Origin of the sequence: Pusillimonas sp. MFBS29, from assembly GCF_020687695.1 — a bacterium.
In the GTDB taxonomy this organism is placed as follows: Bacteria; Pseudomonadota; Gammaproteobacteria; order Burkholderiales; family Burkholderiaceae_B; genus Pusillimonas_C.
Map to the genome: position 1 here is coordinate 1 of NZ_JAJEWL010000001.1, position 56303 is coordinate 56303.

Below are 56303 nucleotides of genomic sequence, written 5' to 3' on the forward strand. Positions count from 1 at the left end.
GCCAAACCTCCGCCTTGCCTTCTGGTATAAGCCCAGGCCGTCCCATTTGTGCCATTGGTAAACCCTCCATCATTCAATATTAATAGGAAGGTGTTGCAATGACCCATTGAACCTACCGCCGCTTTTTTTGCAATGTCACGCTCCATCCTCAGGCGTTCATTCTCAGCCCTCAGGCGAGCGATTTCCATCTGCTCGGGCGTCACCACAGTCGGGGCCGACTTCTGGGCTGAGGCCCCGGCGCCAAGCTGGCCGCGCCCATGCTCGCGCACCCAGTTGCCCAGACTGGCTCTCGGGATACCCAACGCGTCGGCCACTGCGCCAATCGACTGGCCAGCCAGTACTTGCCTGACGCCTTCTTGTTTGAACTCCAACGTATAACTGCTACGCGATCTTTGCTGTGTCACTTTCCTGCTCCTTGATTCCAATGTAACTGGAACCAAGGACTACGTCATTCAGGGGCAAGGTCATACAGCACCTATTGGCACGTCAAACGCGAGCGGGCCGATGCGTGCGTTGGGGCCTGCGCCAATCAATACCCTCAAGCAACATCGACAGCTGCGCCGGCGTCAAACACACTGAGCCTGATTCGGCGTGAGGCCAGACGAAATGGCCTTGCTCCAATCGCTTGGCCAATAAGCACATGCCATCGCCGCTCCACCACAGGACCTTGATGCGATCCCCTTTGCGACCTCGAAATACAAACACGTGGCCGCTGAACGGATCCTCGGTGAGCTTGCCCTGCACAATGGCCGCCAAGCCATCAAAGCCACGGCGCATGTCCGTGACCCCGGCAGCCAGCCAGACGCGGGTTCCCGCCGGCAAACCCATCATGGGTGTAGCATCTCGATCACGCACCGCAGCGTTTGGAGATCGGCCGCACCGTGCACCAGGATTCTGGCGTTGCCCAGATGCAGTTCAATTCGCCCATCTTCGATGCCGGAATTATTGGACTCTTGATGGCCCACGCGCTCACGACGAGGTGCCTCAGGCAGAGCGTTGATGTGCACCGGCAATAACGCAGTCGTTTCGGTCGACGGCCCAAAGTCGCCTCGCCGATATTGCCAGCGCCAATTGTGCAGTTGATTGGCATTGAGCCCATGGGCCATGGCAACCCGGGCAATGGACGCGCCACTGACCATGGATTCTTGTACCACTTGCCGTTTGAAATCGACGGTGTACCGGCGCCGGCAGTTGGTCAGGGCTGGCGCAAGAGAAGTAGAGGATTCGCTCATTAAAACAAATGTCCATTTACCAAAATGAATGGACACTTATCTTGCTGAGATTTGCGTGAGAACGCTAGACGGTACTGGGCGTACGCTTACCGATAATGGGGAAGAGCCCACCAAACGCTTGATGTGGGCAGGCCTCAGTTGACCTGGGGAGACCGTGAAAATCTCGAAAACCGCATGAATACAGGCTGTTAGGCAAAAAAATAGACGTCCGTTGACGTCTATTGATTCGGTGATGGTGCCCGGGGCCGGAATCGAACCGGCACGCCTTGCGGCGGGGGATTTTGAGTTGGCGTTTTAAGGTGCTTGTATAGGGAAGTGGGGTGAAGGTGAGCGTAGGTTGAAATAGGAAAAAGTAATTGTTAATCAGTGGTTGGCGTAATTTGGTGAAATTGGTGAAAACTGATGTGTGTACCTGTACTGTACCGAAAATTATCGGATTTAGTACAGTCAGGTACAACTCAGCTGGAGACTCAGCCCGCAAAGGCTTATCGGGCTCGGTAAGGTTTCAAATACCGGCATCATCTTGGCTGCTAAATAATGTGACTTTCCTTTTGTGCTGGCGGAGATCTCTGCTTCTTTTAACTCATCCAGGCTCGGAAGATAAAGGACCTCGGTGTAGTTAGGACATGCTTCCGCAATACTCAGCTTTTCAGAGCGGAAATCGTTAGGTAGTAGCCTAGCCATACTTGTTCCTTAGAGTTTGCCTTTAAATGCTGAATCGAGTATCGAGGATTTCAGTTGCTGCATCAGGGTTATTTTCTCAGAAATCTCAGCTTTTACCTTTACAGCTAATTCATCAATCTCATTGAATCTCCTCGCAATGATTTTTTGCACATCAAGAGTGGGAACTGGTATTTTGATATCAGATAGAATTTTCAGATTGATGTTTTTCTGTGCAGCAGCATTCGCCTTACTGTCAAGTTGCTGTTGTAATGTAGTTAGGAAGTAATAAAGGTAATCGGTATCTAACTCGGTGGACGAGATGCCTACGACACTATCGGGAAAACATGCATCCATACCTAAAATTGCAACACTTCCGATATTGGCTGCAATGGTTAGGCAAATAGTATCTTTGGGCCATAACCTGCTTTGCTTTAATCCCTTTTCGTTGTATGTGGCTGAGAAAGTGGTGATGTATTTCTGTGCGTTACGCACATCACCAGTTTGAATAAATGGGTACTCACCGCCAAATAGCAATTTGTCGTTGCGAGGTCTGTGCTTTGATTTTCCTCGTTCTACTTTGGCTACGTCGTTAAACTCTCTTAAGGGCCACCTATCGAGCCCAGAACTAAACACACTGCTTAGTTCACTTGCATACAACGCATCGGCCAGTGCGGTGCTTTCTTGAAGATGCTCTATGGCGGTGTTGATGCGGGTTAGGAGTGCATCGAGTTTTTCAACAATACGTTCTTGTTCCCCAACGCTTGGAATTGGTATTGACGCTTTTTTAAGGTCCCCATCAGTAATGGCAGGGTATGATGCGCCACTGACAAATGGTTCGATTTGGTCTTGAAGAAAATCGGACGTGACAAAATAAAATAAGTAAGCAGATAACACTTTCTCGTTTGTTCTCAGGACACAGAATCCTGTTGATGCTACGGGTGAACTGTATTCTTCTCTTACCAGCGCAATATTTTTTAAATTAGGGCGTGTGGTTGCAAATATCACATCGTTTTTTTGGATATGCTTCTTCGCTCGCGATGGAGCCTCTTTACCAAGAATCTCTTTCGGATCTGTAATAGCAAACTGGTCGCGGTCAATTGAGGATATATCAATATATGTCCACAATTTATTAGCGTCTTTTAATGGATTTAAATTTTCCGTTTTTTCAACTACTTCCTCTAGCTTGTGCCATTCCCACCCGCCTGGCAATTGATATAGAACCTGCTCCATGTTTATTTCTCCGCCAACAGGTTTTCCATTTCATCCAGCAAGCCAGACACCAATTTTTCTTTGGTGCGGATTCGCTTAAGAATATCGCCTGGAGCTAGGTGTTCCGCATCTTTCTGTTTGGCTGGATTTTTCGCAGATAAGTCGTAGTCTACAGAGAGTTTGCTCGCTGAAACTGTCCAAGAGCATTCTGTGGTTGTGCGTCTGTTGTACAGATTAACAAAGTCTTCTAGGTGTTTATCCTTGATCGGTTTGTTTTTAGTAAGCTTTTGTTCTGGCTCGAATTCGTAGTACCACACATCGCTGGTACCGCCGCTGCGCTCAAAAAACAATACGTTGGTTTTTACGCCAGAATAAGGCAAAAACACTCCAGCGGGCAGGCTTAAAATGGTGTGCAGGTTAAAGTTTTCTAGCAGTTCTTGCTTCACCTGTTTAAAGGCGCTGTTAGTCTGGAACAGTACGCCTTCTGGCACTACAATCGCCGCCTTACCGCCGCTTTTCAAGCTTTTCATAAAGTGCTGTAAAAACAGTAGTTCGGTAGCGTTACTTTGAATCGGGAAGTTTTGTTGGATCTGTGACTTCTCTTTACCACCAAAGGGTGGATTGGCCAGAATGATGTCGTAACGGTCATTTTCCTGAATATCACGGATATTCTGCGTCAGGGTATTGCCACGGAACAGGTTGGGCGATTCGATGCCATGCAGGATCATGTTCATCATGCCCATCACGTATGCCAGTGAGGTTTTCTCGTAACCGAAGAACGTATCGCGCTGAATAAAATCCCATTGGTCGGTGGAGAGTGTGTCCTTTTTGTGCTTCAGATGTTCAAATGCTTCGACCAAAAATCCACAGGATCCCGCTGCCGCGTCGTAAATGGTTTCACCAGGTTTAGGATCTATCGCTTGCACCATGGCGCGCACTACAGGGCGTGGAGTATAAAACTCACCCGCATAGCCACCGGCATCGCCCATGTTTTGCAACAGCCCTTCGTAGACCAGTGAGAGTTCGAACAGTTCCGACTCTGACTGGAAGTTGAGGCTATCTACTATATCCAGTACTTCGCGCAGGGTATGGCCAGAGGCTACCTTATTATCCAGGTACTTAAAGATTGCGCCAATTTTGTAGGTAAAGGACTTTGAGTCTGCGCCAATCGCGGCAGTACTAGCGAAGCTTTTCAGGTAAGGAAAAAGCTGATTGTTTACATAGTCCGTTAGGTCATCACCGGTTTTTGCGTGAGCCAAATTCAGCTTGCTATCGGCAGTTTTGGGGCATGCCCAGGTTGCCCAGCGGTGTTCTTCCTCCAACACCGGCTGATAATCTTCGCCGGACAACACCGCTTCGTCTTCTTTTTCGGACTCGTAATCGTCAAGAAACTTCAGGAACAATATCCAGGAGGTTTGTTCTGTGTAATGCATAGCACCGCTGATGCCGTCGTCGCGGCGCAGGATGTCGGTAATGCGGTCAACTTTTTGTTGTAGTGACATGCTTAGAGTTGTCCGATAATAAAGTTGTACATCTTGGTGATGTCTTCACTGATTTCTTCAGGGGGTATCAGATCGATATATGCCTGTAATTTTTCAGGGTCTAGACCTTCGCTATCGGTATTGATTAACGGGTTGATGATGTCTTTGACGTTTAACCTGCGAATGTCGTTATTATCACCAGGGTTATGGAGTTGTAGATGATTGCGCTGAGCAATATCACCATTGTTAATTTGGGCGAGAAGATTGTGCTGTGCCAAAGCTGTGTATGAGAGCAAATAGTTTTTGATTTCTCTACGTTTCCATGCAAGTAAATATGGTGTCACTCTCATGCCCTGCGGCCACCGAACAGCATTGAGTAGGTCGCGATAAATTTGCCCGTTCACTTGTACGCCATTGACTACGTTCCACTCCAAGGCTGCCTCATCCCGATCGCAAATCATAAATATTTTGGTTGTGGTCAGCGGGGATTCGATCTTGCTTAGGCCATGCAGCCAATCGATCTTTCCCTTACCGAAAGTCTCGTTAGAAGTAGCGTAGCTGGAAGACTTTTTCATGGCATGGACAGCGGATAACCGAACTATTTCTAAGCCTGCACGTGCTGCAAGTTTGGTAAAGATAACCCAGTCGTTGTAGTCATCTAACAAGGCAATGTTTGGCAGCTTGCCACACACCTCAAACTCAACAGATTTAGCGCGCGAGAGCACACCCAGACGATTGATCAATTGCCTAATTTTGTTGTCTTCGCTGATACGACCTTTTTCGACAACTTTCAAGTGTTCTATACAATTTTCTTTGGCTGATATGGAATCGAGCAGGTGTGTGGTGGTGATGGCATGACCTTGTATGTTATGCAAAATTGACCAAAATTTTTCCACGTTCTTGTAGTGGAGATGTGAATCTGCCTCGTCGAATAAGAAGAGCGTATTTTCTGAATCGAAAAGATCAATCAGTGCATATAGAAATAAGAGCTGGTACTCGCCGTCGCTGACCTGATTTAGCTCAATATTATTGCTGAAAATTAATTTGCAACTGGGCTTATCAATAAAGTAGTTGTTATCACCGGCTTGGGTAAAAAATGCCACTTCTGGATCCCAGTCGATTGCCATGGCTTGGGCGTTAGGATCACCAGCTTCAGCCTCATCATCGCCAGCCTGAACTTGCGTGGGATAGTCGAAAGAGACTTGGATCAAGTCATTGGCTGTAAGGTCGATGCTTCGTTTCCTAAGAGGTTCGTCGAACTCATAGTCACGGGAAATTAGGTTGGTAATAAAGCTTTCCAGTGAGCGAAAGTACGGCGTTGCTCGCAGTGTATCCACTTCTCCACGTTCTTCACGCTTAAGCGCATCTTGCACACGTGTAATGTAGTTTTTATCTACCTTAAAGGCGCATTTGAAGGTTGTGCTCAGGTCGTCTTTGTGTAGCTGCGACTCAGTGACATAACCATGTTCAACCAAGAAAGATCGCACCTTGCCGTTGCGTTTGATGGCAGTGGTTAAAAAGATCAGCAGCTTGGACCAAGTTTTATCGAAATAGAAGCAATCAAGGCTGAGGCCACGCCCAGCTTGTCTTTCTTTTTTCAAATATGCACTGAATCTTTGTGAGTAGTTTTCGTTTTGGCCGGATGAAAAGCACACTATCTTAAGATTTTTGTGGTCTCGCCCTACCAATCGTTGTTCAAATACTGACTGCAAAATACTGGACTTACCCGATCCATTCTCCCCAATAAGCGTCGCGACCTTATCAATGCGCAATATCTGAGCATTTTGGTGTAATGGGTTAGGGGCTAAGTTTAGTTCCATTGGTTAGCTCACGTGATATAGCTGGTGTTGTAGTTGTTTGAATGCAGCGAGCAATTGCGCGGGTTTGCCGCCAAAGGCCATGGAGGCATCTTTTGTAGTGCCGAGGCCGGATAGCTCAATCAGGGCTGGCAAGCGCTCACGTGCTAGCTCCGTAACACCAGTTCGCTCATAGCGGTTCAATACAAAGTGCAGGAATTCTTTGGCCTTCTCCTGTTTGTAGTGACCAAAAAAGGCGTTATTCGACCGTACTGCCTCCGCTCTGGATTTGCGGGTGGCCATCGGTTGTTCAAACGCCAAAAACGCCAGCAGATCGAATATGTCGCAGTCTTCAGCCTCGAACATGCGGTGCATGGTTGATAATTGCTCTTTATCAAAGCCCACTTGTATCAGGTCAGTCAGCAGTTGTTCGCGTAGATCTGGGTCTGACCAGATATCTCTGAGCTCATCGACACTTTTGAACAATCCGGGCAGTTGTTGAATTAACCGATCAACAAATTCCTGAATAGTGAGTGGCTTGCCGCTCTCGTCGATATAGCGAGTTTCAATGTCGATGACCTTGAGCTCTCGGTGTTTGCCAAGTTTCACTTGCAGTCTTGGACGCGGCTCATCCGGTTCGGGCTTCGAGGCTTCTGGTGGTTCGGGTACATAGGGAGGCGGAGTTGGTTCTTTGATGCTGCCCGGCTCGGGGGCTACGGGCTCGCCATCCCATTCTTCGTCATAGAAGTTATTAGTTGCACCACGAAAGTCTACGATGGTGAAGTAGTCTTTACCTTCAAACACACGGGTGCCGCGACCAACAATCTGTTTGAATTCCACCATTGAGCCTATGGTTCTATCCAGTACTACGTTGCGCACGTTACGGGCATCGACGCCGGTAGTGAGCATTTGTGATGAGGTAATAATGGTGGGGATGTTTTTGTCGTTATCCTGAAATTTTTCCAGCAGTTCGCGGCCGACCTTGCCTTCGTCACTGGTCACTCGTACACAGTAATGTGCGTCTTTTACGGTTTTGTACTTGTTGATCATGTCGCGCATGGTCAGAGCATGGTTCTGGTTTTCACAGAAGACGATAGTTTTTTCTAGTGAGTTGATGTTTTGCAAAATAGATTTTGCGACCAGTTCTGTGCGTTCATCAACAATTATTTTGCGGTCGTAGTCTTCGACTTGATATAAATCCTGGCCAGATTCACCTTCGATGATCACGTCATCCTTGGTGAGTACCAGTTCATCCAGATTAGTTCTAACGCGCTTAACTCGGTAAGGTGTTAAGAAACCGTCGTTGATACCATCTTTCAGCGAATAGACATAGGCGGGTTGGCCAAAGTACTCATAGGTGTCCACGTTGTCCGTGCGTTTTGGTGTGGCCGTTAAACCCAAATGCACGGCACTATTGAAGTGATCGAGAATAGCTCGCCAAGAGCCTGCTTCATTGGCAGCACCTCGGTGACATTCATCAATCAATACTAGGTCAAAAAAATCTTTGGGATAAGCCTTGTAGTAGCCATCAATGTTTTCTCGTTCCGCAATCGCCTGATAGATTGCGAAGAAGATATGCGCGTTGGTGGGCACCACGCCATTGCGCTTGCGAACCTCTTCCCCATTGATTTTGATTAGATCTTTTTCATAGGGGTTGAAGGTGTTAATAGCCTGGTCTGCCAGAATATTTCGATCAGCCAGAAACAGAACACGCGGTCTGCGTGAACCGGGGTTATCACGGTTCCAGCGAGTCTGAAATACTTTGTGAACAATTTGAAATGCGATGAAGGTTTTGCCGGTACCGGTGGCGAGCGTGAGTAAAATTCGGGATTTTTCTTGGCCGATTGCATCTGTAGCGGCATGGACTGCAAGCTCTTGGTAATAACGAGGCTGCATTGCCCCTTCCATGTGGAAGGGGATGTTTCTTAGCTCTTGGCTTAAATCCGTCGTTTCGCTGGTATAGCGTTTCCTCAGCTCAGCAGGTGTTGGGTAAAACTCAATGTAGTCGCCTTTTCCTGTTTCCAGATCGAATTCGTAGGTTTGTTTACCATTACTGGAATAGACGAAGCGAACACGAAGCTTCTTCGCATAATCGATGGCTTGTTGCAGGCCTTTCGTTGGGTGCTCGGTTTCCTTCTTGGCTTCGACTACTGCCAGATAGCGATTGTCCTTATGAAGCAGGTAATCCACAAAGCAACGCCGGCCACGGACGCCACCAGCCATTTTTCGGCCATCGGTGAAGTAGTGCTCCCTGATGATATTGGTTGCCTGCCAATGTGCAGCATGTAACGCTGGATCAATGTAATTGGCACGAGTGTCTGCTTCAGAAGCCATATTATGTCCTTAATCAGGCTAGCCATTCATCGCTACGAAAGAGCCGTACTTCGGGTCGAATTCGCTACGGTCTTGCAGCATCCAGCCGGCATCAGGCAGTAGTTGATCAATCTGTTTGCGTGCGAGTTCTTCTGGTTGTTTCATGTCGCCCATTTACGTCTTTGCTTGCGCCTGTGGCATCTTGCGTTGGCCGGGATGGATAATTTCATAGTGCGTGCTCCGGCCGCCAGCGGCGGTTTTCTTCAGCACGTCATGCAGTAGCAATTCTGTAATGTCACGAAGTGCTGTGTCTTGGGAGCACTTCGCGAGTGTGGCCCACTTACTGGTCGTCAACTTTCCTTCAAACCCATCCAGCAGCCGGCTCAGCACCTTGATCTGACGCTCGTTCATTGGGATGGCTGCGGCCCATCCCCAGAACCTCGCCTTTGCCAGCACCTGATCCAGGGTGGTGTGTGCCTGTTCGACAGCCTTTAGCAACGTAGCTAAGAACCACCTCATCCAATTAGTCACATCCATGTCGCCTTTTTGAGTGCATTCCAGAATGTCGTAATAGGCTTTGGGCTCTCGCTGAACTTGTGCCGAAAGGCTATAGAATCGCTGGGGGCTGACATCTGCGCGAGTCAGTAGCAGATCGCCTATGGCCCGAGCAATCCGGCCATTGCCGTCATCAAACGGATGCAGTGTGACGAACCACAAGTGGCCCAGGCCAGCACGCACTAGGGTAGGTTCTTTGGCGTTGGTGTCATTCAGCCAAGCCAGGAAGCGATTCATCTCTGTAGGCAGGTAGTTCGCTGGTGGCGCTTCAAAATGTACCTTCGCACGGCCAATGGAGCCTGAAATGACTTGCATCTGACCAGTGGAGTCGTCACGCCAGCTGCCAACGCGAATGCGGCTCATGCCTGAATAACCGGTTGGAAACAATGCGGCATGCCAGCCAAAAAGACGTTCAGTAGTAAGAGGGGCAGTCGCGTTGCTCGTTGCGTCCAGCACCATGTCTACGATGCCTTCTACTTGGCGATCTACGGGGGCTAGGACCCCAATGTCTACGCCTAGACGACGAGCGACTGAGGAGCGAACAGAGGCAATGCTTAGCGTTTCGCCTTCGATGGCACTGGTTTGAACGACATCTTCGGTTAGCGCAGCCAAGCTGGCCTCGTCGCGCAGAGCCATGCCAACATCTGCCAGCCGGCCAAGTAAGAGCCCTTGGGCACGGCTAACGGCCGCCAAAGGCTCTGCCAGGGCGGCGAGATCGTATTGCCAGACAGGCCAGTGCGGCGATTGCCAGATATATTCACCGGTTTTCATGCGGTGATTGTGTGATGTATTTGTCCGGCTGTCAATTTTTGATACAAGATCTGGTAGGTCGACCATGAGTCAACTTTCTCACCGACAATTTTATACGTAGTAAAATGCATGAAACGTAAATGAAAAAACAGTCATATGTCCACCACGAATACTGCTGCTGAATCTGTGAAAGATGGGGCTTCTCACCTCGCAGGCCAACTCAAGCCGGGTCGTGTCTACCGACGCGAGGACTTGGCACGTCTTTCTACGGCCGTGGACAGGCATCTGCGCCAGCTAGTGGCCAGTGGTAGGTTGAAAAAACTCTCCCAAGGCCTCTATCATTCGCCTAAGCAATCTGCTTTTGGACTTTTGCCTCCTGCAGACGATCTGGTGGTTGAGAGCTTTCTGCGCGACAAAGATTTTCTCGTGTTTTCACCTTCAGCCTACAACACCGTAGGTTTGGGTACCACGCAGCTGTATAACCGTACCCTGGTCTACAACCATAAACGTCACGGAATTTTCACGCTTGGAAACCGGCAGTTCGACTTTCGTATAAAGCCACGCTTTCCCAAGAAGCTAACTCCGGAGTTTCTATTCGTCGATTTATTGAACAATCTGGACGAATTGGCTGAAGATCGCGATGCTGTATTACGTCACGCACGCATCAAATTGCCATCTTTCGACTCTGCCCGCCTTGAACGTGCGGTCGAAAGTTATGGCAACATGGCTACACGTAAGCGTTTTCAAGAGTGGCAGCATGGCTGACTTCTTACATGATCGGCGAGATTTCGATCAGTTGTTAATGCTGGTCGCTGACGAGCGTCGCCTTGACCCTATGTTGGTTGAAAAAGATTATTGGATCATGCATTGTCTGTGGGGTTTACAAGCCCAAGGTTTCCAGTTTGAACTGAAGGGTGGAACCTCGTTGTCAAAAGGGTTTGGGGTCATCCACCGATTTTCAGAAGACATCGACATTCGGATTGAACCGCCGATGGGTACGGATGTGAAAACTGGCCGTAACCAGGATAAGCCAGCGCATGTCGAATCGAGGCGTGCCTATTACGATGATCTGGCCAGACGCATTCGTATCCCCGGTATTGTTGATGTAGAGCGTGATACGGAGTTTGACGACAGCAAGATGCGCAGCGCCGGCATCCGCTTGATCTACACGCCGCGTGTGTCAGCTTTGGTTGGCATCAAGGACGGAATTTTATTGGAGTCTGGGTTTGATGATACGGCTCCAAATCGTCCGGTAACGATTTCATCATGGGCGTTAGACCTTGCCCTAGAACGAGGTGTCGATGTATTCGACAATCGCGCAATGGATGTGCCTTGCTACGCACCGACCCACACTTTCGTCGAGAAGCTGCAGACCATCTCCACCAAGTATCGTCGGCTGGATGAGTATCAGGCGTTTCCTACTAATTTTCTGCGACATTACTACGACGTGTATTGTTTGCTCGGCATGGCAGAGGTTCAAGACTATTTGCAGACCCCAGCTTATCAGGAACGTAAGGTGCAGCGCTTCCGCACTGGGGATGAGCAAGTAATCGCTCACAACCAAGCTTTTCTTTTGAGCGATACGGAACAACGTAAGCGCTTCGCTGAGCAATATCAGAAAACGGGAGCGCTGTACTACCAAGGGCAGCCAAATTTTGAAGTGCTGCTGGCCCGCATTAGCGAATATATTGATGTTATGTGAGGTGCGTGGTTTCATGCGGTGGGCTAGTAGGAAAAGTAGAAACGAAATATACTGTATAAACAATCAGTATTTGTTGCGATGTGCCAAGAGTAGAAGCAATGGGAAAAGACACTAGCATCGAATGGACACACCACACATTTAACCCATGGTGGGGGTGTGTGCGTGTGTCCGACGCGTGCGATCATTGTTATGCAGAAACCTGGGCCAAGCGCCTGGGGGTTGATGTCTGGGGGCCAAAGTCCGAGCGCCGATTTTTTGGTGATGCTCACTGGAAGGAGCCTTTGAAGTGGAATCGGGCCGCAAAAGAGAGCAAAACCAGGAGGCGCGTGTTTTGTGCTTCCATGGCTGATGTTTTTGAAAACCGTAAGGACTTGGTTCCGCATCGGCTACGTCTTTTCGAGCTCATCGCAGCGACGCCACATCTGGATTGGTTGCTGCTGACCAAACGCATTCATTTAGTGCGTAAGCAACTTCCTAAAGGCTATGAGTTGCCCTCTAATGTGTGGCTTGGTGCGACCGTAGAAAATCAAGATGCTGCGAAAAAGCGGCTGAAATATCTTTTGGAGTTTGACTCTCCAGCTGTTCGATTCTTGTCTTGTGAGCCTTTGTTGGGCGCCCTGGATTTACGTCAATGGCTTCAAGTTGGTAAGGCTGGTACCCGAATTGATTGGGTGATTGCAGGTGGAGAGTCTGGACATGGTGCAAGACCCATGGATCCACATTGGGCGGAAGATTTACGTGATCAGTGTAATGCAGCCGGTGTAGCCTTTCATTTTAAGCAATGGGGGCATTGGGCTCCTGTAGAGCACACAGCGAATGTTGTTAAGGGTCGAAAACCAATCCATATTGTCAGACGAGATGGGGTGGAAATTGAGTTGGCCGCTGTGGGAAAAGGAAAGGCAGGCCGCTCTTTGGGAGGTCGTCACTGGGATCAGTTTCCAGACACGGGAAATAACGTGTAACATCGACTTACTTCCGCATCGCAGAAAGGCTTCCTCTTGGTACAGAGTCACTACGATTGGTCTGATGGCCCGGCAGAAATCGAACCCCATAGTGTTACCAAGCACGATGTGCTGGTTGGGTACTTGGTTCGGTACTTTGAGCAGCGGACGCTTAATGCCCGCGGCAGAGAGCAGCTTCGGATTACTTTAGTAGATGGATTTTGCGGCGGTGGGCTCTATATGCTCAGTGGTACGGGACGGGAGGTTCTTGGTTCGCCACTTCGCATGTTGAAGGCCGTTGAGGAAGCTCGCATCCTAATTAACTCCAAGAGAACTAAACCTATTAATCTGGATGTTCAGTACGTATTTATAGATAAGGATGGTCGAGCCTTATCTCATCTGAAAATAGTGCTGCAGAATCATGGTTACGGTGGCGATATTGGTCGTTCTATCCATATCATTCATGATGATTTTGTTTCGGCTTCGTCTAAAGTTTTTCAACAGATTAGAGCTCACACACCATGTGCGGGAACAGCGATTTTTTTCTTGGATCAGTATGGCTACAGTGACGTCCCGGCACCAGTAATTCAGAAAATATTCTCGGAGCTCCGCGGAAGTGAAGTCGTCCTGACGTTTCACGTTTCGGCGTTTGCCAATTACACCAACGACAAACTTACAGACCATATGTCTGACAAATTGGTGATTGATATTCGAGCTGCGTTGGGAGGAAAGTCGATCGAGCAGATTAAAGATGAAGACTCAACGGATTGGCGGCGTTTTATTCAAGCGGCGCTATATCAGGCTTTAGTAAAAGATTGCGGAGCAGAGTACTTCACACCTTTTTTCATTCGAGGACAGGGGAGCGGGCAGGGCGAGTATTGGCTTGTACATCTTTCCCGGCATCCCCGAGCGCAGGATGTGATGAAGCAGGTGCACTGGAAGTACCAGAATCACTCCATTCACTATGGCGGCCCAGGGCTTGATATGTTGTCCACTCACATGATGGGATTTCGTCAGGAGTTTACAGGTGGTTTTCTTTTTGATGATGTCGCGTTACGTTTATCGTCGGAAGCGCTGACAGAGCAACTTGCTGAGAAGATATTCGAACGTAGTCAACCCGTGCAGATTGGCCAGCTGTATGCTTCAACCTGTAATACTTCGCCGGGTACTTCTGGAATGTATAAGGAGGTGCTTGAAACACTGGTCAGTGACAAAGATATCGTTATTCGGTCCAAGGATGGCTCAAACCGGAAGCGCGCCAAGTATATGTGCGATACCGATTGGATTGAGCGAAATCGGCAGGGTTCTCTGTTCAGTTTTCAGGAGGGACGAAGGCAATGAGTTTTCGTCTTGCGCAGGATGTTGATCCGCAACCGCATTTGCCTGTGGAGTATGGGCGAACCGGTGAAGGTGTTGGCCGGTGGGTTCCAGAGATGAAACACACCTTCCTAGCTAAATATGTGGAAGGCACCCGTAGAGCGAGAGAAAAATTTCGACAGCGCGTATATGTTGATCTGTTCTGCGGCCCTGGGCGGATTCAAGTCAAAGGGGAGACGATGACGCGCCCGGGCGGGGCTCAAATTGCATGGGCACATTCGTTGCTTGACGGCGCGGCATTTACCTCATGCCTGATTGGTGATCTTGATTCTTCGCGAGCCCATGCTTGTGCTGAGCGGTTAAAGGGCATGGGTGCTCCGGTTGTTGCTTTTCCTGGTGCTGCCGAATCTACGGTGGACCAAATCCTTGAAGCCATACCGAGGAGTTCGCTTTGCTTGGCGTATCTTGATCCCTACAATTTGCAGTATCTTTCGTTCAATGTGATCAAGAAACTAGCAGGGCTGAAATATGTTGATTTTGCGGTCCACTTCAGCACTATGGATCTCCGGCGTAATGTGCTGATGGAGTACAACCCTGATCGCGCACGCTTTGATGCAGCAGCTCCTGGTTGGCGACAGCATGTGGATCCTGTTGCATTTTTGCGCGGTGATGCCGATGAAGCGTTCTTTAACTATTGGTGTGATTTGGTGCAGGGGCTAGGATTTACAATAAGTCGGAGGATGCCTCTAGTGCGGGATGACGGAAATCGGCCGCTTTATCACTTGGTTTTTTTTAGTCGCCATGAACTGCCGAACAGAATTTGGGGCGATGTTGCTCAGGGTCAAAATCGTGAGTTCAATTTCTAACCTATCTTTTTTCTGAGCTCTCCTTCATGAATAAACCTCGCTACACCCTGGCTGAGCTGTTGGCGGAGTTGCCTCAAAACCCTGCGCTTCGGACAGCAGAAGATCAAGCTTGGCTAGACGCGCCACCCGTTGGGCGCGAGATATTGCCAGAGGATTTGGATACGCCTGAGGCTGTCATTGCATACCTGGCTAGTGCTGAGGCAACGGCCGATGCTGACTATATTGCTTACGCGAAAGAAATCGCTGCCCAGGCGAAACTTCTGTATGGATTTGAGTAGCAGGGTAGGAAAAAACAAAGCAAGCTCAAAAATACATACCCAAATTGGGTGTGATCGAACCCAATATGGGTTTTATTCTGTTGATCCCGTGGATGCGCGGGCTATTGCCTCCGCAACTGTTTCCCCTTCCCGCAGCCCGAATAGTTCCCTGGCGTTTGTGGTGGATACATGGGCTGGTGGCTCGAAAATATAACCGGCAGCCTTCATTTCTTCTGCGATTTCTTCAGTGATGAAGAAAGGCTCTTCGTGAGCGGTGTGTGGCATGGGCGTCCTTTGATATTTATTCGTCCGATGTCAGTAGGTTTTTAGCGGCTAAAAAATTTAGCCGCCAAAATTTTCTTACCGGCCTGTTGTGTTTCCTGGCTATTAAACCGTATCGGCTTGCGATGAGCTGCGGTGAACGAACTCTGCAACTTCATTGCTGTCATTTGCGTGCTTATTATTGCCTGATAGGCTGCCTTCGCCAAAGGCCACGGTACCTTTCTGCTGCATATTGGCTCGAATGGATGAGGCGACTTGGCCACCAAGTGTTTGGCTACTCTTCTCTTGAAAGCCTTCCGCCAGCTGCATGGCCTTGTTCCTTGCTACAGATCCAACGCCTTTCGCCATCTCCGTGGAAAAGCCAGCCGCTTGCGCGAATGGTGATGGGCCATCGCTATCGGAAGTGCGTTCATTAGGTGTGCCGTCTGTCGAACTAAAGCCTGAATCCATACCGCCAGAGCTACTCATACTGGCTTGCGCTGATTGGAAAGCCGCTTTGATGGCCGATGCGCCGCCGGCAATATTGGTAGCTCCACCCATGGCAGCAGCTCCGGCCATTCCTGCTGCCGAAGCCGCTATGCCGGCGGCGCCCATGGCGGCACCCACTAGCGTGCCTGCGCCGAAGTTGCCGATACCGCCCGCTGATCCCACTCCACTGCCAGTAATAATGCCAGCCAGTAGAGGTGGAATACGATTAATCAGCAGTAGAAGCGCAACGCAGAAGATCAGCATTACGCCAAGCTCTTCGAAATTGAGGGTTCCTTTGCTCATCTTGGCGTAGAAACTGGACAGCAGATCATTGCCGATGCCGATTAGCAGAATCATAGTAAATAGCTGTACCGCTATGCCCAGCACGGTCTTGTAGTAGTTGATGGCCATATCGGATGTCCAACGAGAACCTCCGAACCCCAAGAAAAAGATACCGCCGTACATCAGTATCCAGGCAGAGACCAGAAGCAGCAGCATATTGATGGCGATTACGGCCAACAGCACCATGATGCCGGCGCTCAGGGCCGCGCCGACAAAACTGTCGATGGGACTCCAGGCGGATAGGTTGGAGACCGCCTGCTTCCAGATCATGAATCCAACATCAACAATGCCAGATGGCGTGACGGATGACACGCCAGATGCCTGTTCTCCTATGCGTTGTAGTGACTGGATGATCGACGAAGCAAAGGTGGGGCCGTTTCTAAGCAGCCACAGAAAGAATCCAAAGAAGAGGATAAATCGAATGAATTCTGCAAAGAACTCGCCGATGTCGGCTTTACGCAGGATCATCATGCCAGCTGTCCACACGAGCGAAATGATGCCCAAGGTCCAGAACAGCCACATGGCGGCATTCATCACCACGGTTTGCCAGCCTGCCGCCTGCGTCGAGAATTCGGTTACGACCTGGTCGAGCATGCCTTGATTGGTGAGCTGGGCGGCGGCACCGGCGGAGTAGAGCAATAGGAAAATACCTGTGATTGCGACTTTGCGTAGTGTTGTCATGTCATCACCTAGTTCTTGTCAGTGAGGTCCAGCCAATTCTTTGGCTTGACTGTCGGAGCAATGCCAATGGACCGCCGTGAGCACTGCCCGGCGAATTCCTGGCGTGCAGCTTTATTCTTGATTTGCTGGTTTATTTCTAGTCGGCAGTTTTGGTCGTTTACCTCCGGAAGTACGACCGTGCTTGGCTGCTGATTGCAGCCGGCTAAGAGCACAAACGCAGCCAGGAACAATATGGATAGTGTTTTCGACATATGAGGTTCCTTAGCGCGTTAACGAACCAGGTCACCAAAGCTGCTTTTGCGTGGCGTACGCATAGCGACGTGTTTGATGATCATGGTTGGTAATCCGAGGCAAAAGTTTCAGCCGCTAAAATTCTCTCTGGTTCTTTAGCCGCTAAATTTTTAGCGGCTAAAGGGACCACGATTCCCGACATCACCTTACGAATGCTCATTTGGTTGGCACGGATCTCGTCCAGCACGCTCACGATGGTTTTGCTCATCGTCGTCATGCCGTAAGGGGAAAGCTTTGCGTCGTCAGTCAGCCATAGTTTCAACAGCCCACCCAAGCGACCCAGATCACCGTTGACTTTGGCTAGCTCCTGAACCTGTTGATAGTCGACGATGCTGGTTACCCGATAGCCTTGGCCCACCAGGCGCAGATAGGTCGAAACACTATGCCCGCTATTGCGCGCCATGGCTTCGATTTCTGCTCGTTCATCAGGCAGGCAATACACCTTGATCGGCGCCTGTGTTTTGCGTGTGATGGACGTAACCTGTTTACTCATGGCGTAACCCTTGCGGCGTATGCCGCTGGCCCCACAGGGCAGGATTCCCATTGAGCGCCGTCAGGTGCGAATACGGGGAAGTGAAGAAGGACAGACTGCTTGCAGGTGGGACTACTTTAGGGACTATGTCATGGCATCTAATGGATTGAATGTTCAGGCCTTTCTGGCACACTGATATATGCTCATGATTGAGATGTTTTCCTTGTGACAGGCGGGTTCCGACCCAAAGCGGTAGTTCGATCTGGAGAGTCCGATGGCTGCTTCGCAGCGATTGCTGCCTCTCGCAGTTCGCAACATGAATGGCAGATCTTTCCAAAACAACAGTCATTCACCATAAAAAAAAAGCAGTTCATTCAAGCAGCAGTCTCTTTAGGAAACCCTGGTCGATTCAGTTTTGACTGACTGGCAACTATTTACGAGCATGGCCCCTAGACCATCAGCGGCCGCGTCTAGTAGACTGATGCAGCATTTTGTTGCAAACAGTCTGCGGGCCAATATAGGGGGACGGAGTCGGTGATCAATCAGATAGACATAGCCAGATTTGGTAGCTTCCAAGGTTTGGACTGGAAAAAAACGGTCAAAGACAGTGGCAAAAATGTTCAGCACTTCAAGCGTCTCAACGTGCTGTACGGGCGTAACTACTCAGGCAAGACAACCCTTTCGCGGGTTTTCCGTTCGCTGGAGACTCGCAAACTTCCTCAGAACTATGTTGACTCGGATTTCACCCTGACAGGTGACAAAGGAGCTGTCACCCATAGTGGCTTGCTAGCTCACAACTACGACGTGCGGGTCTACAACCGCGACTTCGTCACCGACAACCTCAGCTTTCTGGTCAATCAGGAAGCCGGTGGCGTAATCAAGACTTTTGCCATCGTGGGTGAGCAGAACAAAGAGATTGACGACGCCATCGCTGCGATTGAAGCTAGGCTTGGCAGCGTGGAAGGCAAGGCAGGGCTTAGGTTTGATCTGGACGCCAAAAAGAAAGAGCGCGATCGCACTAAGTCTGCCCACACTACTGCGTCCAGAGACCTAGAAGAAAAACTGCGTGTCCATGCCAATGACAAGATCAAGAAGAACCGTCAGTACGGCAGCGCTGTCTACAACATTGGACATATCAAAAGCGACATTGCATCCACCAAGAAGACTGGCTTCGTCACCCTTACGACTGAGCAGCGGGCCGTCAAACTGAGTCTGCTCAATCAGGAGGCCCTGCCTGACATCACCGACACCTTGGTCGTTACCCTCAAGCTGGAGTCCTTGACGGCCATTGCTGAACCATTACTTTCCAAGACAATCACGCCAACCAAGGCAATTGAGGAATTACTCAAAGACAGTGCCTTACAACTCTGGGTCAAGCAGGGTATGGGGCACCACCGCGACAAGCGCGATACATGTGCTTTCTGCCGACAGGATTTGCCACATGACATTTGGCAGGTGCTCGATGAGCATTTCAGCAAGGAGTCTGGCGATCTGGAAACATCCTTGGATGCGGCTATCACGTCAGTCACGAACGAAATTGGCACCATCGCAGGACTCAACACCTTCACAGGTTCGCAGTTCTACGCCGACGAACGCACCGCGTTTGAAACCAGCAACAAAGCCCTGTCTCAAGCACTGGCCGTCTACCAGAAGGACCTGGAGGTGCTGAAGAAGTCGCTTGAGACGCGGAAGAAGAACCTGTTCCAGCCTACAACTCTCAAGACTCCGTCCCATGATGCCAAGGAAATCGCAAAGCACGTTGCCGACATCAATGCTCTGATCGACACGAGCAACGGCAAGACTGCCACGTTGGAAGAGGATAAAGCCAGTGCGAGAGAGGCTCTTCGCTTAGCTGATGTGTTCGCCTTTGCGGAGGCCATAACCTATGACAAGGAACTAGGCCGGATCGCCACCCTCAAGACCACCGCTGATACCGCAAGCACGGCCTTCACCGATGCAGAAGAAGAGATTCGTGAAGCCGAGGCTGAAATCCAGGCATTGAGGGCCAAACAAAAGGATGAGCGAAAAGGGGCAATACGAGTCAATGAGTTGCTCAACAATTTCTTCGGCCACGACGGCATCAAGCTAGAAGTTCGTGACGACGCCGACAAAGCCACCGTCAAGTTTGAGATCACGCGAGATGGCAACGCCGCTTACAACCTTTCTGAGGGCGAATGCAGTCTCATCGCATTTTGCTACTTCATGGCCAAACTTGAAGCTCCAGAGAGTAAAGGCAAAGAATTAATCATTTACATTGACGATCCAATTTCAAGCTTGGATAGCAATCACATCTTCTTCATGTTCAGTTTGATTGAAAGCTTGATCACCAAGCCAGTGAAGAAGCCAGATGGCTCAAATTCGTACCGCTACAAGCAACTGTTCATCTCCACACACAACTTGGACTTTCTGAAGTACCTCAAACGCCTTTCCTTTCCCATGAAGAAGCTGCCAGCAGCAGAGGGGGTAAAGGCAAAGAGTGTCAGCGATCATGAACACTTCATGATTGAGCGAAACGGCGCCTCAAGCAACATCATGCTTATGCCGTCTTACCTCAAAGACTACATCACCGAATTTCATTACCTCTTCCACCAAATCTATAAGTGCAAGGACCAAGCTGCCGCAGCAGAAAACCACGAGCCATTCTTTGGCTTCGGCAACAATCTGCGCAAATTCCTGGAGGCATTCTTGTTCTTCAAGTTTCCATACCACGACAACAAGAACGACTCCTTTGAACGAATCAAGAAATTTTTGGGTAAAGAGGAAGACACAGCCGTTGCACTCATCAATCGTCTCAACAACGAGTTCTCACACTTAGAGGCGGTTCCAGACAGAGGCTTCAGACCTGTTGAAATCCCAGAGATTGCCAAGGTTGCCAACTATGTCTTGGAAAAGCTCTATGCCTCAGATAAGGTGCAATACAACTGTCTCTTGAAGAGCATTGGCGAGCCTGAGCGAGTTGATTGACCTTTTCAATCCAGCCACCCTAAAACAAAGCACCCGTTAGGGCACTTTTTATTTCACAGTGAATAGACCAGCTATTCCTAGATGGCTGCTGGCCTCAGTTCGATGACTGTCTTGCGCATCAACAGTCATTGCTCGTTCTGTCTTGGCTGACAGCAACCAGCCTGGAAGCGGTCAGCTAAGAACAAATGCTGACCGACAGTTTCTGGCCGATTGAGGCCTATCACTAATGTCGCAACCCAAAGCGGGCATACGCCTTAGCTTTACTGAGTCACGCGGATTGTCTGGACTATGTCGCCAATCGCACGAGTGCCATTCCCGCATACAACCCCCCGATTCCAAGGACTAGCGAGCCCACAATGTACAAACCTGCCAGCATAAGCTCCCCCCTGGAGTTCAAAAGTGCAACCTCCAATGAGAAAGTAGAAAATGTAGTGAAACCGCCGATAACTCCAGTCGTGAGAAATAGCCTTGCTTGCTGAGGTAAGCCACTCTTCACCGCCCAGTACTCCATGGCTAACCCCATGGCGAATGAACCCAGGATATTGATGCATAGCGTGCCGACGGGAAACTGAACTCCCCAGAATTTAGCTGCCAGAACGTTTGCTCCATGGCGAATTGCCGAACCGAGCCCGCCACCCAAAAACACCAGTAGAAATTCCATTTTGCTGCCTCGTTAGTTGAAATTAGGGCAACAAAAAACCCGCCAGCGGCGGGTATGTGACGCACCTACCGCGAGCAGGCGCAATGCGCCCGAGCAGTAGGAGCCATCGGCCCTTTCGGGCGGTTATCGGGAAGCTCCATTCCCATCACACGGCTCAAATTATATTGCCCTGGAAGTGTTTGTGTCACGTGCCGAGGCACTTACCACTCGACAAGTCTGCTTCTGGCCGAAAACAGTCACTTAGTCACGCAGCTTATCCAGCTTCCCCACCAAATCCTCAGCTCGCAAATGCGTATACCGCTTCAGCATCTGCATACTCTTATGCCCGCTGATGGCAGCGACTTCCTGATCTGACAATCCAGCTTCCACCAGCCGGCTAACCGCCTCATGCCTCAGATCATGAAACCGAAAATTCGTCAGCCCAGCCGCTTTCTTGGCGTCAGTCCATGCCTTATCGAACAGATAGGGCCGTCGCACTCCATCACGGCCTGGCTCACCAAAAAACACAAGATCCGTCTCAGGCGGCCGAATCGGGTTATCCATCGCGGCCTGAAATGAGGCCGTAGCCGCCTTCGTCAACGGAACAGTCCGTGGAGACGAGTTCTTCGTAATACCCAGCCGTACAACCCGCTTCTGCAAATCAACTTGGCTAAGCCGCAAGCCTCCAATCTCCGACAGCCGCATTCCTGTTTCCAGGGCTATCCGGACAATCCAGCTAAACATTGGATTCGAGTAAGCGTCCACAGCAACCAGCAGGCGCTTGTTCTCTGCGAGTGTCAGCCGGCGATTCCGGCCAGCACCAGGAGCAGGGCGGCGGATCTGGGACACTGGATTGAAGGGCAACCCGATACCCCATTCCTTGATGGCCACAGTAAACAAATGGCTCAGCAGCGCCAGTTCCAGCCGCACGGTGTTATTGCTGCGTGGAACCAACTTGTCGTTTTCACCAGGATCACCAGCCAGGCGCATGTCGCGGTACTGCGCAACGACGTCGGCGCTGAGGGCGGCCAGTGAATATTTTCCTAGATGTTGCAGCAGTGGCCGTGCCTTTTTGTGCTCTGATACGCGGGTCGATTCCCGCTTGGTGGGCGTCACTTCCCGCAAGTATCGCTTCAGCGCCGCCTCAACCGTCATTCGCTCTGCAGGTGCTCGTTGAATATAAACACCCCGTACCATGTCATCTTCGGTACGCCTGGCCCAATCCTCAGCATCACGTTTGGTTCTGAAGGTCTTGGACGCAGTCGGCCAGCCGGTCTTGCGAATGACGGCTTTCCAGGTGCCAGAAGGGGTTTTAACGATAGTTGCCATGCGAATCAAAGTTCCGAAAAGTGCACTCGGCGCTTCACCACTGTACCGAAACTGTACCTGAGTCGCAAACTTTGAAAATCCCCCGGCTGCGAGGTAAGAACTGAAACCGCTCTAAAGCATTGTATTTATTAAGATTTTTAGAGTGGTGCCCGGGGCCGGAATCGAACCGGCACGCCTTGCGGCGGGGGATTTTGAGTCCCCTGCGTCTACCAATTTCACCACCCGGGCATTCAAGCAGATCGCCCTGAAGAACACAGGGCGTGGCAGAAAGGCGTAATTATACGCACAGATTTGAATTTTCGCAGGGCTGCTGTCACATTGCTCAGCTAGGCCAACCCTCGGGCTCCAGCAATACTCGCTCGCACGCCCAGTTGCCGGCCTTCACTTCTGCGGCGATCAGGCGCAGGACGATTTCCCGCATCAGCTCAACGGCCCGTGATGGGGGTTTGTCGCTGTGTTCGCACAGGAAAAGGGTGCGCAGCATTTCGGGTTTGACGATGTCGCGGTAGGCCACGTCGCCGAATTTAAGTTGCTCGCGCAAATATGATTTGCTGCCTATGACGCAGCCCAGGCCTTCTTCCACGAACAGGTTGACGGCGTTGACGTTGTCGGTCTGCATTTTGGCGCGTTGTTCGAATTGTTTCTGCAGCCTGGGGTCGTCCATGATGGATCGCCCCATGGTGCCGCGTCGTGGCAGCACGAAAGGCAGGTCCAGCAGGGCTTTCACGGTAATGGGGGCGGCCGTATTGCCTATGATTTCTTTCTTGCCTATGCAGATCATGCGCTCTTCGAGCAGGGCGGTGGCCTTGATGCGCGGGTCGGGTGTGGGGTTGTAGGCCAGCGCCAGGTCTATATGCGCTTCCATCATCTGGGTAATGGTGCTGCCCGACAGGGTTTCGGACACCATCAGGGAAAGTCCGGGGTAGTCGTCCAGCACGGTGCGCATCAGTTGTTTGCCTATGCCGTGCAGGGCGGTGTAGGCCATGCCTATGGCGACCTGTCCGTGGATTTCGCCTGACATATTGTGTATGTCTTCCTGGGCCAGTTGAACGGTGCGCAGAATCTGCACGGCGTGGGCGTACAGGCGTTCGCCGTACTCGGTGGGCAGCAGGCCGCGCGGGTTGCGCACGAACAGGGGTTTGGGAAACTGGCTTTCCAGGTTGGCCAGGTGGTGGCTGAGCACAGACGGCGCGGTACGTTCGCGTTCGGCAGCGCGCGAAATGCCGCCCGATTCATAGATGGCGACAAAGGTTTGCAGCTGTCTCAAGTCCATGGTCTCAACTTTTTAGAATGCGGTTGTTGAAACAATATAATTTTCTGAGAAAGAAAACAATGCTAGTCTGCTCGCAAGATATAGGAGCTTAGGCATGGATCAGTCGTTTTTACCGCTGGCAGGGTTGCGGGTTGTCGAGATGAGTCACATGATTATGGGGCCGTCTTGCGGTATGTTTCTTGGCTTTCTGGGGGCCGAGGTCATCAAGGTTGAGCCGCCGGCTGGCGACAAGACGCGCAGTCTGAATGGCATGGGGCGCCCGATGTTCCCGCTGTTCAATCGCGGCAAGAAGTCGGTGCAGCTGGATTTGAAAACAGAGGAAGGCAAGGCGGCGTTGAATCGTTTGCTGGAAACTGCCGATGTGTTTGTCGAGAATTTCCGCGATTCGGCGATGGCCAAGGTGGGGGCGGATCCGGACGAGCTGCGCCGTCAGTTCCCCAAGCTGATTATTGCTTCGTGCAAGGGCTTTTTGTCTGGCCCTTACCAGAATCGCACGGCGCTCGACGAGGTCGTGCAGATGATGACGGGCCTGGCTTACATGACGGGGCCAACCGGCCGGCCTTTGCGTGTGGGTTCGTCTGCCAATGACATTATGGGCGGTCTGTTTGCGGCGTTTTCAGTGCTGGCGGCGCTGATTGAGCGCAAGGAAACCGGCACGGGGCGCGAGATGCGGGTGGGGCTGTTCGAGAACTGTCTGCTGCTGGTGGCGCAGCATATGGTGCAGTACGAACTCGAGGGGGTGAATCCGCCGCCCATGCCCGAGCGCGAGTTCTCCTGGCCCATCTACGATATTTTCACCGATGCTCATGGCGAGCAGATTTTTGTGGGTGCGGTAACGGAAGGGCAGTGGAATATTGTTTGTACGCTGTTGGGTCTGGACGAGTTTCTGTCTGATCCACGGTTGGCTACGCGTATGGATCAGATCAATGCACGCAGCTGGACGCTGCCCATCATTGCCGAAAAGATTGCCGGCATGGATGCCCGCGAGCTGGGCAGCAAGTTCGAGGCGCAGGGCATTCCATATTCGCCTATCGCCAAGCCTTCCGATATGTATGACGATCCGCATGTGATGCGTCCTGGCGGAATGGCGGTCTCGCGCTGTGCCGATGGTTCGACTTTCCGCGCGCCTTCGCTGCCTTTCGAGGTCGATGGCCAGATGTTGACCGGCGGTGGCGATGTGCCTGGCGTGGGTCAGGATACCGATGCAGTATTGGCCGAGCTGGGCCTTGATGCGGGCGCGATTGCCGCGGCGCGTGGTGAAAAGGTGTCGGCATGAGTCGCGCTGCCAAGGTTTTCCCCACCGACCGGGTGTCGCTGCGCGAGGTGGGTCTGCGTGATGGTCTGCAGCTGGTGCGTCAGTTTCCCGACACGGCTGCCAAGCAAGAGTGGGTAGAGCGCGAGTATGCAGCGGGCGTGCGGTATTTTGAAGCGGGCTCTTTCTTGCCCGCCAGCCGTTTTCCGCAGTTTGCCGATGTCCGTGCTATTGTGTCGGCCGTTCAGGGCAAGGGGGCTTATGCCACGGCACTGGCGCTCAATGAGCGTGGTGCCGAAGATGCCTTGCAGGCCAATGTCGACGACATCATGTTTGTGATTTCGGCAACTGAAGGGCACAGTCAGGCAAATACGCGGCGCAGTCGTCAGGAAGCGGTCGACATGCTTGCGCGCATTGTTGCCATGCGTGATGCGGCGGGCCCGGATGGGCCGGTGATAACGGCTGGCATTGCCATGGCTTTCGGCTGTTCCATAGAGGGCCGGGTCGATCATGCCGAGGTCTTGCGCCTGGTCGAAGCCTGCGCGCAGGCCGGTGCTGACGTGGTGGCACTGGCCGATACGGTAGGTTATGCTGGGCCGCGCGATGTGGCCCAGCTGTTCTCGGCTTCCGCCAAACTGGTGGCAGATTTGCCCCTGGGCGTACATTTGCACGATACGCGTGGTATGGCCATTGCCAATGCCGCAGCCGCGCTCGATCAGGGTGTACGTTTGCTTGATGGTTCGCTGGGTGGGCTGGGCGGTTGTCCGTTCGCGCCGGGTGCCACGGGCAATGTGGTGTTTGAAGATTTGGTGTTTCTGTGCGAGGGCATGGGTTTCCCTACGGGGATTGATATCGAGGCACTGGTGGATGTGCGCAGCATATTGGCTCGCACCATGCCAGAAGAAAAGTTGTACGGTGGTCTGGCTCGTTCAGGTCTGCCTAAAGTTTCCATATAAATAACAATTCCATTCGGAGGAAGGTATGAAGTTATTCAATAAACTCGTTATGACCGGGCTGGCGTTTGCGGTATCGACCAGTATTGCAGCAGCGGCCGACTACACGATGCGCGTCAGTCATCAGTTTCCGCCTACGCACCACACTTCCATACGGCTTGAGCAATTCGCCAAAGATGTCGCCAAGGAAACCGACAACAAGGTCGAGGTCCAGCTGTTTGGTGCGGCGCAGTTGTTCAAGCCCAATCAGCACCATGCTGCGGTGGCGGGTGGCCAGCTCGAGTCAGCCATCATCCTGACTATTCAGTGGGGTGGCAGTTTGCCCGAGCTGGCGGTCACGCAGATCCCGTTCCTGATGAGCGCCCCGGCCAAGCAAAAGGCTTTCCTGGGTTCGGAGCCGGCCAAGATTCTTGATCAGAAGTTTCTGGACAAGGGCGTGCGCAATATCGCCTGGATCGTCGACACCAATGACCTGATCTTCACTTCTTCTACCGAGCTGCTCGACAGCCCCGAGAAGTTCAAGGGTGTGAAAATCCGTGGCTTGAACAAACTGTTTGATGCCGGCTTGAGCTCCATGGGTGCGGTGTCGGTCTCCATGCCTGGTTCTGAGGTTTATCAGGCCTTGCAAACACGAGTGATCGACGCGGCCCTGACCGGCGTGCAGGCGGCCAGCTCGCGCAAATTCTACGAGGTTCAGGATTTCGGCGCCGCCACCCCCATCTTTGTGGTCTTCGATAACCTGGTGGTGAATCCGGACTGGTGGGATGGCTTGCCCGAAGAGGTGCGCGCCGGTATTACCCGTGCGGCCGACAAGGCGGTGCAGTCTTCCCTGATTACGCACGAAGGTGTGGATCCGGCCGAAATCAAGAAGCTGAACGATGCGGGCATGAAGGCAACCGTACTCACACCCGAGCAAATGGCAGCCCTGGAAGAAGCCATGCAGCCAGCAGTGCGTGACGAGTTCCTGAAGTCCACCGGTGACGAAGGTCAGAAACTGATCGATATGATCAAGGCGCTGTAAGCGCGGGGTCACTTATGTTGCAAGATCAGACGCCCGTCGGGCACGACGACGGCCCGCTGTTGCGCGCGTACGCCTCTGTGGTCGGCCTTCTGTGCAAGCTTGGCATGGCCATCGCCAGCGTGCTCATTCTCATGGATTTGCTGCTGATAGGCGGTGCCGTGCTGCTGCGGTATGTGTTTTCTTCGCCCATTGTCGGCGGCGATGAACTGGTGGCTTTCACACTCACGGCCATCGTCATGCTGGCTGCGCCCGATGTCCTGCGCAAGAACGGCCATATAGGGGTTGATATATTGGTGGGTATGTTATCGCCGCGCTGGGCGAGGTGGGCGGCCATCTGGTCCAGCGTGTCGGTGATTCTGGTCGCTGCGTTGCTGATCATCAATGGCTGGAAGGCCGTTGCGCTGTCGCACATGATAGGTTCCCTGACCGAAGGCCACCTGGAACTGCCAGTCTGGACCTTGCAGCTGTTTCTTCCTTTGGGTGGCGTACTGCTTGGCCTGGTGGCGCTGGAAATGATCTGGCGCGCCCTGGCGGGTTCGGCAACGCCCAATGAGCCCGTGGGAGACGCACTGTGACCATCATAGCCATTCTGATCGCATTATTGATTCTGCTGTTTACGGGCATTCCCATTTTTGCGGGCCTGACCCTGTTCGGCGGCGGTCTGCTGTTGCTGGTGCAGGGCAATTTCGGCTCGGTGGTCAGCATTATTTTTGGTGAGCTCAATCATTACCTGCTGGTGGCCATTCCCTTGTTCGCCCTGATGGCGCACATCATGATCCGCGGCAAAGTGGTTGATGATCTGTACGATGCTGCGTATACGTTTACACGTCATTTGCCAGGCGGCCTGGCGGTCGCCACCATATTGGCGTGCACGGTGTTCGCGGCGATCTCGGGCTCCAGCGTGGCGACGGCACTGACCATCGGTGCGGTCGCCATTCCCCAGATGCTGCGCTACGGCTACGAGCCTCGGCTGGCATACGGGGTGGTGGCGGCCGGGGGTACCCTGGGCATACTTATTCCGCCATCCGGCCCCATGATTCTGTACGGCATTACCACCGATACTTCCATAGGTGGATTGTTCATCGCCGGCATCATACCCGGCATCATCATGGCGCTGGTCTTCATGGCCTGGGCGGTGTTCCGCTGCTCTCGTGCGCAAACCCACATCAAGCGTGACCCTCGCGCCACGGGTGCCGAGATGCTCCAGGCTTTGCGCAAGTCTATCTGGTCCATCCTGTTGCCCATCTTTGTGCTTGGCGGCATGTATCTGGGGGTGTTTACCGCCACCGAAGCGGCAGCCGGAGGCGTCTGGCTGGCCTTGTTCGTAACCGTCGTGATCTATCGCAGCATAGGTTGGCGCGACCTGTGGGCTTCGGCACAAGATGCCTGCCGCTTGTCGGCCATGCTGTTCATGATACTCGCGGGCGCCACCGTGTTCAGCCATGTGCTGACCAAGATGCGTGTGCCTCAGCAAATTGTGGAGTCTCTGGTTGCCATGGACGTAGGCGCCATGGGCTTCATTGCCATCATGATGTTGCTTATTCTCGTGCTGGGCATGTTCCTGGAGTCCATCGCTATCATCCTGGTGACAATGCCGGTCATTCTTCCCGCCATGATACAGCTGGGCATAGACCCCATCTGGTATGGCGTGTTGCTGGTCATTAACCTTGAAATCGCGCTTATTACGCCACCTGTGGGCATGAATCTTTTCACGATCAAGGCCATTACCAACACGACGCTGGGACCCATCATACGGGGTGCGCTGCCTTATGTGGCCCTGATGGCGGCGGTGTTGATATTGGTGCTGTTGGTGCCGAGCCTGGCGCTGTGGCTGCCACAGACCATGTTGGGCAGGTAAGCGACGTACGCAAAATGCTGAATGGGCGTCAGCTCAGGTAGTGCAGCAGGTCCAGACTGCGGATGATATCCGCAGTCGCACTGGCCAGTTTCTTGTTGCTGCCGTCAATGGGCATGGCCAGCGTCAGGTTGTTCCGGATGGTCGGCTCCACAATGGTTGAATAGGCCAGAGCATCGTGTCCCGCCAGGTCTTTGATGGCCGAACGGGGAATGATGGTGAATACCTCGCCTTGTGCCGTGGTCTCGACAATGGAATGCACCACGTCAATCTCTGCAACGATGTTCAGGCCGACACCCAGGTCGCGGCAGGTGTGATCGACGAGGTCACGTATGGTGTTGGGGGCGCTGGGCAATACCAGCGGATACTGGATCAGGTCGGCCACGCGGACTTGTCGCGGCGGCGTGGGGGTTGCGCCCTGTGTATAGGCCAGGACCAGCTCTTCCCTGAAAATGGTGGTGCAGCTCATCAGCACGGACGGCGGAGGCTCATAGAGCAGGGCCAGATCGAGCTTGTCGCCTATGATCCATTCGCGCAGTACGGTGCTCAAGCCTTCGGTGATGGTAATGGAAGAGTTGGGCAGCAATTTTCGGAACTCGTGGACGATATGAGGCGCCAGGCGGCGCGCGATCCGTGGCGGCAGACCCAGCCGCACTTTACCCTGCATGGATGAACGAAACGCCAGCAGATCTTGCTTGGCCTCGGACGCCAGGCTATGTATGGCTCTGGCATGGTTCAGAAAGCGCAAACCCGCTTCGGTTGGCGCTACGCCACGTCCGGTGCGACGCAGCAGATGCTGACACAGCTCGGTTTCCAATAATTGAACCTGACGGCTGATGGTGGGCTGCGCTACGCCCAGAACATCGGCAGCGCCTGACAGGCTGCGCTGTTCACACACCACAATGAAATAATGAATTTGCTTCAGGTTCATGTGGCCATGATATACGAAAACTCTATATCTGAAGTACCAGAATCAACCTTGTTGCCCCGAACGGCGGGGGGCATCATGTCGTAATTGAATCCATCAAGAACTTGCACATGAATGAACCCCGACCGCTGGCAGAACTAGAGCCAGTACTGACGCGCTTGCCGGATGGCGCTTGCGATACGCATACGCATATTTTCGGGCCTGCAGCCCGTTTTCCTTTCGCGCCCGAGCGTCCCTACACACCGCACGATGCGCCCTTCGATGCATTGCTGGGCTTGCACAAGCGGTTGGGCATTGCGCGTGGTGTGTTGGTTCAGCCAGGTTGTCACGGCTACGATCTGACAGCGGTGCTTGACGCCTTATCGCGTGGGAAGGGGCAATATCGTGCCGTGGCTCTGCTGCGCAGCGATGTTACCGCCGACGAGCTTGCCAGGCTTGAACGCCTGGGCGTGCGTGGTGTGCGTTTTAATTTCATGGCGCATTTGCAAAATACGCCATGGGATGAGGTGCAACAGATCGCCCGGATGATCGCCCCGCTGGGCTGGCATATCTGCATTCATAGCGATAGCCGCTCCTTGCCGGAGCTGCTGCCCCGGCTAAAGGACTTGCCAGTACCGTTTGTGCTGGATCACATGGGCCGCGTTTCTGCTGCCCATGGTATTGATGCACCGCTTTTCCAGGACATGCTTGCGCTGGCGGGCAACCGGTCGGCCTGGATCAAGGTGTCGGGCATAGATCGCATATCAACGACGGGCAAACGTCCTTTCGACGATGGTTATGCATTCGTACGTGCACTCATCCAGGCCATGCCTGATCAGCTTCTGTGGGGTTCCGATTGGCCGCATCCGAACGTACAGGGCGAGATGCCCGATGACGGCCAGCTGCTGAATACATTTCTGAGCCTGTGTCCGGACGTGGCGGATCGCAAGCGCATACTTGTTGATAATCCACAGCAACTCTACCGGTTCGACGAGTCGGTTCTTTGATTAAGGGTGAAGTACCGTGATTCTGTTGATCAAGCTTTCCGGGTCCGGCAAGTGTGCCGATGCGCTGCAACGACTGGAACAATTTTCCCTGGCGCGCGATCAGGGTGTTGCCGTCCAGGCCTTTGAGCGTGTGGATGCCGCCGGCGTCTATCTGTACGTGGCTTTGAAAGATGCACCTGATCCGGCCAATGTGCAGGCGCTTGAGCAAGACCTGCAGGCGAATGATTCCGGGGCACAGTGCGTGTTGCTGGAGCCGGGCTTGCATTGCGCTGGTGCAGCGGCCGGGCATGAGGCTCATTGGCATTATGTGGTCGAGACAGATGTCAGGCCCGAGGCTGAAGCAGACTTCAATGCCTGGTACGACACCGAGCATATGCCCGGGCTGGCCGCCGTGCCAGGAACGGTGCAGGCACAACGCTACACCGCGTGCTTTGGCCAGCCCCGGTATTACGCGACCTACGACTTGCAGACACAGGAAACCTTTGGTTCACCGGCATGGCTGCAGGTTCGCGCCACTGACTGGAGCTCCCGTGTCCGTCCCAATTTCGTGAACACCAGCCGCACGATGTTTCGGCGTATTGCCCTGCAAAAGGAAGACTGAATGATGCAACGCCTTTTACCCCCCGATCCTCAGTTGATGTCCGATGCACAGCGCGCGGTATATGACGCCATTGCATCGGGGCCGCGCGGACGCGTGCGTGGACCCTTGGCCGTCTGGCTGCACAGGCCGGAGCTGGCTGCGCATGCGCAGGCTCTGGGCCAATATTGCCGCTACGGCTCCAGTCTGGAGCAGCGTTTATCCGAGCTGGCCATCCTGACGATGGGTGCCTTGTGGAAGGCAGAGTTTGAATGGTGGGCCCATTATCCGATTGCATTGAAGGCCGGCCTTTCGGCCGATGTGGCAGATGCGATCGGTGCGGGACGTGAGCCCGAATTTGAGCATGAAGATGAAGCCCTGGTCTATGCCTTCGTTCGAACCATTGTGGATGAGCGCAGCATTCCCGATGCGCTTTATCAGCGTGTGCTTGAAGTGCTGGGACAAGACAGGCTGGTCGACCTTGTGGGGCTGGCCGGTTACTACACCTTGATTTCAATGACGCTCAAGGTATTCAACATTGGTTTGCCCGACGGCGAGCCGCTGCAATTCGACAAACAGAAATAGGTGAAGGAGCCCGGTATGGCTGGACGTCTGGAAGGGAAGGTAGCAATCGTGGCGGGAGCAGGCAGCGTTGGCCCCGGTTGGGGTAACGGCCGGGCGATTGCCTATCGTTTTGCCCAGGAAGGGGCGCGTGTGTTTGCGGTAGATCTGAGTGCCGATGCGCTGGAGGAAACGGTTGCCAGGGTCGAGCAAGTGGGCGGGGATATCACCACCCACCTGGCTAATGTGACTGTGGCTGATGAGGTTGAGCGCATGGTGCAGGCCTGTCTTGACCGCTATGGCCGTGTCGATATTCTGGTCAACAATGTAGGCGGGTCACGCAAGGGCGGGCCGGTTCAGCTGCCCGAGTCTGATTGGGATGCGCAGCTGGATTACAACCTGAAGAGCGTGTTTCTGGGCTGCAAATATGTGCTGCCGGCCATGACGGAGCAAGGCGGTGGTGCAATCGTCAATATCGCTTCGACCTCTGGCATACGCTGGACAGGTTCAGCACAGGTTGGCTATGCCAGTGCCAAGGCGGGTGTGATTCAGTTGTCGCGCGTGGTCGCAATCGAGCATGCGCCCAAGGGCATACGCTGCAATACGGTCATACCCGGTCAATTGCATACGCCTATGGTGGAAACCCGTCTGGCAGGGCAACGGTCGGGCGGAGACGTTGAAAAGCTGCTGGCGGAGCGGCAGTCACGCATTCCTTTGCCTTTCATGGGTGACGGGCTGGATACTGCCAATGCCGTCGTGTTCCTGGCCTCTGACGAGGCGCGTTTCATCACGGCGACCGAACTGGTTGTGGACGGAGGCATGAGTGCTCGCTGCGACTGACAACCTCAGTTCACGATATCCCGACCCCGCCATTCAGGTTCTGGATGAGCGTTTTCGTGAATTGATCCTGCCTTTGGCCGTGATCGAACGTATTGCGACCGGGTGCCGTTGGGCGGAAGGGCCTGTCTGGTTTGGTGACGGGCGTTATCTGCTCTGGAGCGATGTGCCCAATGACCGCATTGTGCGTTGGGATGAAACGTCGGGGCAGAGCCATGTGTTTCGTCAGAGCTCGAACTATGCAAATGGCAATACGCGGGATCGCCAGGGGCGACTGATTACTTGCGAGCATCTGGGTCGACGCGTGACACGCACCGAATACGACGGCAGCATCACCGTGCTGGCCGACCACTATAAGGGCAAGCGGCTCAATTCGCCCAACGATGTTGTGGTCAAGTCTGATGGCTCGATCTGGTTTACCGATCCGCCGTTTGGCATCGTAGGTTACTACCAGGGCGAGCGGGCGCAGCAGGAACTGCCGGCCAGCATTTATCGCATTGATGGCGATACGCTGGAGCTTTCCTTGATAAGTGATCAGGTCCAGGGCCCCAATGGATTGGCATTTTCACCCGATGAACAGACTCTGTATGTGGTGGAGTCACGCGCACGGCCGCGTAATGTGCTGGCGTTTTCGGTTGCAGCCAACGGCCAGAACGTGGGGCCGTCGCGAGTTTTGTTTGATGCGGGTGTCGGTACACCCGACGGATTCCGTGTGGACGTCCACGGGAATCTGTGGTGCGGGTGGGGTATGGGTACGCCAGAGCTGGACGGCGTACGGATTTTTGCACCGGATGGTGGGCTGATCGGCCAGATCAGCCTGCCGGAGCGATGCGCCAATCTGTGTTTTGGCGGCAAGCATCGCAATCGTTTATTCATGGCTTCATGCACATCCGTTTACGCCCTGTATGTGAATACACAAGGTGTGGCGGGCGGATAACAACCAGGAGACAACAATGTTGACCTACAAGAAATCTTTTGTGGCCAAAGCGCTTTGCGCGGCTACGTTTGCTGCCATGGCAGCCGGTGCCCAGGCTCAGGCTCCGACCACTGTAGTGGTGGCGTTTCCGGCGGGCGGTCCGGCCGATACCCTGGCCCGCGTGGTGGCCTCGGAGCTGGAGTCCGAGTTAAAGACTACCGTCGTTGTCGAGAACAAGCCGGGTGGCAATGGTGCGATTGCCGCCAGCTATGTGGCACGTGCGGCACCCGATGGCAAGACGCTCTTTCTGAGTTCGGCCGGTGCGATTGCGATCAATCCGCCGCTCTATCCCAAGCTGGTCTACAACCCCAAGAAGGAATTGCAGCCTGTCACCATGCTGGTATCCACCCCAGAGGTATTGGTAGTGCCTGCCAAGGGTGACATCAAGAGTGTCGAGCAATTCCTTAAGCAGGCAAAAGACCAGCCCGGCACCACCACGCTATCGTCGTCCGGCGTCGGCAGCATGCCACACATGGCAATTTCATTGCTCAAGGCGGCAACCCAGGCCGATATCCTGCATGTACCCTATCGGGGTGCGGCACCTGCCATCACCGACACGGTGGGTGGACAGGTGGGTGGTTTCTTCGGCGATATCTCGGGGCTGATGCCCTTCATCACCGACAATCGTGTGCGCCCGATAGGTATCGCCGCGCCCAAGCGTTCTGCGCTGTTGCCTGATGTGCCGACCTTCGATGAGCTGGGTATCAAGGGCGTACACGCCAACAACTGGTACGGCATGTTTGCACCCAAGGCCACGCCACGGGAAACCGTAGACAGCCTGAACACTGCTCTGCGCGCGGCCATGGCCAGCGAATCCGTGCAGGCCTATGTCAAAAAATCAGGTATCGAAGCCACACCGACAACGCCGGATGAGTTCGAGGAAATTATCGACGCTGATACTCAAAAATGGGCGGATGTGATCAAGGCGGAAGGTATTACTGTCAATGAGTAGCGTGCGCTTCAGGCACGCTGCTTGCTCCTGTGTTTTCAAACATTTCGCTTACTGTGAAATGTCCATACGTGCTTAAACACACTTTGGGAGAAAACATATGAAAATGCGTATCTGGATGCCTCTTCTGCTTGCGATCGCGGCGTTTGCCGGCGGTTGCACCAATACCCTTCACGGCGCTGGCGAAGACATCGAACGCGGCGGCGAGAAAATTCAGGAAAAGACCCGCTAGATGCTGAGTCAGGTATGTTGCGGCGGAGCAGTGCTGCCGCCAGCAACTGCGGTTTCCGCGTCGTGCAATAACCCGACCTTACCGCGCCACCAGCTTGCGTAGCCATGTAAGCAGGGCCCGCGGCAGCTCAACAGGTTCCTGCAGCAAGGCGTACTGCCCGGCGCCGAACATGCCGGGCAGGTATCGGGCGGCCTGCCGGTCTATGGTCAGGCAAAACGGAAAAATACCTTGCATGCGCGCTTCGATCACGGCGCGGCGGGTGTCTTCCACGCCGTAGCGTCCCTCGTACTCATCCATATCATTGGGCTTGCCATCGGATAGCAATAGCAGCAGGCGATGCTGGGCGGGTTGCTTCATGAGTTGTGCGGTAGCGTGGCGCAAGGCGGCACCGCTGCGCGTGTAGTGTTGTGGTTCCAGGGCGGCGATGCGCAGCGCCACCTGCGGGCCGTGCGCTTCATTGAAGTCCTTTATCTGTCTTGTTGTCACGCCTTGTGGGCCTTCTCCGGAAAAGGCCTGAATGGCACAAGGCTCGCCCATCTGTTCCAGGGCAATGGTCACCAGCAGCAGCGCTTCGCGCTCCACATCGATAATGCGCCGGCTGCCACTTAACCATGAGTCGGTCGATCCGCTGATGTCGACCAGCAGCATAATGGCCAGGTTGCGTACCTGCGGGCGTTGCTGGCGGTAGAGGTTCTGGGCCACGGGCAGTCCGGCGCGAGCGTCGCCGCCTGCCTCGATCCATGCGTCCAGATCTATTTCATCGCCATCTGCCTGCCGGTGCAGCCATAGCCGTTCAGGGCGCAGGGCGTCGAAGTGCCGGCGTATGGTGTGGACCATGCTGCGGTGCTCGTTCAGGGTTTTGTCTACCCAGCCTTGCGCTCCCGTCTCGGCCTCCAGTAAATGTACGGCGGCACCGGGATGGCGGTAGCCACTTTGGCGATAGTCCCATTCAGGGTAATGCAGTACGCGTTGGGCAGTCGTTGCTGCGATGGCGCGAGCGGTAGCCTGCCGGTCTGGTGGATCGTCGGACAGCAGAACTTCCTTGGCGGGGGTGGGCGTTCTGACCAACCTGGCCTCGGCCAGTTCCGACAAGGCATCTGCGTATTCTTCGGCGGCAGTGTCCTCGTCCCGATCAACCGGCCGCTGCATGCCCATGGGGTCTTCGGCTTTCTCCAGGGGGTCGGCGGTCTGGACCATCCATACCCCTTGTTGTTCGTCATCTTCGTTTTCACTGGCCTTGCGCTCTTTCGGGCGTCGGGGCAGGCGGGCGCTGCGCGGGGTAGTGCGCGCCGGGTCGGTCGTGGCACTGTCCTCCAGGGTTTCGATGTCTTGCGCGGATGGCATAAGCAGATCACCCGTCCATATATCTTTGTACAGGGCCTGTGCATGCGGGGCTTTGTCCGCCCAGTCGGTTTGCTGATACAGCCTGCGAGCCTGCGCCAGCGATTGATGGGGAGATGCGCACACCGGAAGGCCGGACGAACTGTTCAAGCCGGCGGTAAGCGTGATCCGAACCAGTTGTTCTATGGGCCGGCAGGCGGCCGGAATACGCTCTGGTAAAGGCCGGTTGGCCAATGCTTGCTTGCGCAACACCGCCACAGCAGTCGCCATGCCCGGCAGTCGTCTGACCAGTTCATGATCGCAGGCCTGTGCTTCCAGCAGCAGGTAAAGGGCGCGAATACGTGGCTCGTCTGATTCCTGCATTGTGACCAGCACGTTTGCGCTACCACGCAAGGCACGCACGGCCTGCAGCAAGGCCAGGGTGCGAAAGCGCACCACAGCCTCGTCCCATATGGTGCTGTCCAATGTGTTGGGCAACCAGATGGCCTGTCCGTTGGTGGCCGGCAAGGCCTGGTTTGATGGCGTGACGTCTTGCCGGCGAAACAGGCGGGTCAGCAGTGTGGGGGTGGCAGGGGGCTGCGCCACCCGGATGGGATAGGAGTGATCGAAGATGGCATTGATCAGCAGGTCAAGGCGGGGTGCGACCTGGGCCAGGACGATGGGCCGTGGAGCGTCTGCTTTGCCGCGCTGCCGTATCCACAGGTCGCGGGCGTAGATGGTGGCGTGCCGGGCGGCATCGGTGATGACGTCTTCCGCTTCAGCCATGTTGCAATCGCCGTCGTCTAGGGAAAGGTCAGCTCGACCAGGTCGTTCATGGCCCCGACCAGGGTGCTGTCGTCGGAAAGGGGGGCCAGCAGTGCCACCTGGCAGGCGCGTCGCAACGGTATGCCGTGCGCGATCAGCTGGCCGGTGGCAACCAGCAGGCGTGTGCTGGGAACTTCGGCCAGGCCGCGATCCTGCAGGCCGCGCAGTTTGTGCGCCAGTTCCACCAGGGCGCGCGCCTGGCTTGCCTCGATGCCGCTTTCACGGGCAACGATACTGGCCTCTTGGTCGGCGGGTGGAAAATTGAAGTCCAGCGTGACAAAGCGCTGGCGCGTGCTGGGTTTCAAGTCCTTGAGCATGCGCTGGTAGCCAGGGTTGTACGACACCACCAGCTGAAAGCCTGCCGCTGCCTGCAGCACTTCGCCGGTTTTATCTATGCTTAAGGTGCGTCGGTAGTCGGTCAGAGAGTGAAGTACGACGACGGTATCCTGGCGTGCCTCAACGATTTCATCCAGGTAGCAGAGGGCTCCGGCACGTACGGCGGCGGTCAGAGGCCCGTCCTGCCAGATGGTCCGGTCGTGCCTTATAAGATAGCGTCCTATCAGATCACTGGCGGTCAGGTCGTCGTGGCACGAGATGGTGACCACGGGGCGCTGCAGTTTCCAGGCCATATGCTCGACAAAACGGGTCTTGCCGCAGCCTGTGGGGCCTTTGAGCATGACGGCCAGCTTATTCCGATGGCATTGCTCGAACAGTGTTACTTCATCGTGGGCAGGCAGGTAGAAGGGTTCGGTGGCGGGCGGCGACGCCAGCCCGCCGCCCTGTTCTGCCTGCAAGGTGATGCCCTCAGTGGGTTTGTTCATGCGCCAGGGGTTTCTGCGTGTCGCCTTCGGGTTCCTGCCTGGGCGGATAACGGAAGAAGTCGTAAATGAACAGTATGGCGCCGATGACGAATATTGAGGCAGTTGCCACCAGCATCAGGAAATGCACCTGTATCTTCAGCTGTACGTCGAGGTAGCCTATACCCAGCACACGTTCCAGATATACCTGGCCGATACCGGCGGTCGCGAAGGAGAGTGTCATGCCGAACATGCCTGCAATTTGCAGCCAGAACGCCCACATGCCCAGCGAGGTGCCTTCTTCGGGCCGGCCCTTGGTCAGGGTGGGGGCCGCATAGCTGACGACGGCGAGCACGATCATTACGTAGGCGCCATAGAAGGCAGCATGGCCGTGCATGGCAGTGATCAGGGTGCCGTGCGTCCATTTGTTGATTTCAGGGAAGGTGTGCGCCAGCCCCAGCAGACCCGCACCAAACAGGGTGAAGACGGCACTGCCTACGGCCCAGTGCAGGGCAAGGATGTTGGGATGGCGGATACCTGTGCGACGAATGGCGAAGTACGCATACATGGCCATGCCGACCAGGGCAACGGGTTCAAGCGCGCTGAAGAAACCACCCAGCGGCAGCCAGTACGTTGGCACACCTACCCAGTAGTAGTGGTGGGCGGTACCCAGAATGCCGGCGATGAAGACCAGCCCCACGATGACGTACAGCCACTTTTCCAGGACCTCCCGGTCGGCGCCCGAAAGGCGTATGAGCAGGTAGGCCAGAAAGGAGCCTTGTATCATTTCCCATACGCCTTCCACCCACAGATGTATGGTCCACCACCGATAATAAATAGACACGACGTAGTTGGAATAATGCAGCAGTGCGGGGATATAGAGCAGGGCCGAGCTGCCGAGCCCCAGCAGCAGCACGGCTTCGGTGGTGGTGAACCGCCCCGATCGCTTGATGGTCATGGCGATGTTGTACAGGAATATCAACATACAGACCACGATAAGCAGCTTGTTGGGCAGCGGTTGTTCCAGCAGCTTGTTGCCGGTACCCATGCCGAAAAAATAGCTGATGATGGCAGTGACGCCCATGATGGCCCACAGGACCAGCTGGATGTAGGCCAGTTTCACACTATGGATTTCGCTGCGGGATTCGTCGGCGACGATCCAGTAGGTTGCTCCCATGAAGCCGGTCAGCACCCAGACAATCAGCAGGTTGGTGTGCACCGTTTTGGTGACGTCAAAGGGCATGATGTTCAGCAAGGGGTCGGGACCCAGATATTTGGCTGCCGAAAGCAGGCCAAACACCAGTTGCAGGCCGAACAGAATAAGCGCCAGGGCAAAATACCAGTAGGCGACGGATTGAGATCTGTAACGCATGGCGGCTCCTGGGCGGTTATTTGAACGAACTTAGGTAGGCGACCAGTTGGTCGATCTGCTCGGGGCTAAGGTCTTTGCCATAGCTTGGAGGCATGAACGAGGTGCCGCCGGCCGAGTACATGGCACCCGGATGGAGGTAGGCACTGGGTTCGACTATTGATTCGCGTATGAACTCTTCCGCAGTTGTGGCCTTGCCTTTGTAATCAGGCGACTGGATGGTTTTTTCGGCGGTAGTGGCCATGCCTGCAAGCGATGGTCCGGCCAGGTTGACCCCTGGCGCCATGCTGTGACAGGCAGCGCAAGTGGGTACGGCCGATTTGAACAGCGCCTCACCCAGCGCAATGGGATTGTTGTCGTCGCTGACCGGCCGTGCGCCTGGCGGCAAGCTGCGGGCTTCGGCCTCGCCCTCGGTTTTCTGTTGGCTCAGGCTAAGGTCGGTGCCGGGTATGGAGCCCCCGGCAACCAGTATGGGCCTGGGCGGCCAGCCTTGGTTATCGACCTTGCTGACCCAGTCCATGAAGGCAATGACGTCGGCAATTTCGTCGTCGGCCATCCCCAGGTTAGGCATGATGCGCCGGTGTGTTTCTTCGTTGTAAAACTGTGATGGGTCTTTCAGGAAGGCGGTCAGGTACGGCGTGCCGCGTTGTTGGGTAATCTTGGTGAGGTCTGGCGCATAGTAAGCGCCTTCACCGAAAATCGTGTGACAGTTGATGCAGTTGTAGTCGTGCCAGACGTCCTGGCCTCGTACGACACTGTCGGTGATCTGGTCGGAATTGGTAAGCGTGGGGAATTGCCGGTGGCTGTCGACTGTGAGGCCAAGGAAAACAACTGTAGCAATGGCTGTCGAGGCAACGGCAAACACACGCGTCTGGCGCTTGTTCATGGCTGTGCCCCTTTAGACGCCGATACCGGACCAGTAACGTATGCCCGTAATACAGGCATAAAAAATGGCACTGACCATTAAGGCCAGCACCGCCCATCCTACGACTCTTGCAATTCTGTACAACCCGTCTGCTTGCATGATGGCGCCCCCTCCATTGCTGTTCAGTATTCGGGATACGAAGGCCGCAAAAAAGCACCTGAAGATCGGCTCTTTGCATCGGTAAGAGTAAAGATAGCGTATACGCTTGAACTTTAATGTAACAAATTGATCTGGATTAAGGAAGCACTGCTTGAAATCCGGGATTTTGGCCTTATATATCGCAGCAATGGCCGGCAGGCATTTTCACCAAAATTACATCCATCCTGCGCGATGGAGCTTTCATCACGGATAGACAATGACGCAAACAGGCACGAATATGGCATCAGAAACCTTGGGCTTCCAGACCGAAGTCAAACAGCTTTTGCACCTAATGATTCATTCTTTGTACAGCAACAAGGAAATTTTTCTGCGCGAGCTGGTGTCGAACGCGTCGGACGCGTGCGACAAGCTTCGTTTTGAGGCCATTGATAATCCGGACCTGTTCCAGGGTGACACCGATTTGCGCATACGTGTTGAGTACGATGCCAATGCACGTACCATCACGATTTCCGATAATGGTATCGGTATGTCGCGCGACGAGGCCGTTGCCAACCTGGGCACGATTGCCCGTTCCGGCACTAAAGAGTTTTTCTCGCAACTCACCGGCGACAAACAGAAAGACGCACAGCTGATAGGCCAGTTCGGTGTCGGATTCTATTCGTCGTTTATTGTCGCCGGCAAAGTGTCGGTGCTGAGCCGCCGTGCAGACGCCGACGAAACGGATGCCATTCTGTGGGAGTCCGAAGGTCAGGGCGAATTCACCATTACATCGGTTGAAAAGGCCGACCGGGGCACCTCGGTCACGCTGTATTTGCGTGAAGAGGAAGCTGAATTCGTGAACGGCTGGAAGCTGCGTGAAATATTGCGCCGCTACTCCGACCATATCTCGCTGCCCATTCAAATGCAAAAGGAAGAGTGGGATGCGGAAAAATCCGAGCAGGTCAAGAAGAACGAATGGGAAACGGTCAATCAGGCCAGCGCATTATGGACGCGGCCCAAGTCCGAGATTACCGACGAGCAGTACCAGGAGTTCTACAAACATATTGGTCACGATTACGACGATCCTCTGGCCTGGACGCACAACCGGGTTGAAGGACGCAGCGAATATACACAGCTGCTGTTCATCCCCAGGCATGCCCCTATGGATATGTGGGACCGCGAAGGCCGACGCGGCGTCAAACTGTATGTGAAACGCATCTTCATTATGGATGAAGCCGAGCAGTTGTTGCCTGCTTATCTGCGTTTTGTGCGCGGTGTGATCGATTCGGCTGACCTGCCTTTGAATGTGTCGCGTGAAATCCTGCAGGAAAGCCGTGATGTGCGTGTAATACGTGAAGGTTCGGCCAAGCGCGTGCTGTCGCTGCTCGAAGACCTGGCCGAGAACAAGCCCGAGCAGTACACCGAGTTCTGGGAACAGTTCGGTCAGGTGCTCAAGGAAGGCACAGGCGAAGATCCGGGCAATCAGGAACGTATTGCCAAGCTGTTGCGCTTTGCATCCACGCATAACGACAGCGCATCCCAGGCCGTGTCCTTTGCCGACTATGTGTCACGCATGAAAGAAGGGCAGGACAAGATTTATTACGTCAGTGCCGACTCGTACGCGGCAGCCAGCAACAGTCCGCATCTGGAAATCTTCCGCAAGAAGGGGCTGGAAGTGCTGCTGCTGTCTGATCGTGTCGACGAGTGGATGCTGTCGTACTTGCGCGAGTTCGACGGCAAGTCGCTGGTATCCATTGCCAAGGGCGGCCTGAATCTTGACCAGTTGGCCGACGAGGACGAAAAGAAACATCAGGCCGAAGTGGCTGAAACCTTCAAGCCTTTGGTCGAGCGTTTGGGCAAGGCTCTTGATGGCAAGGTTAAAGAGGTACGTGTGACCGGGCGCCTGGTCGATTCACCTGCTTGCGTGGTTGTTGACGAAAACGAACTTAGCCCGCACCTGCTGCGCATGCTGCAGGCAGCAGGGCAGTCGGCGCCCACTGTCAAGCCCATCCTGGAAATCAATCCGGAGCATGCACTCATGGCCCGCCTGCAATCGGCAGCAGATAGCGAGTTTGACGAGTGGGCGTTGTTGTTGCTGGATCAGGCCATGCTGGCCGAGGGTGCAAGCCTTGCCGAACCAGCCGCTTTCGTCAAGCGCATGAACCGCTTGCTGCTGAATACGGCGGGCTAGGCTAGGGACGTATTGCGCAGGCCTGCTCCAGGGCTCTGCGCGGTGGCAGGTGGCGCGGCAAGATGCCCGCGTCCCGGCCGAAGCGCTTCCAGTCAAAGGCGGGGCCTGGATCCGTCTTGCGCCCAGGTGCAATGTGCTCATGCCCGCGCGCAGCCTTGAGCGGATGGCGGGCCTTCAGGGCTGGCATCAGATCCTTCAGGGTTTGATACTGCTCATCGGTATAGGGCAGGATGTCTGTGCCTTCCAGCTCTATGCCTATCGAAAAATCATTGCAACGCTCGCGCCCTTCATAAGACGAAACGCCTGCATGCCAGGCTCGCCGGGTGGTTGGCACATGCTGCACGATCAGCCCATTGCGGCGTATGAAGAAATGCGCCGATACGCGCAGCCCGCGTAACTGTTCCAGCCAGGGATGAGAACTGTAGTCCAGTCTGTTCAGAAACAGGTCGATCACTTCGGGGCCGCCAAAGCGACCCGGTGGCAGGCTGATGTTGTGCATGACCAGCAGGGTAGCGTCTTGCCCTGCCGGACGCTCATCGTGATTGGGAGACGGCGCGTGCATCACGCCTGATGAAGGTTTAAGCCAGCCGTGACGATCCAGTACAAATGGCCTCACGAGCGCTCCTGCAGATCTGCATGCTCCTTGCTGCACCAGATTCGACCCTGGCTGAGTACGGCCTCAGAGCGTGGCAAGTGAATGCCACAGTGCTCGCAGCGCACCATCGATTCGGTGGCTTTTTCCGGGTTACTGGATTTTTTGACCTGCCTGGGCTGCCTGTCTTTCAGCTGGCTGCGTTCCTGGTGACGCGCAATGATACGGGCTGCGAGCAGGGCGCCGATAATGACTATGATCCAGAATAGTATTTTTCCCACACAGGCCTCTACAGAATAACGTCGAGCACGAAACGGCTGCCGGTGTAGGACAGCAAAATGAAAGCAAATCCTACCAGTGTCCAGCGCAAGGCGATGCGCCCGCGCCATCCACGTGTGTAGCGCCCCAGCAGCAAGCCGGCAAATGTCAGCCACGACAGCAGCGTAAACACGGTTTTGTGATCCATGGGCAGCAACTGCCCGGTCAGGCGCTGTGACACCAGCATGCCGGTGATTACGGTCAGGGTCAGGATGGAAAAACCTATCCAGATCAGGCGAAACAGCAAGACTTCCTGAACCAGCAATGGCGGCATGGAATGCAGGGCACGATCTATGGTGCTGCGCTGATCTGCTTGCTGAACCGGGCGATGCAACTGGCGGTCGAGGGCCGTCATGAGCATGGCCTGCAGCGCCGCGACCGTTATCAGGCCATAGGCAACCAGGGCGATGATCAGGTGTATGCGCAGCCATTCGTTGCCGGCATGGTCGACCAGGTGGGTGTTGGGAAACGCCGCAGCCAGCAGGGCAGTGATTGCCGAGGCAGGCAGTAAAATGAGCAGCAGGCCGTCGATGCGCATGACCAGGCTTTCAAGCCAGAATACAATCATGCCCAGGCAGACGGCGGCCGACAGTGCCAGCACCCAGCCCAGACGCAACGAGTTCTCGGGCACAATAGCTTGTGTCAAGGCCATACCGTGCAGGGCTATGGCGCCAGCCAGGCAAACCTTCCTGATGTGGCCGGTGCTGGCCGCTTCGCCGCCTTTGGTCAGGGGGCGCCAAAGCGTAACGGCCAACACCGTATACGCCAGTGCGGCCAGCAAGTGAAATACAATGCCTGCAGACATAGACCCTTAAGTTCTGGTTATCCAATATTCACTAGTTTAAGCGAAATCACCATATGCTCGACAATCTGACGCAACGACTTTCACGCGTTGTCAAAACCATGCGCGGCGAGGCCCGACTTACCGAGGCCAACACGCAAGACATGTTGCGCGAAGTGCGCATGGCCCTGCTTGAGGCCGATGTGGCGCTGCCGGTCGTACGCGATTTCATTGCCCGGGTAAAAGAGCGCGCGCTGGGGCAAGACGTTGCCGGCAGCCTGAACCCGGGCCAGGCCCTGGTGGGTGTGGTTCATAAGGAACTGACTGCCCTGATGGGGGGCGACCTGGGGGCCGAGGCCAGCGAGTTGTCACTGGCCTCACAGCCGCCTGCAGTCATCCTGATGGCGGGTCTGCAGGGTGCCGGTAAAACGACCACCACCGGTAAGCTGGCCAAGTGGTTGGCTGAAGGCGGCCATGTGCAAGGCGGTCGCAAAACCGGCAAGAAAAAAGTACTGGTGGTCAGCGCCGACGTTTATCGTCCGGCAGCTATCGAGCAGCTGAAAACGGTGGCGTCCCAGGTCAAGGTCGATTTTCTGCCTACCGACACGACCCAGAAGCCTGAAGATATCGGACGTGCAGCCCTGGATCACGCCAAGCGTCATCACTATGATGTGCTGATCGTCGATACGGCAGGTCGTCTGGGTATAGACGAGGCCATGATGCGCGAGATCCGTGCCTTGCACGATTTGCTCAAGCCTATCGAAACGCTGTTCGTGGTCGACGCCATGCAGGGTCAGGATGCCGTCAATGTTGCACAGGCCTTCTCGCAGGCGCTACCCCTGACGGGCGTGGTGCTCACCAAGATGGACGGCGATGCGCGTGGCGGTGCAGCGCTTTCCGTGCGCCATGTTACCGGCAAGCCTTTGAAGTTCGTGGGTCTGTCGGAAAAAATGGATGGCCTGGAGCCGTTTCACCCAGAGCGCATGGCCCAGCGTGTGCTGGGCATGGGCGACATCGTTGCGCTGGTAGAGCAGGCGCAGAAGAATATCGATGTGGCTGAGGCTGAAAAGCTGGCTGCCAAGATCAAGTCGGGCAATCGTTTCGACCTGAACGATTTTCGTGAGCAGCTGCAGCAAGTCAAGAAAATGGGCGATATGGGATCCCTGCTTGAAAAACTGCCGGCTCAGTTCGCGCAGGCGGCCGGGCAATTACAAAGCGGCCAGGCTGAAAAGCAGCTGCGTCGTAGTGAAGGTATCCTGAACTCCATGACGCCCGCCGAACGCGCCAAACCCGAACTGCTCAAGGCATCACGCAAACGCCGCATCGCAGCCGGCGCCGGCGTCCCCGTGCAGGAAGTTAACCGCCTTCTGTCCCAGTACGATCAGATGCAGGGCATGATGAAGCAGATGAAAAAAGGTGGCATGGCCAAGATGATGCGCGCCATGGGGGGGCTCAAGGGCCTGGGCAAGGGCGGCGGGGGCTTCGGCGGCTTTCGCTAGGTAGTGTTGCCCGGCCCACAGCACCCGGTACGCCTAGGCCTGACAAGCTCGTGACCGTCGAACAGCCGGGCAGGTCGCAGCCGAATCAGCCGCCACCCACGGCGACGACGATTTCCAGTTGATCGCCCTCGGTGATCGGAGCGGCGTCATGCGTGCTTTTTGGGACAATCTCGCCGTTCTGCTCGACGGCGATGCGCTTGCCCGTATAGCCCAGATGCGCAATAAGCTCAGCAACGGTAGACACCTTGTCCACCTGAATGGATTGTCCGTTAAGAGTGATGTTCATTGTGATTCAGAGTTCCAGATCAGCTGAATTGGTCAGTGGCGGCCAATAATCTGGCCAGAATGCCCGGCTCGTCGAATGCATGGCCAGCGTCATCGACCAGGTGAAATTCTGCCTGAGGCCAGGCCCGGTGCAAAGCCCAGGCCGTCGTGGCAGGCGTGCAGGCATCATAGCGCCCTTGGATGATGATACCCGGAATGTCATGCAGCAAGTGTGCATCGCGCAGCAACTGGCCTTCTTCCATAAAGCCTTGATGCATGAAATAGTGATTTTCTATGCGAGCGAAGGCCAGGGCGGCATGATCGGCTGCGTGATCCTGCTGATGGGCAAGATTGGGCAGCAGCGAAATGGTACGGCTTTCCCATTGCGTCCAGGCATGGGCAGCTTGCAGCTGCACCATACGGTCGGTGCCTGTCAGCCGGCGGTGATAGGCGCTGATCAGGTCGTGTCGCTCTTCTTGCGGTATGGGTGCCAGATAGCCCTCCCAGTGATCGGGGAAGAGGTTTGATGCGCCATCCTGGTAAAACCAGTGCAATTCTTGTTTGCGTACCGTAAAAATTCCGCGCACGATCAGTTCACTGACCTGTGCCGTATGCTTTTGGGCATAGGCCAGCGCCAGCGTTGAGCCCCAGGACCCTCCGAACACCAGCATCTTGTCGGCCTGCAGCACTTCTGTGCGCAGCCTTTCCATATCGGCGACCAGGTGCCATGTCGTGTTGTTCTCAAGGCTGGCGTGCGGGGTGGAGCGCCCACAGCCGCGCTGATCGAACAGCAGTACCTTGTAGCGCTCGGGATTGAACAGCCGGCGGTGATCCGTGGAGCAGCCACCGCCAGGTCCGCCATGCAGAAAAATGGCTGGTTTGCCTTGAGGGTTGCCGCAAAGCTCCCAATACACCTGATGTCCATCTTCGGTATTCAGGAATCCATGAGCGTATGGCTGTATGTCAGGATACACGTATGTTCCTTGTGCTGCGTGGTGCCCGCCGGGGCTGGCTCCGCTTGGGTTTATTTACGTTTGAAGATCAAGTCCCACACGCCGTGGCCCAGGCGCAATCCTCGTGTTTCGAACTTGGTCTGCGGGCGGAATTCAGGGCGTGGAGCGTAGCCATCGGCGGTGTTGAGCAGCAAAGGTTCCTGGCTTAGTACTTCCAGCATCTGCTCGGCATAGTTTTCCCAGTCGGTCGCACAGTGTATGTAGCCGCCGGGCTTGATGCGGCTGGCCAGCAGGGCGATGAACGATGGCTGCACCAGCCTGCGCTTGTGGTGACGCTTTTTGGGCCAGGGGTCGGGAAAATAGATGTGAACACCGGCAAGCGTGTCGGGCAGAATCATGTCGCGGGCGACCTCGACGGCGTCGTGCTGGATGATGCGTATGTTGGGCTGCCCGGTTTCATCGATGCGCTTGAGCAGCGCCCCAACGCCGGCATTGAACACTTCCACGCCCAGGAAATTCTCGTCGGGGCGTGCCTGGGCGATTTTCAATGTGGTTTCACCCATGCCAAAGCCGATTTCCAGTACGGTAGGCGCAGACCGGCCAAATACCTGTTCCAGATTCAGCGGTGTCTTGCGATAGGAAACAGACCACTGTGGCAGCAGGCGATCCAGCGCTTCTTTCTGGCTGGGGGTGATATGCGCGCGCCTATGCACGAAGCTGCGGATGTGGCTGGTACCCGACGGCGCGCTGGATGTGGTTACCACGGCGTCATCCTGCTTCGAAGCAAGGTATTCGTTGGCGGCAGCGCCTTCGGGGGGCTGCCCGCCTGTCGTAGGTTCTGTGTTCATATTCATGGTCGAATTGTAGCCGCTGCGGAACTTTATTTTGCCTGGTACCCTGGCGCTCCGGCACTTTGACGCAACTTTTTTATGGCGGCGCTATAATTCGGCACTTCTCGCAAGGCGGGTGTAGTTCAATGGTAGAACGGCAGCTTCCCAAGCTGCATACGAGGGTTCGATTCCCTTCACCCGCTCCATACATCCGAAGGTTGGTATGGACGCAATGCTTTCAGGCGCGTTACAAGACGAGCGTGTTCGAAGAACTCCAAAGCTTCACCCATATCCCGAAATCATATAAGCGGTGACGAGCTTGAACGCCCTGTGAAAGAGCGGTCGAGGCACCAATGGACCGCCTGGCTACTGCTAAATTGATTGTGTAGTATCTATGTGTTCAAATATGAATTCATAATGACGTTTTTTCAGCATATATGAACGGTTGAAGTGCATGCCAACTTCCAAGCAGAGAAACTCCAGTCTACGGGCTGCTATGCCACGGCCTGTAGAACGTGCGTTGCATCGCCTTGGGCAGGACATCTCGATCGCACGCCGGGTGCGCCGGTTGAGCCAGGAGGACCTCGCACAGCGTATTGGCACGTCATTGAGTACGGTCAGACGGATGGAAGACGGCTATCCTGGTACTGCCTTGCACACCTTTCTGCGTGCCTTGCACGTGCTTGGTCGTCTTGAGGACATGGTACGGGTGATGGCCACGGAGAATGACACGCTGGGCATGGAGCTGGTGCGGGAGCAGTTGCCGCAGCGGGTGCGAACTTCCGGGGGCAGCAAAGCACGGGTTAATCGTCCAGCTGCCGCCAAAAAGAGCGCTGCTGATGACGCCGATGAGTTGGAGGGCTTTTGATGGCGGCCAAGTCATCCAGGCGTCAGGATCTGGAAGTGCATCTGGGTTCCAGCGCTCAAGTCGTGGGGCGGCTTTATCTGGGTAGTGGTAAGCGCAGCGCATTCAGTTACGACGAGCGTTGGTTGCGGGATGCGCGGTTCTTCACCGTATCGCCCGACCTGCAGCCGGTCTTGAGTGTTCAACATCCTCAGCAAGTATTCTTTCAGGCGCTGGAGGACACGGCGCCAGACTCATGGGGCGAACGCGTGATTCGGCGTGCGCATGCGAGATTACGGCAGCAGGACCGTGAAACACCTGCGCTCGAACCTGTCGACTTCTTGATGTGGGTGGATGACGAGGCACGCGTCGGCGCGCTGCGTCTTTTTGATGCTCAAGCCAAAGCCTATTTGCGCTCTAATGGAGCGCATTGGCGTACGCCACCGTTAGTGGAGCTGGGTAAAGTTGTGAACGCCGCTCGCGCTTTGGAGGCCGGCACGGAGAGCGCGCAGGATCTGCAATATCTGCTGGGGCAAGGCACATCGCTGGGCGGGGCTCGGCCCAAGTCGACCGTTCGAGATCTGGATGGCTGTTTGGCCTTGGGTAAGTTCCCCAGCCTGGCGGACAAGCGCGATGTGATTCGGGGTGAAGTCCTGGCCATGCGCCTTGCCGCTCAGGCAGGTATCAATGTGGCAGCGACACGTGTGGAGGTAATCAATGAGACGGCGGTGGCCATCATTAGGCGGTTCGACCGCACCGATGATGGTGGCCGTATTCCCTACGTGTCGGCCGCAACAATGTTGCAGTCTGATGGTCGCGACTCGACGCATGCTTACACAGAGCTGGTGGAGATCCTGCTACAGGAAGGCGCCAATCCGATTGCCGATACTCACCAATTGTGGCGCCGCCTGGTCTTCAATTTTCTGATCTGCAACACCGATGACCATTTGCGTAACACCGGGTTTCTGTATGACGCGCGCAACCATGGATGGCGCCTGTCGCCCGCATTCGACCTGAATCCAATGCCTGGCGATCGTCGTGAGAGCAAGACATGGGTGACTGAGGATTCAGGGCCGATTGACAGTCGGGACGTGCTGATGGGCGCGGCGCCTTACTTCAGATTGGATGCAAAGGAAGCCGCTGCGATCTGGACGGAGGTGGCTCAGGCCGTGGAGCGCTGGCGTGTTGTGGGCAAGGAGTTGGGTATGCGGCGCACTGATCTGGTGGATTTTGAGCCAGCATTCGCATAGTACTTTACGCAAGGCCTGCCAGCCTAGCTGGCAGGCGGCTTTTCCCCTAAGGCTTCGTTCCTCAGCAGCAGCGTCAACGGTATCGATAGCGTGGCAATTGCCGCCGCAAGCATATAGACATTACGGAATGACTGCAGGGCGATAGGCGCCAGACTCGATAAATCCATATCGTCGATGGAATGCTGGCTGTGGCCGATCAGCGTGTTGATGATGTCGGCGCCGCTCATGCCATTGTTCAGGCTACCCGCGCCGGAGCGCAACCAGAACAATAGAAAGGCGGTCAGCAATGCGATGCCTATGGCCGAGCCCAGCGAGCGGCAAAACGCTGAAGCCGAGGTCGCCACCCCGACATCGCTATGGGGGACTGCATTCTGCACGGCTACCGTACTTGTGGGTAGTTGCAGGCCTATGCTGAAACCGGTCAGGCTCAGCAGTACCGACATGAGTCCCGTGTTGGCGGGATCCAGAAACCCAAGTAAAAGAACGCAGAACGGCAGCAGGGTAACGCCGGTCAGCTGAATGCGCTTGTATGTACCCCAGTGGGTCATCAGGCGGCCGCTGGTGTAAGCCCCAAGGGGAACGCCCAGGGATAGCGGGATCAAGCGCCAGGCGGCGCCGTCGGCACCTGCGTTCGTCAGCATCTGTATTTCCAGCGGGACCAGCACCGTCAGCGCAACGAGTTCCACAAATGCGATAAACACGACCAGGCAACACAGGGTTACGGTGCGTATGCGAAACAGTCCCAGCGGGACGATAGGTTCAGGTGTGCGCCGGGCGTTCCAGACATAGGCGGCCAGGCAGATGACGGCCAGAATCAGCATGCGCAGACTGTTGTTGTCCAGCCCGGGCACGTCCTGTTGCCCAGCCCGGCTGATGGTCAGCAGCACGGCGCTCAGCCCGACGCTGAGCAATGCCGCGCCCACGTAGTCCACTGAGCGCTTGCGTTGTGGCACGTGCAGCTTGCGCATGGCGCGACGTGAAATCAGCAGAGCGATCAGGCCCAGCGGCAGATTGATCCAGAACACCCAGCGCCACGACAAATAAGCAGTGAGCACTCCGCCCAGTATGGGTCCCGAGACGCTGGCCACGGCAAATGCGCCACTGATATAAGCCTGGTATCGACCCCGTTCGCGTGGGCTGACGACGTCGGCGATGGTGGCTTGGGCTACCGAAATAAGCCCGCCGCCTCCCAGGCCCTGCAATATGCGGGCGGCGACCAGCACGGGCATGGTCGGCGCCATGGCGCATGCCACCGACGCCACCAGAAACAGGATGATGGCATTGGACAGCACGATGCGCCGGCCGTAGATGTCGCCCAGCTTGCCGTAGATAGGCGTAGCCACGGCCATGGCGATCAGATAGCCGGACATGACCCACGCCAGCAAATTTATGCCTTGCAGGTCGGCGGCCATTTTTGGCAGGGCGACCGAGATAATCGTCGAGTCCAGGGCGCCCAGCAAGATTGCCAGCATCAGGCCTATGAGAATGGAGCGAATATCTTTCGGAGTCAGGGAGGTGCTCACGGGCATGGTGTTGCTGGCAGCGGACATAGGGTGCTTCGAATGCTGAAGGCGGGAGCGCAAAGCGGTCAGTATATGCTTTGCCACGCACGCATGCAGGGAAGTGCTCCGTGGTCAGCCTGCGGGGCGCTTCGCTTGTGTGGTCGATACGTCCACAGGATCGAAGTGTGTCATTACATCGAGTACCGGTTCGTTGTCCATGACTTGCTTGCGCGCCGCCATGGCAATGGCATGGCCCTGGGAAATTGTCAGCGTGGCATCCATTTCGATATCGACTTCCACCCAGATCATGTCGCCCAGTTTGCGGGTTTTCAGGTCGTGTATGCCTTCGACCCCGGGTGTACTCATCAGGTGCCTGAGGATACGCTTTTCGGTTTCGTCGTCGACGGCCGAGTCCATCAGGTCGTTCAGGGCGTTAAAGAAGAATTTCCAGCCAGTGCGCATGATCATCAGGCCGACGATCAATGCCGCGAGCGGGTCGGCCAGATGAAGGCCGGCCAGGTTGGCCACGATGCCCAGGGCTACAACGAAGGATGAGGCCGCATCAGAGCGCGCGTGCCAGGCATTGGCTGCCAGCATGCTCGAGCGTACGCGTTTGGCCACGCGCAGCAGGTAGCGGAACAGCAGTTCTTTGGCGATCAAGGCAAACAATGCCACGGCCAGGGCCGCGTGCCCCACCTCTGCCACAGTTTCGGGGTGTTGCAGCTTGGTGAAACTGTTCCATAGCATGCCTACACCCACGGAAAGCAGCAGCGCACCGATGGCAAGTGCAGCGGCTGTTTCAAAGCGTTGGTGGCCGTAGGGGTGCTCGGCGTCGGGGCCCTTCTGGCTATGTCTGTTGACGATCAGGACAACGCCGTCGGACAGCAGGTCGGTGAGCGAATGAATCGCATCGGCGACCAAGGCCTGGGAATGGGCGAGCAGGCCGATCACGACCTGCAGGATAACCAGCAGAATGTTGACGACAACGCTGACCAGCGTACTGCGTGTTGCCGCTGACTGACGTTCGGGGTCTATGGGCCGGTTCATGAGCGCCTGGCTGGCCGGCGTCAGCCGATGCGCATGCCAGGCTGCGCTCCGGGCCAGGCTTGCAGGATATACAGGCCGTCATCAACGCTGGCGTCTTTGTGGCTGGCCGACAGTACCATGCCTTCTGATACACCAAAGCGCATCTTGCGAGGCGCCAGATTGGCTACCAGTACAGTCAGTTTATCGATGAGGTCGGCAGGCTGGTATGCGGACTTGATGCCTGAAAACACCTGACGATGGCGGCCTTCGCCAACGTCCAGCGTCAGGCGCAGCAACTTGTCCGAGCCTTCCACGGCTTCGCAGTTCACGATGCGCGCGATGCGCAAATCGAGCTTGCTGAAGTCTTTTATGTCTATGGTGTCGGCAATCGCCTCGCCACCGGGTGTGGGAACGGGCGCTGCGGGTGGTTCGAACAGGTCGTCGAGCATCTTGGGTTCGACCCGTTGCATCAGGTGCTTGAACGGCGCAATGCTCTGCGGCAGCCGGGCGGCGTCAGCCCACTGGAACAGGGAGTCCTGGCCGAACAGCTCGCGTGCAACCCGTGCAGTCAAGACGGGAAGTACCGGGGTAAGCATGACAGACAGGGCCTTGAAGCCGGCCAGGGCACGCGAGCAGATGTCTTGCAACTGGGCCTTTTGCTCGTCGGATGCCGAGCCTATGCCTTTGGCCAGCACCCATGGCTGTGCGGCGTCGAAAGCCTGGTTGATCAAGTCTGCCTGGGCCATGATCTGGCGGATGGCGCGACCGTATTCGCGATTCTCGAAGGCACTGCGTACTTGTTCGGTTGCTTCGAGTGTTTGCTGTTCCAGTTCGGCGGTATTACCCAGATATGCCAGCTGGCCATCGAAGTGTTTGCTGATGAAGTTGGCGGCACGACTGGCGATGTTGACGTATTTGCCGATGAGGTCGCTGTTTACGCGGGCTACGAAGTCGTCCGGATTGAAATCGACGTCTTCGACATGTGCGTTCAGTTTGGCTCCGATGTAATAACGCATCCATTCGGCATTCATGCCCAGCTCCAGGTAGCGCAGGGGCGATATGCCCGTACCGCGGCTCTTGGACATCTTTTCACCGCTGACGGTGATGAAACCGTGCACATGCAGGCCGTCGGGCGTTTTCTTGCCGGAGAACTTCAGCATGGCGGGCCAGAACAGCGCGTGGAAGTACACGATATCCTTGCCGATGAAGTGAACCTGCTCGGTATCACTTTCGGGGTCGACCAGGGCGTCGAAGGACAAGCCCTGCTTGTTGCAGTAGGCTTGCAGCGATGCCAGGTAACCGACAGGCGCATCGAGCCACACGTAAAAATACTTGCCCGGTGCGTCGGGAATGGGTATGCCGAAGTAGGGCTCATCGCGGGAAATGTCCCAGTCGGCCAGGTTGGCTTCGCCGTCGTCAGTGCCGGTACCCAGCCATTCGCGGGTTTTTGCCAGTACTTCCGACTGCAGGCGCTTGTTGCCGCTGGCATTGGAGCCGGTGGTCCAGGCCTGCAGGAACTCGACGCAGCGTGGGTCAGACAGCTTGAAGAAAAAGTGTTCCGAAGATTTGAGTACGGGGGTGGCCTTGGTCAGTGTTGAGTAAGGCTCTATGAGTTCTGTAGGAGCGTAAACGGCACCGCACGACTCGCATGAGTCACCGTATTGGTCTTTGGCGTGGCAGCGTGGACATTCGCCCTTGATGTAGCGGTCGGGCAGGAACATGCCTTTGACCGGATCGTAGAACTGCTCGATGGTGCGGGTATCGATGAAGCCTGCCGCTTTCAGGCGCCGGTAGATATCTTGCGAGAGTGCGATGTTTTCCGGCGAATCGGTGGAATGCCAGTGATCAAACTCGATATGGAAGCCGTTCAGGTACTGCGGACGCTCGGCCGCATAACGTGCCACCAGCGCCTGTGGTGTGATGCCTTCGCTTTCTGCCTTGAGCATGATGGGGGCGCCATGGGCGTCGTCGGCCCCCACGAAGTGCACGGTATGGCCCGACATTCGCATGGCCCGCACCCAGATATCGGCCTGGATGTATTCCATGATGTGGCCAATATGAAAGGAACCGTTGGCGTAGGGCAGTGCTGTGGTAACAAAAATCGTGCGCGGCATGTTTGTAGGCATAAAGAAAACAGAGAAGACGATCTGTGATTTTAGCCCGTCTGGCGAAAGCCCACTTTTGGTGAAGAATTGTTAATTTGTGCGCCCTGGCCGCGCGGGTGCAACAATGGCGGCACAGCGCTGCGCGAGCGCTGTGCCGATTATGGCGGTTTATGGAATCTCGCGCATTTCAACGTCGGTTATATCTTTGTTTTTAAAGATGTTTTGCGGGGAAGAAGGTTTGCGTCTTTCAGCCCAGTAGGCCTTGACACCGAACGGACGACCCTTGATACGGGCGACCACATACAGTATGCCGACGGCAATTGCCGTCGAAATCATGAAGATTAACGCCGCTGCCATGCCGAAAAGGGCAAGGAAGAAGAAGAGAATGCCTCGGATAATTTGATTAAATGTATTCATATTGCTTACGTAGACCCCAACGCGGGAAAAAGATTCCCTTAATCCGCTATTCTTTAGCTTTACATTACGTTGAAAACCTGTGAAATCATTGTTGAAGGACCGGATATATTTATCACTGTACCCTTCGGCCCTCCTTCGCACAATGGGAGTTTGAAGTGAAGAAACATATTGAAACCGCTTTAGGAGCGCTGGGATTGTCGCGCAAGCATATGAATCAAAAAGAAAAAGTTATAAGTCACGCGGTTCAGCCAGGTCTCCGGCCTCTGCCCGGTGTACGCAATATCATCGCTGTTGCGTCGGGCAAGGGCGGCGTCGGAAAAAGCACCACGGCCGTCAATATTGCCCTGGCGCTGCACCAGCAGGGTGCGCGCACCGGCTTGCTTGACGCCGATATCTACGGACCCAGTGTCCCGCTGATGCTGGGGCTGTCTGGCAAGCCCAAGAGTGACGACGGCAAAACCATGCAGCCGCTGATCGGTCATGGCCTGCAGGCCAACTCCATAGGCTTTCTCATCGATGAGGATGCGCCGGCCATCTGGCGCGGGCCTATGGTCACCCAGGCGCTGGTCCAGCTGTTGAACCAGACTGCGTGGGACGACCTGGATTATCTGGTTGTCGACATGCCCCCGGGTACGGGCGATATCGCCCTGACCATGGCCCAGAAAGTACCTCTGACCGGTGCGGTGATCGTGACGACACCTCAGGATCTGGCGTTGGCCGATGCACGTCGTGGCTTGCGCATGTTCCAGAAGGTCAATGTGCCGGTGCTGGGCGTTATTGAAAACATGTCGGTGCACGTCTGCACCAACTGCGGCCATGCCGAAGCCATTTTCGGCGAGCACGGCGGACGCGATATGGCGGCCGAGTTCAACCTGCCATGGCTGGGGGCGTTGCCTCTGGCCATGAATATCCGTACCCAGACTGATTCGGGTACACCCAGCGTGGTGGCCGAACCTGAAGGAAAGGCGGCATTGGCTTATCACGAAATTGCCAGGCAGATCGCAGCCAACGTGGCCGCATTACCGCCTGACAACTCTGCCAACATGCCCAAAGTCGTGGCGCGCAAGGTATAAAACGATATGCGGCGGCAGATCGGGTGTCTGGTGTTGGCTTGGGCATCTGTGCAGTGCGCCCATGCCGCACGCCCCGAGGTGGTGATCGACCCCGGCGGCGTACCTCCGGCTGCCATCCAGTCCATAAACGGTGCGGTCGAGGCCATAGTGCGGCTGGCCGAAGACCAGGACGGTGGCGAGGTGGCGCGCCTGCGCCGTCGTGCACGTGAGGCCACGCTGTCCGCTCTTGAAACGCAAGGCTATTTCACACCCACGGTCACGCTCGAGGTCGGTGAAGACGTTGCGGGTGAGACCTGGGACATTGTCATTGAACCCGGTGAGCGCACGCAGGTAGACAGCGTAAACCTGAACTTCAAGGGTCAGATTACCCGGCCGCAGTTTGCCGGACGCGTG

Annotated in this window: 56 protein-coding genes, 2 tRNA genes, 1 pseudogene and 1 riboswitch (1 of these 60 running past the window's edge); of the genes and pseudogenes, 26 read left to right on the forward strand and 33 right to left on the reverse strand. The window is 55.1% G+C overall.

Annotated features, from left to right (window positions below; all coding sequences use genetic code 11):
• The 10 genes from LKR43_RS00005 to LKR43_RS00045 form a co-directional block, all read right to left on the reverse strand.
• Positions 1 to 404 (reverse strand): transposase (locus tag LKR43_RS00005; RefSeq protein ID WP_227681696.1); only part of this gene is annotated, 404 nt, incomplete at its 3' end.
• 82 nt (positions 405 to 486) lie between these two features.
• Entirely contained in the window at positions 487 to 831 is a 345-nt protein-coding gene (gene tnpB / locus LKR43_RS00010) for an IS66 family insertion sequence element accessory protein TnpB (protein WP_227681699.1), read from the reverse strand.
• On the reverse strand, positions 828 to 1232 hold the full coding sequence (locus LKR43_RS00015) for a transposase (RefSeq protein ID WP_227681701.1): 405 nt from the start codon (positions 1230 to 1232) through the stop codon (positions 828 to 830). Before LKR43_RS00015 ends, tnpB begins: the two co-directional genes overlap by 4 nt.
• A 447-nt stretch (positions 1233 to 1679) precedes the next feature.
• Positions 1680 to 1916 (reverse strand): hypothetical protein, encoded by a 237-nt coding sequence (locus LKR43_RS00020; RefSeq protein WP_227681703.1) that lies wholly within the window; start codon positions 1914 to 1916, stop codon positions 1680 to 1682.
• A 9-nt stretch (positions 1917 to 1925) separates the two neighbouring features.
• Complete coding sequence (locus LKR43_RS00025; RefSeq protein ID WP_227681705.1) at positions 1926 to 3125, reverse strand: restriction endonuclease subunit S; 1200 nt, start codon at positions 3123 to 3125, stop codon at positions 1926 to 1928.
• A gap of 2 nt (positions 3126 to 3127) precedes the next feature.
• Complete coding sequence (locus LKR43_RS00030; RefSeq protein ID WP_227681707.1) at positions 3128 to 4606, reverse strand: class I SAM-dependent DNA methyltransferase; 1479 nt, start codon at positions 4604 to 4606, stop codon at positions 3128 to 3130.
• A gap of 2 nt (positions 4607 to 4608) precedes the next feature.
• Positions 4609 to 6405, reverse strand: a complete 1797-nt coding sequence (locus LKR43_RS00035) for an AAA family ATPase (RefSeq protein ID WP_227681709.1) — start codon at positions 6403 to 6405, stop codon at positions 4609 to 4611.
• Positions 6406 to 6408: 3 nt separating this feature from the next.
• On the reverse strand, positions 6409 to 8715 hold the full coding sequence (gene hsdR, locus LKR43_RS00040) for an EcoAI/FtnUII family type I restriction enzme subunit R (protein ID WP_227681711.1): 2307 nt from the start codon (positions 8713 to 8715) through the stop codon (positions 6409 to 6411).
• Positions 8716 to 8733: 18 nt separating this feature from the next.
• Positions 8734 to 8859: a hypothetical protein gene (locus tag LKR43_RS16155; RefSeq protein WP_255675912.1), complete on the reverse strand. Its 126-nt coding sequence runs from the start codon at positions 8857 to 8859 to the stop codon at positions 8734 to 8736.
• 9 nt (positions 8860 to 8868) lie between these two features.
• Positions 8869 to 10020 (reverse strand): Fic family protein, encoded by a 1152-nt coding sequence (locus tag LKR43_RS00045; protein ID WP_227682279.1) that lies wholly within the window; start codon positions 10018 to 10020, stop codon positions 8869 to 8871.
• Between the two features lie 135 nt (positions 10021 to 10155).
• Here LKR43_RS00045 and LKR43_RS00050 point away from each other — a divergent pair, with 135 nt between their 5' ends.
• The 6 genes from LKR43_RS00050 (at position 10156) to LKR43_RS00075 (ending at position 15103) form a co-directional block, all read left to right on the forward strand.
• Positions 10156 to 10764: a hypothetical protein gene (locus LKR43_RS00050; protein ID WP_227681713.1), complete on the forward strand. Its 609-nt coding sequence runs from the start codon at positions 10156 to 10158 to the stop codon at positions 10762 to 10764.
• Entirely contained in the window at positions 10757 to 11701 is a 945-nt protein-coding gene (locus LKR43_RS00055) for a nucleotidyl transferase AbiEii/AbiGii toxin family protein (RefSeq protein WP_227681715.1), read from the forward strand. The genes LKR43_RS00050 and LKR43_RS00055 overlap by 8 nt, the downstream gene beginning before the upstream one ends.
• 98 nt (positions 11702 to 11799) lie before the next feature.
• Entirely contained in the window at positions 11800 to 12663 is an 864-nt protein-coding gene (locus LKR43_RS00060) for a DUF5131 family protein (protein WP_227681717.1), read from the forward strand.
• Between the two features lie 36 nt (positions 12664 to 12699).
• Positions 12700 to 13983, forward strand: a complete 1284-nt coding sequence (locus LKR43_RS00065) for a three-Cys-motif partner protein TcmP (protein ID WP_227681720.1) — start codon at positions 12700 to 12702, stop codon at positions 13981 to 13983.
• Entirely contained in the window at positions 13980 to 14825 is an 846-nt protein-coding gene (locus tag LKR43_RS00070; protein ID WP_227681722.1) for a three-Cys-motif partner protein TcmP, read from the forward strand. The genes LKR43_RS00065 and LKR43_RS00070 overlap by 4 nt, the downstream gene beginning before the upstream one ends.
• 26 nt (positions 14826 to 14851) lie before the next feature.
• Positions 14852 to 15103 carry a hypothetical protein gene (locus tag LKR43_RS00075; RefSeq protein WP_227681724.1) on the forward strand — a complete coding sequence of 84 codons (252 nt, stop codon included), beginning with the start codon at positions 14852 to 14854 and terminating at the stop codon, positions 15101 to 15103.
• Positions 15104 to 15175: 72 nt separating this feature from the next.
• Here the strand turns inward: LKR43_RS00075 and LKR43_RS00080 are convergent, their stop codons facing one another.
• The 4 genes and pseudogenes from LKR43_RS00080 to traJ form a co-directional block, all read right to left on the reverse strand.
• Positions 15176 to 15367 (reverse strand): transcriptional regulator, encoded by a 192-nt coding sequence (locus tag LKR43_RS00080; RefSeq protein ID WP_227681726.1) that lies wholly within the window; start codon positions 15365 to 15367, stop codon positions 15176 to 15178.
• Positions 15368 to 15469: 102 nt separating this feature from the next.
• Positions 15470 to 16855 (reverse strand): P-type conjugative transfer protein TrbL, encoded by a 1386-nt coding sequence (trbL, locus tag LKR43_RS00085; protein ID WP_227681728.1) that lies wholly within the window; start codon positions 16853 to 16855, stop codon positions 15470 to 15472.
• A gap of 8 nt (positions 16856 to 16863) precedes the next feature.
• The gene (gene trbK / locus LKR43_RS00090) at positions 16864 to 17106 is read right to left on the reverse strand and encodes an entry exclusion lipoprotein TrbK (RefSeq protein WP_227681730.1); all 243 of its coding nucleotides are present in this window, start codon (positions 17104 to 17106) and stop codon (positions 16864 to 16866) included.
• Between the two features lie 155 nt (positions 17107 to 17261).
• A pseudogene (traJ, locus tag LKR43_RS00095) lies at positions 17262 to 17639 on the reverse strand (conjugal transfer transcriptional regulator TraJ); the annotation flags it as partial.
• Between the two features lie 513 nt (positions 17640 to 18152).
• Between traJ and LKR43_RS00100 the strand changes: the two are divergent.
• A complete protein-coding gene (locus LKR43_RS00100; RefSeq protein WP_227681732.1) occupies positions 18153 to 20582 on the forward strand; it encodes an AAA family ATPase in 2430 nt (809 codons plus the stop codon).
• 286 nt (positions 20583 to 20868) lie between these two features.
• Here the strand turns inward: LKR43_RS00100 and crcB are convergent, their stop codons facing one another.
• The 4 genes from crcB to LKR43_RS00120 all read right to left on the reverse strand — a co-directional run bounded on the left by crcB (position 20869) and on the right by LKR43_RS00120 (position 23824).
• A complete protein-coding gene (crcB, locus tag LKR43_RS00105) occupies positions 20869 to 21243 on the reverse strand; it encodes a fluoride efflux transporter CrcB (RefSeq protein ID WP_227681734.1) in 375 nt (124 codons plus the stop codon).
• 90 nt (positions 21244 to 21333) lie between these two features.
• Positions 21334 to 21396, reverse strand: a riboswitch (Fluoride riboswitch).
• Between the two features lie 87 nt (positions 21397 to 21483).
• Positions 21484 to 22551 (reverse strand): site-specific integrase, encoded by a 1068-nt coding sequence (locus LKR43_RS00110; RefSeq protein ID WP_227681736.1) that lies wholly within the window; start codon positions 22549 to 22551, stop codon positions 21484 to 21486.
• A 143-nt stretch (positions 22552 to 22694) separates the two neighbouring features.
• Positions 22695 to 22779 (reverse strand) — tRNA-Leu (locus tag LKR43_RS00115).
• 94 nt (positions 22780 to 22873) lie between these two features.
• A complete protein-coding gene (locus tag LKR43_RS00120; RefSeq protein ID WP_227681739.1) occupies positions 22874 to 23824 on the reverse strand; it encodes a LysR family transcriptional regulator in 951 nt (316 codons plus the stop codon).
• Positions 23825 to 23918: 94 nt separating this feature from the next.
• On the opposite strand from LKR43_RS00120, the gene LKR43_RS00125 reads away from it, so the two are divergent.
• The 5 genes from LKR43_RS00125 to LKR43_RS00145 are packed head-to-tail and all read left to right on the forward strand — an operon-like array spanning position 23919 to position 28908.
• Positions 23919 to 25100: a CaiB/BaiF CoA-transferase family protein gene (locus tag LKR43_RS00125; RefSeq protein ID WP_227681741.1), complete on the forward strand. Its 1182-nt coding sequence runs from the start codon at positions 23919 to 23921 to the stop codon at positions 25098 to 25100.
• Positions 25097 to 26032 carry a hydroxymethylglutaryl-CoA lyase gene (locus LKR43_RS00130; RefSeq protein ID WP_227681743.1) on the forward strand — a complete coding sequence of 312 codons (936 nt, stop codon included), beginning with the start codon at positions 25097 to 25099 and terminating at the stop codon, positions 26030 to 26032. The genes LKR43_RS00125 and LKR43_RS00130 overlap by 4 nt, the downstream gene beginning before the upstream one ends.
• A gap of 25 nt (positions 26033 to 26057) precedes the next feature.
• Positions 26058 to 27050: a TRAP transporter substrate-binding protein DctP gene (gene dctP / locus LKR43_RS00135; protein WP_227681745.1), complete on the forward strand. Its 993-nt coding sequence runs from the start codon at positions 26058 to 26060 to the stop codon at positions 27048 to 27050.
• Between the two features lie 14 nt (positions 27051 to 27064).
• A complete protein-coding gene (locus LKR43_RS00140; protein WP_227681747.1) occupies positions 27065 to 27625 on the forward strand; it encodes a TRAP transporter small permease in 561 nt (186 codons plus the stop codon).
• The gene (locus LKR43_RS00145) at positions 27622 to 28908 is read left to right on the forward strand and encodes a TRAP transporter large permease (protein WP_227681749.1); all 1287 of its coding nucleotides are present in this window, start codon (positions 27622 to 27624) and stop codon (positions 28906 to 28908) included. The genes LKR43_RS00140 and LKR43_RS00145 overlap by 4 nt, the downstream gene beginning before the upstream one ends.
• Positions 28909 to 28936: 28 nt before the next feature.
• Here LKR43_RS00145 and LKR43_RS00150 read toward each other — a convergent pair whose 3' ends face one another.
• Entirely contained in the window at positions 28937 to 29836 is a 900-nt protein-coding gene (locus LKR43_RS00150) for a LysR substrate-binding domain-containing protein (RefSeq protein ID WP_227681751.1), read from the reverse strand.
• A gap of 107 nt (positions 29837 to 29943) precedes the next feature.
• Here LKR43_RS00150 and LKR43_RS00155 point away from each other — a divergent pair, with 107 nt between their 5' ends.
• The 7 genes from LKR43_RS00155 (at position 29944) to LKR43_RS00185 (ending at position 34951) form a co-directional block, all read left to right on the forward strand.
• On the forward strand, positions 29944 to 30819 hold the full coding sequence (locus LKR43_RS00155) for an amidohydrolase (protein ID WP_227681753.1): 876 nt from the start codon (positions 29944 to 29946) through the stop codon (positions 30817 to 30819).
• Between the two features lie 16 nt (positions 30820 to 30835).
• Complete coding sequence (locus LKR43_RS00160) at positions 30836 to 31420, forward strand: DUF4286 family protein (protein WP_227681755.1); 585 nt, start codon at positions 30836 to 30838, stop codon at positions 31418 to 31420.
• Positions 31421 to 31981, forward strand: a complete 561-nt coding sequence (locus tag LKR43_RS00165) for a carboxymuconolactone decarboxylase family protein (protein ID WP_370632040.1) — start codon at positions 31421 to 31423, stop codon at positions 31979 to 31981.
• A gap of 15 nt (positions 31982 to 31996) precedes the next feature.
• Positions 31997 to 32797, forward strand: a complete 801-nt coding sequence (locus LKR43_RS00170; RefSeq protein ID WP_227681757.1) for an SDR family NAD(P)-dependent oxidoreductase — start codon at positions 31997 to 31999, stop codon at positions 32795 to 32797.
• On the forward strand, positions 32781 to 33731 hold the full coding sequence (locus LKR43_RS00175) for an SMP-30/gluconolactonase/LRE family protein (RefSeq protein ID WP_227681759.1): 951 nt from the start codon (positions 32781 to 32783) through the stop codon (positions 33729 to 33731). The genes LKR43_RS00170 and LKR43_RS00175 overlap by 17 nt, the downstream gene beginning before the upstream one ends.
• A gap of 16 nt (positions 33732 to 33747) precedes the next feature.
• Positions 33748 to 34722 carry a tripartite tricarboxylate transporter substrate binding protein gene (locus tag LKR43_RS00180; protein ID WP_227681761.1) on the forward strand — a complete coding sequence of 325 codons (975 nt, stop codon included), beginning with the start codon at positions 33748 to 33750 and terminating at the stop codon, positions 34720 to 34722.
• Positions 34723 to 34819: 97 nt separating this feature from the next.
• Entirely contained in the window at positions 34820 to 34951 is a 132-nt protein-coding gene (locus LKR43_RS00185; RefSeq protein ID WP_227681763.1) for an entericidin A/B family lipoprotein, read from the forward strand.
• Between the two features lie 78 nt (positions 34952 to 35029).
• Here the strand turns inward: LKR43_RS00185 and LKR43_RS00190 are convergent, their stop codons facing one another.
• Genes LKR43_RS00190 through LKR43_RS00205 form a run of 4 tightly spaced genes read right to left on the reverse strand, consistent with a single transcriptional unit; the run spans position 35030 to position 40148 of the window.
• A complete protein-coding gene (locus LKR43_RS00190; protein ID WP_227681765.1) occupies positions 35030 to 37057 on the reverse strand; it encodes a nitric oxide reductase activation protein NorD in 2028 nt (675 codons plus the stop codon).
• A gap of 17 nt (positions 37058 to 37074) precedes the next feature.
• Positions 37075 to 37917 carry a CbbQ/NirQ/NorQ/GpvN family protein gene (locus LKR43_RS00195; protein WP_227681766.1) on the reverse strand — a complete coding sequence of 281 codons (843 nt, stop codon included), beginning with the start codon at positions 37915 to 37917 and terminating at the stop codon, positions 37075 to 37077.
• Positions 37901 to 39265 carry a cbb3-type cytochrome c oxidase subunit I gene (locus tag LKR43_RS00200; protein ID WP_227681768.1) on the reverse strand — a complete coding sequence of 455 codons (1365 nt, stop codon included), beginning with the start codon at positions 39263 to 39265 and terminating at the stop codon, positions 37901 to 37903. The genes LKR43_RS00195 and LKR43_RS00200 overlap by 17 nt, the downstream gene beginning before the upstream one ends.
• A 16-nt stretch (positions 39266 to 39281) precedes the next feature.
• Entirely contained in the window at positions 39282 to 40148 is an 867-nt protein-coding gene (locus LKR43_RS00205; RefSeq protein ID WP_227681770.1) for a c-type cytochrome, read from the reverse strand.
• A 394-nt stretch (positions 40149 to 40542) separates the two neighbouring features.
• Between LKR43_RS00205 and htpG the strand changes: the two genes are divergently transcribed.
• Complete coding sequence (gene htpG, locus LKR43_RS00210) at positions 40543 to 42456, forward strand: molecular chaperone HtpG (RefSeq protein WP_227681772.1); 1914 nt, start codon at positions 40543 to 40545, stop codon at positions 42454 to 42456.
• A 1-nt stretch (position 42457) separates the two neighbouring features.
• Here htpG and ampD read toward each other — a convergent pair whose 3' ends face one another.
• The 3 genes from ampD to LKR43_RS00225 are packed head-to-tail and all read right to left on the reverse strand — an operon-like array spanning position 42458 to position 44171.
• Complete coding sequence (ampD, locus tag LKR43_RS00215) at positions 42458 to 43072, reverse strand: 1,6-anhydro-N-acetylmuramyl-L-alanine amidase AmpD (RefSeq protein WP_227681774.1); 615 nt, start codon at positions 43070 to 43072, stop codon at positions 42458 to 42460.
• Positions 43069 to 43329, reverse strand: a complete 261-nt coding sequence (locus tag LKR43_RS00220; RefSeq protein WP_227681776.1) for a PP0621 family protein — start codon at positions 43327 to 43329, stop codon at positions 43069 to 43071. Before LKR43_RS00220 ends, ampD begins: the two co-directional genes overlap by 4 nt.
• Before the next feature lie 8 nt (positions 43330 to 43337).
• The gene (locus LKR43_RS00225; RefSeq protein ID WP_227681778.1) at positions 43338 to 44171 is read right to left on the reverse strand and encodes an inner membrane protein YpjD; all 834 of its coding nucleotides are present in this window, start codon (positions 44169 to 44171) and stop codon (positions 43338 to 43340) included.
• 53 nt (positions 44172 to 44224) lie between these two features.
• Between LKR43_RS00225 and ffh the strand changes: the two genes are divergently transcribed.
• Positions 44225 to 45646 carry a signal recognition particle protein gene (gene ffh, locus LKR43_RS00230; RefSeq protein ID WP_227681780.1) on the forward strand — a complete coding sequence of 474 codons (1422 nt, stop codon included), beginning with the start codon at positions 44225 to 44227 and terminating at the stop codon, positions 45644 to 45646.
• A gap of 85 nt (positions 45647 to 45731) precedes the next feature.
• Here the strand turns inward: ffh and thiS are convergent, their stop codons facing one another.
• From thiS to trmB, 3 genes are read right to left on the reverse strand one after another with little or no spacing between them, the layout of a single operon-like run.
• Complete coding sequence (gene thiS, locus LKR43_RS00235) at positions 45732 to 45932, reverse strand: sulfur carrier protein ThiS (RefSeq protein ID WP_227681781.1); 201 nt, start codon at positions 45930 to 45932, stop codon at positions 45732 to 45734.
• A gap of 19 nt (positions 45933 to 45951) precedes the next feature.
• Positions 45952 to 46884 (reverse strand): prolyl aminopeptidase, encoded by a 933-nt coding sequence (gene pip / locus LKR43_RS00240; RefSeq protein ID WP_227681783.1) that lies wholly within the window; start codon positions 46882 to 46884, stop codon positions 45952 to 45954.
• A gap of 50 nt (positions 46885 to 46934) precedes the next feature.
• On the reverse strand, positions 46935 to 47711 hold the full coding sequence (trmB, locus tag LKR43_RS00245) for a tRNA (guanosine(46)-N7)-methyltransferase TrmB (protein WP_227682281.1): 777 nt from the start codon (positions 47709 to 47711) through the stop codon (positions 46935 to 46937).
• A 114-nt stretch (positions 47712 to 47825) separates the two neighbouring features.
• On the opposite strand from trmB, the gene LKR43_RS00250 reads away from it, so the two are divergent.
• From LKR43_RS00250 to LKR43_RS00260, 3 genes are all read left to right on the forward strand, one after another.
• Positions 47826 to 47899: transfer RNA gene (locus LKR43_RS00250), tRNA-Gly, on the forward strand.
• A 248-nt stretch (positions 47900 to 48147) separates the two neighbouring features.
• Positions 48148 to 48561, forward strand: a complete 414-nt coding sequence (locus LKR43_RS00255) for a helix-turn-helix domain-containing protein (protein WP_227681785.1) — start codon at positions 48148 to 48150, stop codon at positions 48559 to 48561.
• Positions 48561 to 49787 (forward strand): type II toxin-antitoxin system HipA family toxin, encoded by a 1227-nt coding sequence (locus LKR43_RS00260; RefSeq protein ID WP_227681788.1) that lies wholly within the window; start codon positions 48561 to 48563, stop codon positions 49785 to 49787. The genes LKR43_RS00255 and LKR43_RS00260 overlap by 1 nt, the downstream gene beginning before the upstream one ends.
• A gap of 23 nt (positions 49788 to 49810) precedes the next feature.
• Here the strand turns inward: LKR43_RS00260 and LKR43_RS00265 are convergent, their stop codons facing one another.
• The 4 genes from LKR43_RS00265 to LKR43_RS00280 form a co-directional block, all read right to left on the reverse strand.
• On the reverse strand, positions 49811 to 51337 hold the full coding sequence (locus LKR43_RS00265; RefSeq protein ID WP_227681790.1) for an MDR family MFS transporter: 1527 nt from the start codon (positions 51335 to 51337) through the stop codon (positions 49811 to 49813).
• An 84-nt stretch (positions 51338 to 51421) separates the two neighbouring features.
• Positions 51422 to 52336: a cation diffusion facilitator family transporter gene (locus LKR43_RS00270; protein ID WP_227681791.1), complete on the reverse strand. Its 915-nt coding sequence runs from the start codon at positions 52334 to 52336 to the stop codon at positions 51422 to 51424.
• Between the two features lie 20 nt (positions 52337 to 52356).
• Entirely contained in the window at positions 52357 to 54429 is a 2073-nt protein-coding gene (gene metG / locus LKR43_RS00275) for a methionine--tRNA ligase (protein WP_227682282.1), read from the reverse strand.
• 159 nt (positions 54430 to 54588) lie between these two features.
• Positions 54589 to 54837 (reverse strand): hypothetical protein, encoded by a 249-nt coding sequence (locus tag LKR43_RS00280; protein ID WP_227681793.1) that lies wholly within the window; start codon positions 54835 to 54837, stop codon positions 54589 to 54591.
• Positions 54838 to 55046: 209 nt separating this feature from the next.
• Between LKR43_RS00280 and apbC the strand changes: the two genes are divergently transcribed.
• Both apbC and LKR43_RS00290 read left to right on the forward strand, forming a co-directional pair.
• Entirely contained in the window at positions 55047 to 55910 is an 864-nt protein-coding gene (apbC, locus tag LKR43_RS00285; RefSeq protein ID WP_255675924.1) for an iron-sulfur cluster carrier protein ApbC, read from the forward strand.
• Positions 55911 to 55916: 6 nt separating this feature from the next.
• A protein-coding gene (locus LKR43_RS00290) for an autotransporter assembly complex family protein (RefSeq protein WP_227681797.1) crosses the window boundary here: on the forward strand, positions 55917 to 56303 show its start. It continues 1386 nt past the right edge of the window; 387 of the gene's 1773 nt are visible here — the first part of the coding sequence; the start codon lies at positions 55917 to 55919; the stop codon falls past the right edge of the window.

What these genes read in the sequence shown, in the direction of transcription:
- LKR43_RS00025 (WP_227681705.1), bottom strand. Translation starts at nt 3,125, where the DNA reads ATGGAGCAGGTTCTATATCAATTGCCAGGCGGGTGGGAATGGCACAAG.
- LKR43_RS00015 (WP_227681701.1), bottom strand. Translation starts at nt 1,232, where the DNA reads ATGAGCGAATCCTCTACTTCTCTTGCGCCAGCCCTGACCAACTGCCGG.
- metG (WP_227682282.1), bottom strand. Translation starts at nt 54,429, where the DNA reads ATGCCGCGCACGATTTTTGTTACCACAGCACTGCCCTACGCCAACGGT.
- LKR43_RS00030 (WP_227681707.1), bottom strand. Translation starts at nt 4,606, where the DNA reads ATGTCACTACAACAAAAAGTTGACCGCATTACCGACATCCTGCGCCGC.
- LKR43_RS00140 (WP_227681747.1), top strand. Translation starts at nt 27,065, where the DNA reads ATGTTGCAAGATCAGACGCCCGTCGGGCACGACGACGGCCCGCTGTTG.
- LKR43_RS00075 (WP_227681724.1), top strand. Translation starts at nt 14,852, where the DNA reads ATGAATAAACCTCGCTACACCCTGGCTGAGCTGTTGGCGGAGTTGCCT.
- LKR43_RS00150 (WP_227681751.1), bottom strand. Translation starts at nt 29,836, where the DNA reads ATGAACCTGAAGCAAATTCATTATTTCATTGTGGTGTGTGAACAGCGC.
- tnpB (WP_227681699.1), bottom strand. Translation starts at nt 831, where the DNA reads ATGATGGGTTTGCCGGCGGGAACCCGCGTCTGGCTGGCTGCCGGGGTC.
- thiS (WP_227681781.1), bottom strand. Translation starts at nt 45,932, where the DNA reads ATGAACATCACTCTTAACGGACAATCCATTCAGGTGGACAAGGTGTCT.
- LKR43_RS00125 (WP_227681741.1), top strand. Translation starts at nt 23,919, where the DNA reads ATGGATCAGTCGTTTTTACCGCTGGCAGGGTTGCGGGTTGTCGAGATG.
- LKR43_RS00110 (WP_227681736.1), bottom strand. Translation starts at nt 22,551, where the DNA reads ATGGCAACTATCGTTAAAACCCCTTCTGGCACCTGGAAAGCCGTCATT.
- LKR43_RS00260 (WP_227681788.1), top strand. Translation starts at nt 48,561, where the DNA reads ATGGCGGCCAAGTCATCCAGGCGTCAGGATCTGGAAGTGCATCTGGGT.
- trbL (WP_227681728.1), bottom strand. Translation starts at nt 16,855, where the DNA reads ATGACAACACTACGCAAAGTCGCAATCACAGGTATTTTCCTATTGCTC.
- LKR43_RS00255 (WP_227681785.1), top strand. Translation starts at nt 48,148, where the DNA reads ATGCCAACTTCCAAGCAGAGAAACTCCAGTCTACGGGCTGCTATGCCA.
- hsdR (WP_227681711.1), bottom strand. Translation starts at nt 8,715, where the DNA reads ATGGCTTCTGAAGCAGACACTCGTGCCAATTACATTGATCCAGCGTTA.
- apbC (WP_255675924.1), top strand. Translation starts at nt 55,047, where the DNA reads ATGAATCAAAAAGAAAAAGTTATAAGTCACGCGGTTCAGCCAGGTCTC.
- LKR43_RS00170 (WP_227681757.1), top strand. Translation starts at nt 31,997, where the DNA reads ATGGCTGGACGTCTGGAAGGGAAGGTAGCAATCGTGGCGGGAGCAGGC.
- LKR43_RS00225 (WP_227681778.1), bottom strand. Translation starts at nt 44,171, where the DNA reads ATGTCTGCAGGCATTGTATTTCACTTGCTGGCCGCACTGGCGTATACG.
- trbK (WP_227681730.1), bottom strand. Translation starts at nt 17,106, where the DNA reads ATGTCGAAAACACTATCCATATTGTTCCTGGCTGCGTTTGTGCTCTTA.
- LKR43_RS00045 (WP_227682279.1), bottom strand. Translation starts at nt 10,020, where the DNA reads ATGAAAACCGGTGAATATATCTGGCAATCGCCGCACTGGCCTGTCTGG.
- LKR43_RS00280 (WP_227681793.1), bottom strand. Translation starts at nt 54,837, where the DNA reads ATGAATACATTTAATCAAATTATCCGAGGCATTCTCTTCTTCTTCCTT.
- dctP (WP_227681745.1), top strand. Translation starts at nt 26,058, where the DNA reads ATGAAGTTATTCAATAAACTCGTTATGACCGGGCTGGCGTTTGCGGTA.
- LKR43_RS00050 (WP_227681713.1), top strand. Translation starts at nt 10,156, where the DNA reads ATGTCCACCACGAATACTGCTGCTGAATCTGTGAAAGATGGGGCTTCT.
- LKR43_RS00200 (WP_227681768.1), bottom strand. Translation starts at nt 39,265, where the DNA reads ATGCGTTACAGATCTCAATCCGTCGCCTACTGGTATTTTGCCCTGGCG.
- LKR43_RS00060 (WP_227681717.1), top strand. Translation starts at nt 11,800, where the DNA reads ATGGGAAAAGACACTAGCATCGAATGGACACACCACACATTTAACCCA.
- LKR43_RS00080 (WP_227681726.1), bottom strand. Translation starts at nt 15,367, where the DNA reads ATGCCACACACCGCTCACGAAGAGCCTTTCTTCATCACTGAAGAAATC.
- LKR43_RS00265 (WP_227681790.1), bottom strand. Translation starts at nt 51,337, where the DNA reads ATGTCCGCTGCCAGCAACACCATGCCCGTGAGCACCTCCCTGACTCCG.
- trmB (WP_227682281.1), bottom strand. Translation starts at nt 47,711, where the DNA reads ATGAACACAGAACCTACGACAGGCGGGCAGCCCCCCGAAGGCGCTGCC.
- LKR43_RS00055 (WP_227681715.1), top strand. Translation starts at nt 10,757, where the DNA reads ATGGCTGACTTCTTACATGATCGGCGAGATTTCGATCAGTTGTTAATG.
- LKR43_RS00020 (WP_227681703.1), bottom strand. Translation starts at nt 1,916, where the DNA reads ATGGCTAGGCTACTACCTAACGATTTCCGCTCTGAAAAGCTGAGTATT.
- LKR43_RS00190 (WP_227681765.1), bottom strand. Translation starts at nt 37,057, where the DNA reads ATGGCTGAAGCGGAAGACGTCATCACCGATGCCGCCCGGCACGCCACC.
- crcB (WP_227681734.1), bottom strand. Translation starts at nt 21,243, where the DNA reads ATGGAATTTCTACTGGTGTTTTTGGGTGGCGGGCTCGGTTCGGCAATT.
- LKR43_RS00205 (WP_227681770.1), bottom strand. Translation starts at nt 40,148, where the DNA reads ATGAACAAGCGCCAGACGCGTGTGTTTGCCGTTGCCTCGACAGCCATT.
- LKR43_RS00180 (WP_227681761.1), top strand. Translation starts at nt 33,748, where the DNA reads ATGTTGACCTACAAGAAATCTTTTGTGGCCAAAGCGCTTTGCGCGGCT.
- LKR43_RS00195 (WP_227681766.1), bottom strand. Translation starts at nt 37,917, where the DNA reads ATGAACAAACCCACTGAGGGCATCACCTTGCAGGCAGAACAGGGCGGC.
- LKR43_RS00185 (WP_227681763.1), top strand. Translation starts at nt 34,820, where the DNA reads ATGAAAATGCGTATCTGGATGCCTCTTCTGCTTGCGATCGCGGCGTTT.
- LKR43_RS00070 (WP_227681722.1), top strand. Translation starts at nt 13,980, where the DNA reads ATGAGTTTTCGTCTTGCGCAGGATGTTGATCCGCAACCGCATTTGCCT.
- LKR43_RS00120 (WP_227681739.1), bottom strand. Translation starts at nt 23,824, where the DNA reads ATGGACTTGAGACAGCTGCAAACCTTTGTCGCCATCTATGAATCGGGC.
- LKR43_RS00165 (WP_370632040.1), top strand. Translation starts at nt 31,421, where the DNA reads ATGATGCAACGCCTTTTACCCCCCGATCCTCAGTTGATGTCCGATGCA.
- LKR43_RS00270 (WP_227681791.1), bottom strand. Translation starts at nt 52,336, where the DNA reads ATGAACCGGCCCATAGACCCCGAACGTCAGTCAGCGGCAACACGCAGT.
- LKR43_RS00130 (WP_227681743.1), top strand. Translation starts at nt 25,097, where the DNA reads ATGAGTCGCGCTGCCAAGGTTTTCCCCACCGACCGGGTGTCGCTGCGC.
- LKR43_RS00155 (WP_227681753.1), top strand. Translation starts at nt 29,944, where the DNA reads ATGAATGAACCCCGACCGCTGGCAGAACTAGAGCCAGTACTGACGCGC.
- LKR43_RS00035 (WP_227681709.1), bottom strand. Translation starts at nt 6,405, where the DNA reads ATGGAACTAAACTTAGCCCCTAACCCATTACACCAAAATGCTCAGATA.
- ffh (WP_227681780.1), top strand. Translation starts at nt 44,225, where the DNA reads ATGCTCGACAATCTGACGCAACGACTTTCACGCGTTGTCAAAACCATG.
- htpG (WP_227681772.1), top strand. Translation starts at nt 40,543, where the DNA reads ATGACGCAAACAGGCACGAATATGGCATCAGAAACCTTGGGCTTCCAG.
- LKR43_RS16155 (WP_255675912.1), bottom strand. Translation starts at nt 8,859, where the DNA reads ATGAAACAACCAGAAGAACTCGCACGCAAACAGATTGATCAACTACTG.